The sequence below is a fragment of the Streptomyces sp. NPDC093109 genome, assembly GCF_040701725.1.
GTDB lineage: Bacteria > Actinomycetota > Actinomycetes > Streptomycetales > Streptomycetaceae > Streptomyces.
The window spans coordinates 1-45302 of the sequence record NZ_JBFBEZ010000056.1 but is presented as its reverse complement, the minus strand read 5'-3'; the positions used below and the strand labels follow the sequence as shown (position 1 = coordinate 45302).

Genomic DNA, 45302 nt, shown 5'->3' with positions numbered 1-45302 from the left:
CTAGTAGCTCCGCTACGAGGGCCTCTCGGCGCCTTGCGATCGCACGCACCACGCCCCGCTCCCTGATCCAGATCACAACCCCACACAGGCCCTAACCTGCGAAGCATGGTTGATGCGAATGTGACTCTCGAAGTGTCCGGCGGCGTCGGTACGATCCGGCTCGACCGCCCTCCGATGAACGCGCTCGACACCGCCCTCCAGGATCGGCTGCGCGAGCTGGCCGAGGAGGCGGGCCGCCGCGACGACGTGCGCGCCGTGATCCTGTACGGCGGTGAGAAGGTCTTCGCGGCCGGCGCCGACATCAAGGAGATGCTGGGGCTGGACCACACGGCGATGGTGCTGCGCTCCCGGGCGCTCCAGGAGTCGTTCAGCGCCGTGGCCCGTATCCCCAAGCCCGTGGTCGCGGCGGTCACCGGGTACGCGCTGGGCGGCGGCTGCGAGCTGGCGCTCTGCGCCGACTTCCGGATCGCCGCCGACAACGCCAAGCTCGGCCAGCCCGAGATCCTGCTCGGGCTGATCCCCGGCGCGGGCGGCACCCAGCGGCTCGCCCGGCTGATCGGGCCGTCCCGCGCCAAGGACCTCATCTTCACCGGCCGTCAGGTCCGGGCCGACGAGGCGCTGACACTCGGTCTGGTGGACCGGGTGGTCCCGGCGGCGGACGTGTACGACGAGGCGCACGCCTGGGCCGCGAAGCTGGCGCAGGGCCCGGCGCTCGCCCTGCGCGCCGCCAAGGAGTCGGTCGACCTGGGGCTGGAGACCGACCTGGAGAGCGGACTCGCGATCGAACGGAACTGGTTCGCAGGGCTGTTCGCCACCGAGGACCGTGAGCGCGGGATGCGGTCCTTCGTGGCGGAGGGTCCCGGGAAGGCCAAGTTCCTCTGAGAGCGGAGCAGTTGGACACGGAGCGTGTATATGTGGGATACGCGCTGTCGCCGCGTCAACTCGGCTACCGACTTAACCGCGCCTTAAAGGAACCTTAAGTTATCCGTCTTCATCACCCCTGGTGATCAATTCGGCGCATCTCGTTACCGCAGGTCAGTATGGGTGCACGCGTGTTCGCACTGCCACCGGCATATGCGGTGAAGGCCCCCCGGAGTCACCCGTTCCGGGGGGTCGATTCCCCTGGAACGCCCCCGGAGTCGGCCCTCTGCGGCCATGATGGGAGGCATGGCGGGCCTGGAGGATGTGGAGCAGCCGCGGCAGCGCGGCAACGCGGCCGCCGGGCGGTTCATACCGTCCGTCGAGAGCGAACAGGCGCTCGGGGTGCTGGAGTTGTTCGGCGACCCGACCAAGGCGGAGGTGCGGCTGCCGTCCCGCCCCGAATCCGCCTCCGCCGCCCGCCGGATCACCCACACGGTGGTGGTGAACCGGTGGTCGCTCTCGCCGCAGACGGCGGAGCACGCGGTACTGCTCGTCTCGGAGCTGGTCGGCAACGCGGTGCGGCACACCGGCGCGCAGGTGTTCGGGTTACGGATGGTGCACCGGCGCGGCTGGATCAGATTCGAGGTGCGCGACCCCTCGCGCGGACTGCCCTGTCTGATGCCGGTGCGCGAGATGGACACCAGCGGGCGCGGGCTCTTCCTGGTGGACAAGCTCTCCGACCGCTGGGGCGTGGATCTGCTGCCCCGCGGCAAGACCACCTGGTTCGAGATGCGGATCGCCGACCGTCAGGTGCCGTGAGGCGCCGACCCGTAAACGCCGCCAAACGCGTCAATCGTCACGTTTCACCCTTCTTCCCCCTTAAATGGGTGCGTGATTCCGATCGACCGTCGCAGTGCACTGCGCGCAGCAGCCGGAGCGGCCGTCGCGGGCGCCCTCGCCACCGGCTGTACGGACGGTACGGCCGCCCCCGTACCGTCCGGCGCCCGTACCAACGCCAACGCCACCCCCGCGCGGGCCCCCGCACCCGCTCCCGCGCCCCGGCGATTTCCCGGGCAGCCCGCCGAGATCGAACACGGCCCCCGCGACCGGGCCAGGGTCGCCCTCACCTTCCACGGCCAGGGCGACCCCGCCACCGCGACCGCCGTGATCAAGGAGGCGGAACGGGCAGGCGCCCGGATCACCGTGCTCGCCGTCGGCACCTGGCTCGACGAACACCCCTCCCTGGCCCGCCGGATCCTCGACGGCGGCCACGACCTCGGCAACCACACGCTGCACCACACCGATATCTCCGACATGGCCGAGGCGGAGGCGTACGCCGAGATCACCGGCTGCGCCGAGCGGCTGCGCCGGCTCACCGGCTCCATCGGCACCTGGTTCCGGCCCTCCCGTACCCAGCACGCCACCCCGCTCGTCCGGCGGCTCGCCGCGCGGGCCGGCTATCCGCATGTCCTCTCCTACGACGTCGACTCCCTCGACTTCACCTCGCCCGGCGCCACCGCCGTCACCCGCAACGTCACCGAGCGGGTCCGTGACGGCTCGGTGGTGAGCCTGCACTTCGGCTACGCGGACACGGTCGCCGCGCTGCCCGCCCTCCTCGACGCACTGGATCGCCGCGGTCTGCGCGCGGTGACGACCACGGAGCTGCTGACCTGATGCACCACCGCACGCCTTCCCCCACCACCCGCACACCTCTCACCGGCCGAACCGGCCGAACCGGCCGAACCGTTCGGACCAGCAGGAGCGGCCGGACCACGGCCCTGCTGCTCACCGCCGCCCTCGCCCTCCTCGCGGGCTGCGGCGGCTCCGACCCGGGATCCGGCGACGGCGCGCGGGCGGAGGCCGCCGCCACCAAGGCCGCGCCCGTCGCCGTACCCAAGGTGGTCGTACCGCCAGGACTGCCCGGCATGCCGCCGGTGCGCGACCCCAAGGACATCTACGCGGCCGACCGGCCCGGCATGCTCTCGCCGGTCGTCAAGAACTTCCCCTCCCGTGTCTACGTCCCCAACACCCACTCCGACACCGTCACCGTCATCGATCCGGCGACGTACAAGGTCATCGACACCATCGACGTCGGGCGGCAGCCGCAGCACGTCGTGCCCTCCTGGGACCTCAAGACCCTCTGGGTCAACAACAACCGCGGCCATACGCTCACCCCGATCGACCCCGCCACCGGCAAGGCCGGCGAGCCCGTCGAGGTGCACGACCCGTACAACCTGTACTTCACGCCCAACGGCAAGTACGCGATCGTCATGGCCTCGCTCGACCGGGAACTCGTCTTCCGCGACCCGCACACCATGAAGATCCTCAAGACCGAGCCGGTCACCTGCGCGGGCGTCAACCACGCGGACTTCTCCGCCGACGGCAGGTACTTCATCGTGTCGTGCGAGTTCTCCGGCGAACTCCTCAAGGTCGACACGGAGAAGATGAAGGTCATCGGCCAGCAGAAGCTGGACTTCGACGGCGCGATGCCGCAGGACGTCAAGATCTCGCCCGACGGCCGGACGTTCTACATCGCCGACATGATGGCCGACGGCATGTGGGTGCTGGACGGCGCCAAGTTCACCGCGCCGAAGCTGCTGCCCACCGGCAAGGGCTGCCACGGCCTCTACGTCAGCCGGAACTCCAAGGAGATGTACATCTCCAACCGGGGCGAGGGCACCGTCTCCATCTTCGACTTCACCAAGAACCGGCTCACCAAGAAGTGGCACCTGCCCGACGGCGGCAGCCCCGACATGGGCGGCGTCTCGGCCGACGGCAAGGTGCTGTGGCTCTCCGGGCGGTACGACTCGGAGGTGTACGCGCTCGACACCGCCACCGGCAAGGAGCTCGCCCGGATCCCGGTGGGCGGCGGTCCGCACGGGCTCGCGGTCTATCCGCAGCCCGGCCGCTACTCGCTCGGCCACACCGGCGTCTTCCGCTGACACGCCCCCGGACGGGTGAGGGTCCACGGCCCGCCGCCGTACGGCATGGAGGGTGCACCCCATGACCGCTTCACGTTTCCGGCGGCGGACCGCGGCCTTCGCCCTGTCCGTGTCCGCACTGCTCGTCCCGGCCGGCGCGGCCTCCTTCGCCGCCGATGACGCTTCAGCCGCTTCCGACCCTCCGATCACTTCCGACCCTCCGATCACTTCCGACGCTCCGGCCGCTTCCGATGCTCTGGTCGATCCCGGCTCCTGTCCGTCCGTGACGGACCCGCTGTTCGCGGCGGCGGACCGGAGCGTCGAGGCCGACCGCATCACCCCGGCGCCGTCCTGGCGCACCGACTGCCGGCAGCTCTACCGCACGGAGTCCCGGGAGCCGGAGACCGTCTTCGAGCAGGGCTTCCTGCCGAAGGCGCCGGCCGACGGCCAGTACGACATCGCGCAGCACGTCGCGGCCCGGCAGGACTCGCCGTACGTCCTCACGACGTACGACCACGACCTGTACAAGCGGCACACGAAGAGCGCCTACAACTACTACATCGACGCCCCCGGCGGTATCGACCTGAACCGGACGATCGGCGCCGGCCACCGCTGGGCGGCCGAGGCGGCGGTCGCCTTCCCCGGGGGCATCTCCCGTGAACTGATCGTCGGCGCCTGCCGCGTCGACCCGGCGAGGAAGACCGAGATCATGGCCGAGTGCCAGGACAATCCGCACTACAAGCCCTGGCGCGGCTGAGACGCCGGCCCCGTGACTACCGCATTCGCCGTAGTCACGTTTGCCGAGCGGCCGGTCGGGTTGGAGGATCGACCGGTGATACTCCCGGGTCCGTCCGCCGAAGACACCAGCAGTTCAGCCGCCCGTCCCGACGGTCCAGGCTCCGACCCCGACCCCGGGGCCGGTCCGGCCCGGCGCGGATCCGCCCGTACGGTCGGTCTCGCCGTCGGGGGCGCGCTTCTCGCGCTCCTCGTCGCGCTGTTCGGCGCGGGGGTCGCCGCCCGGGGCACCGGCGAGCTGCGCATTCCCGCCGCCGGTGTCACGACCGCGCTGCGCGCCGTCGTCTTCGTGGCCCTCGCGCTGCACCTCGGCGAGCTGGCCGGTGTCCGGCTCGCCAGGAGCGGGGCCGTACCCCGGAGCCTCGCCTCCGCCGCCGCGCTGACCGGCGCGGCGGGCGCCGCCGGGCAGATCGTGCTGCTGGCCGGGGTCAGCGGCCTCGACATCACCGATGTCTACGGCACGGTGGAGGGCCGTCTCCTCCTCGTCATGGCCAACGGCTTCCTGCTGGCCGCCGGGTGCGTGGCGCTCGACCGCCCCCGGCTCGCCGTGTTCCCGCTGGCCGTGGTGGTCGGCGCGGAGGCCCTGCGGGCGCACCCCGAGCCGTACACCCCGATGCTGGGCGCCGCGCTCACCGTCGTCCATCTCAGCGCCGCCGCCCTGTGGTGCGGCGGGCTGCTCCATGTGCTGCGCACGATGTGGCTGCGGCGCGCCGACCCGCCCGGTGCCCGGGCGGTGCTCGCGCGCTACGCCCGGCTCGCGGGCCGGCTCCTCGCCGCGCTCGTCGCCACCGGCACGGTATCCACGCTGCGTCGGCTGCCCGTGGATACCGTCCTCACGACGGCGTACGGCCGCGTGCTCATCGCCAAGCTCCTGCTGGTCGCGGTGGCCGCCGGTCTCGCCCTCGCGGCGCGCGGCCGGCTCCGCGCCGCTCGTACCGACCCCACCGCACCCGCCCACGTCGAGCTGGCCGTACTGGCCCTGGTTCTGCTGCTCTCCGCGATCCTGACGGTGGTCCCCGACCCGCACTGGCTCAGCACCCGGTGAGGCGCTCCCCGGGCTGCCGGGCTACTGCCTGGCGCGCAGGTCGGTGACGATCCGGTCGAAGTGCTCTCCGTCGAGCCGGTAGTTCCTCATCACGCCGATGACCGTGAAGGTCGCCAGGATGGGGACCACGGTGATCAGGAGCAGCACGCCGAATTCGGCGCCGGAGGACTGCGTGGTGTTCGCGACGAATCCGGCCACCGACAGAATCAGGCCGGTGATGACTCCGCTGACCGCCGACCCCAGCTTCTCCATGCCGATGAAGGCGGCGTAGACGATTCCCTCGGCCCGGTGGCCCGACTTCCACTCGCCGTACTCGACGGTGTCGGGGATGACTCCCCAGATGATGGACCGGGTCATCCCGAAGCCCGCGCTGGCGAGGCTGCCGAGGACGAACACCCAGACGATCTTGTCGTGGAGGAAGAACAGCCCGCCCAGGCCGAGGATGGTGACCACCTGCGCGGTGATGGTCGCCGAGCGCTTTCCCGTCGTGCGCACCAGATACGGGACGCCGACCATTGCGGCGAACATGACGAGTGTGCTGACCAGTTGGAAGAGCGGGAACATGCCGTCGCGGTCGAGGTTGTACTTGAAGAAGTACACCATCGCGCTGAGATGGATGCCGGCCGCGAGGGTGGAGGAGAAGTTGAAGGCCAGGACGCGGAAGAGCGGACGGTTGCCCGAGAGCGTCTTCAGCTGCGAGCGCAGCGAGGGCGCCGGGCCGGACGGCGCGGGCTCCGCCGATCCGTCGCCGGTTCCGTCGCCGATTCCCTTGGTGCCGGCGAAGACGATGACGAGGGTGAGCGCGGCGACCAGCGCGTAGGCGCCCATCACCACAGGGAAGCCCACCTTCTCCGAGCCGAACTGCCGGACGAAGAGCAGCGTGCCCGCGTTGACGGCGAGGATCGCCACGGTGCCGGTCAGCTCGCGGTAGCCGCTGATGGAGCTGCGCTGGTAGTAGTCGCCGGACAGGCTGGGCAGCATCGAGGCGTACGCGACGTTGACCACCGCGTAGGCGATGCTGAACAGGCTGTAGACGACGGTGGCGTACAGCAGCTTCATGCCGTCGCCCAGGCCCGGCGCGGTGAAGCAGAGCACCGCCAGGGCGCCCAGCGGGAGCGGACCGAAGAGCAGATACGGCCGGAACTTGCCCCACCGGCTGCGCGTGCGGTCGATGGCGACCCCGATGGCCGGGTCGGCGAACAGGTCGATGATCCGCGCGATCAGCAGCACGCTGCCCGCGGCGGCGGCCGTGAGCCCGAAGACGTCCGTGTAGAAGTACAGGAGGTACACGGCGACGGACTGGTAGAGCAGGTTCATCCCGATGTTGCCGGTGATGTACGACAGCACCTGCTTACGCGGGACGGCGGACGGTGGTACCTGCGGCGGCAGCGGCGGGCTCGCGCTCGCGTCGGTGCCCGCTTCCGTGACGTGTGGGCTCATGGCTGACACTCCACTGCTGGTACGGGGGCGGCGAGCGGGCGTCCTGAGTAGAGCACCACGGCCTCCCAGGGCCCGATCTTGTTGCCGCCGTCACTGTCCGCGAGGTCGCGGATCGTGCGGCTGGAGAGTACGACCGGGTCACCGGCGATCGACAGGGGCTGGGGCTCGTCCGAGAAGTTCGCGACGACGGTCAGCGGACCGCTCGCGAAGCTCCAGCGGGTGTCCGAGACCTCGATCTCCCGGTAGTCGGCGACGGCGCCGGCGAAGGCCTCCGTACGCAGCTCGATGAGGGACCTGACCAGCGTCAGCGTGGAGAGCGGGTCCTCGCGCTGGTCGGCGACGTTGAGGCCCTCGTCGGCCGGCAGCGGCAGCCACGGGGTTCCCGAGCTGAAGCCGCCGTTGGCCGTACGGTCCCAGCGCATGGGCGCCCGGGCGTTGTCGCGGGGCCACTGGCCGTTCTTGCCTCCGGCGGTGAGCGGGTCGCGCTGCTGGTGCGGCGGGATGTCGCTGTCGGTCATGCCGAGCTCGTCGCCGTAGTAGAGGACGAAGGTGCCGGGGAGAGTGGCCAGAATGGTCTGCGCCAGGCGCGTCTTGCGGCTGTCGCCGCCGGCCCACCGGGTGGCCAGACGGGGGAGGTCGTGGTTGGAGCCGGCCCAGACGGGACAGGAGCCGGCCGGGAACGAGGCCAGCGAGTCGGCGACGACACGGGCCAGCGCGGGCGCCTCGAACGGCGCGAAGATGAAGGGGAAGTTGAAGCCGAGCTGGAGCTGGTCGTTGTCGCCGTAGTAGGGGGCCAGCTCGTCGACGCGGGCCACCCAGGTCTCGCCCAGCAGCAGCGGCGGCTCGGGGCGCTCCTCGGCGCGCCGGCGCCAGTCGCGGTAGACGTCGTGGACCTCGGGCTGGTTGAAGTTGTGGACGTGCTGGAGCCCGTAACGGCCCTGTACCTCGGTGCCGTAGATGTAGGCGCCTTCGTGCCGCGGGTTGTCGCGCAGTTGCGCGTCTTTGTAGAGACCGTTGGCCACGTCGATACGGAAGCCGGAGATTCCGCGGTCGAACCAGAAGTCCATGATGGCGTCGAATTCCTGGTGAACCGCCGGGTTCCACCAATTCAGGTCCGGCTGTTCCGGCAGGAAGTTGTGGAAGAAGTACGTGCCGGCTTTCTCGTCCCAGGTCCACGCGGGATCGCCGGTGTCGTCCACCCAGTTGTTGGGGAGCGAGCCGTCGGCCTTGGCCGGCGCCCAGACGTAGTAGTCGCGGTACGGGGAGGCCGCCGAGGAGCGGGCCTCGACGAACCAGGGGTGCTCACTGCTGGTGTGGTTCGCGACGAGGTCCAGCATGACGCGTATGCCGCGCTCCTTGGCCCGCGCGATCAGCCGGTCCATGGCGTCGAGCGTACCCAGGTCGGAGTGGACGTCCCGGTAGTCGCTGACGTCGTAGCCCCAGTCGTGGTTCGGCGACGGCATCGTGGGGGAGAGCCAGAGGCCGTCGATGCCGAGCCACTGGAGATGGTCGAGGCGGTCGGTCAGGCCCTGGATGTCTCCGTGGCCGTCCCCGTCGCTGTCCTGGAAGGACCGGACATAGGCGTGGTAGAGCGAGCCGCCATGCCACCAAGATGATTGGTTCACGAAGATACCTGTCCTGTTCCGCGTCGTCACTGACGCACTCCGGTAAACAACCCGCAAAACGAATATGGATTCGTTTGGCTGGTAGCATGACCCCGCGGGGTGAGGCCGTCAAAGCCCGAAACGAATGGCATTCGTTAAACGGGCTCCGGACCTCCGGAATTCAGCGGGACGCGCGGCGGGATTACGGCGGCGGGATACGGCGGCGCGGTACGACGGCGGGGTACGGCGGAGAACGACGCGATACGGAGGGGAACGCGATGGCGCGGCCCAGCAAGCCCCTGCTCTCCCCGGAGATCATCGTCGGGGCGGCACTGGAGATGACGGCCGAGACCGGCGGCTTCACCGTTCCCGAACTGGCGAAGCGCCTCGGCGTCCGGCCCTCGTCGCTCTACAACCACGTCAGCGGGCGTGCGGAGATCATCGAACTCATCCGCCGCCAGATGCACGAGGCGATGGCGGTCCGGGTCGATGTGAACGCGGACTGGCCCGACGTCGTCCGGCTCGTGGCCTCGGCCCACCGCGCCTCGATGGCCAGGCACCCCTGGCTGATCCCGCTGCTGGCGACCTCACCGGCGGATCTGGACACCTCGATCACCACGATCGAGAACGTGGCGACGGTTCTGTCGAAGGCGGGCTTCACCGACCAGGACGTCCTGATGACCATCGCCATGATGGACATCATCACGATCGGCGCGAGCCTGGACCTCGTATCGCCGCAGAACCTCTATCCGCCCGAGGTCCTCGCGGAGACGGCCACCCTCGCCCGTATCACCCGCTCCGTCCCCGCGGGCACCCCCCGCGCCGACGCCGCCTTCGAGTTCACCGTCGAGCTGGTCATCGACGCCCTCAGGACCCGGCTGTCCCGCTCGCGCCGGGCGGCGGTGGCCGCCGACGCCGCGACGGCCGCCGCCACGGGTGCCGCGACCGCCCGGCACGCGACCGGCTGAAGTCGGCGAGATCCCGAGGACGTGGCGTCTGCCGGCAGCTTCCAACTGCCGGGACACGAGCTCGACCGCTACCTCTGATCGGAAAGAGGCCCACGCACCGGGTGAGCGTCGCGGCCCGGGGCGGCTTGGCCGGCGCGCGGGGCTTCGGCGGGCCACAGGGGGTCGCCGACGCGCAGGAGGCCGCCGCGCAGGATCTCGGCACGCAGGCCGCCCCGGTGGATGAGGCCGCGCAGGACGCCGGGGCGGGTGAGCTGTTCCAGGCGGGCGCAGGGTTCGCTGGGGCGCTGGCCGCGCAGGGTGACCTCGCCGACCTGGAACTCCTTGCCGACCAGCGAGAGCAGCCGTACTCCGGTGCAGACGACGTTGCGGCGGCTCTCCGACGCGGTGATGCGCACCCCGTGTTCGTGCTCCAGCGCCTCGATGGCCTCCAGCTCGATGAGGCTGATCTGGCAGACGCCTGAGGCCCGTCCGACGCCGCGTTCCGGCGCCGCCGGATCGCCCGGCAGCTCCCGGTAGTTGCGGTCGCCGAGGAGACCCCGTCCCGCGACGGCCCACACCGCCGCCACGGGGTGCGGCGGGTCTCCGGGCGCGGCGGCGATGTGCAGCGAGCGGACGACGCCGAATCCGGTCACGGCGGCCTCACCCGGTCCGCTCGGAGGAGAAGAAGTTCTCCGAGATGGCCCGCAGCGTCCTGAAGCGGTCCACGTCGAGTTCCTTGAGGGGAAGTTCGCGGCCGATGAGGTCCTCCAGCAGCAGGACGAACTCCATGAAGCTGAGGGAGTCCACGATCCGGTGCTCGATGAGGTCGAGATCGAGATCCGGCTCGTCCCCGTACCGGCCCATGGCGTCGGGGTTGCGCTGCCGCAGCCAGTCGATGACCGCCGTGAGCGGGGTGTCTTCCATGGGGTCACTCCTCCGTGAACACGTTGCCGCCGGCTGCCAGACACTCCTGGTACTCCTGAAACTCCTGACGCAGCCGGCGCACCAGATGGCCGGCCGGCCCCCGCCCGGACACTCCCGCGCAGGACACTCCGCAGTACATCGCCATCTCCGCCACCCGGCCGGTGGTCCGCGCGACCGGGACCGCCGCGCTGTACCGGGGCACGGGCAGCCGGCGCCCGCCTGCCTCGGTGACGGCGATGAACGTGGCGGGGCGGCGCTGCCCGGAACCGGTCAGCGGATTGCGCAGGACCCGGTGGCGGCGGCCGGGCCAGCCGATGTCGAACACCGAGGTGACGACCGTGTCCCGGGACCCGGCCGCCACCACCCGGTCCTTGAAGAGCGGGTGGGCGGCGGACTCCGTGGACGGTACGAAAAGGGTGCCCGCCATGGCTCCGTCGGCCCCGTCCGCCACCGCGCGCGCGAGATCCCGGCCGGAGGCGATCCCTCCGGCGAGGACGAGTACGGCCCGGGGCAGCCGGGCCCGGGTCTCCCGCAGCAGCACGCCCCCGGGCAGGCTCCCGAGCAGGTGGCCGCCCGCCTCGACGCCCTGGAGCACGACGGCGTGGCTGCCCATCCGGCAGGCCAGTTCCGCCTCCCCGGGCGTGCCGACCTGGATCAGCAGGCCGCGGTCGGCCGCGCGCACCCGGCGGGCCGCCTCGGCGCCAGGCAGCCCGAAGAAGGAGACGAATCCGTGCCGGGGCAGCCTCTCCAGCGCAGCGTCGAGCCGGTCCAGACAGCCGTTCTCGGAGAGCACTTCGGGGACGAGGTTCACCCCGAACGGGCGGCCGGTGGCCTCCGCCACCCGGGTCACCAGAGCGCGGACCCGCTCGGGCGGCTCCTTGTAGAGCGCGAGCGTGCCGGCCGCCCCCGCGCCGGAGACGGCCAGACACAGCTCGGGGCCGGCGACTCCGCCCATACCGGCCTGGACCAGGGGCAGTTCCAGGCCGAGCAGGGAGGCGAGAGCGGTCATCCCGGGGCCTCCGCCCGCCGTACCGCCTCGTCGGCCGCCTGCCGTACCGCCCGGTCGGCCGCCCGCAGATCGCCCTCGAACCGGTCGTCGAGCGCGTGCAGCCACCGCTCCAGGCCGAAGGCCACACAGCCGGTGAAGGCCGGGCTGCCCCGGTAGGTGAGACCGCGGCGTTCACCGAAGAAGTTGCGGTGGTGGTTGGCCGAGGCGAGGGCGGTGCCGTCGCGGTGCAGATACTCCTCCTTGACGGGGGAGAGCCGCTGCATCAGGGAGCGGGCGCCGTCCTTCTCGAAGAACGGGTCGGTGGCGGGCGCCCGGTCCAGCGACAGGCCGAGTGCCGCGCCGAAGCCCGCGATCAGGCCGTGGTACCGCTCCACATGGGCGTGGACGTCCTCGGTGGAACCCACGCACACGATTTCCCGCATCGTGAACCCGCGCAGCCGCCGCAGGCCGTCGTAGTGGTCCTCGTTACGGAAGCAGGTGGCGGCCGTGGTGATCGTCAGCGGCTCCGTGAGGCGGACACCGGAGAGGTCCAGGAAACAGGCGTAGCAGGCGGCGGACGGCAGCAGGAGCGCGGCGTCGGCCAGGTCGGCGGCAGGCAGCGGCCCGGCGCCGCCGGCCTGGGCGTGGTGACCGAGCCGGTCCTCGCGGAGCCGGGTCACGGCGCCGCCGAGATGGGGGAAGTTGCGGAAGTAGTCGAGCGACCGCAGCGCGCCGACGTCGAGCAGCGGCGGGTAGCTCCGCCGTACGGCGCCGCCCGCCAGCCCCCAGCCGGTGAAGACCGCGTCGAGGGAGCGCGACAGCAGGACGGCCGGCTCGTCCAGCGTCGCCAGTCCGTCCGACACGGACCAGGCGGCCCGTCCCGTCGTACCGTTGCCCGGGTCAGGCATCGAGCACTCCCATGCGGACCAGCGAGTCGGTGGTCTTGCGCAGCACCCGCTGGTGGGCGGCGTGCCGGGCCGGGTGGGCGAGCAGCCGCTGCCGCAGGGCGAAGCCGTCCGGGATTCCCGCGTCGCGGTAGACGGCGGGACTGTAGAAGGACTCGACGCTGTGGGCGATGTACCGCCGGAGGTAGGCCCGGATGTCCTGGCGTACGCGGTCGTCGATCCCCGACGCGGTCAGTTCGTCCCACAGGAGGTGCACGAGGCGGCGGCCGAAGGCGATGTGGCGGGACTCGTCCTGGTGGTGGAGGGCGTTGATGTGGCGGATGGTGGCGTGGAGCTGTGCGTCCTGGGCGAGGTGCGCGTTGTAGTGGTCGACGATCTGCTCGAACACCAGGATGCGGGCGAAGACGAGGAAGTTCTCGATCCTCGGGTCCGGTTGGGCCGCGGCGGCGGGGGAGCGGAGCTTCTTCTCCGGGTAGATCTTGCCGCCGTAGCGCAGACAGAAGGTGGCGAAGAACCACATGTGGTCGTTCTCCTCGCCCACGAAGTGGTGGAAGAACTCCGAGGGCACCTCGAATCCGGGGGTGTGCACCCGGCGCATCACCTCGATCAGCAGATCCCTGATCCCGTGCACGTTGAGGGAGTAGAAGTTGACGCTCTCCCAGCGGCTGAGCCGCTTGAGCTGGTCCGGTGTCAGGTCGTCGGCGTACTCGGTGCCGTGGACCGTCAGGAGCTCCCGGGACATCCAGTAGGCGTCCTCGGGCAGGGCCTTGGGCCAGTCGAACGTGGTGAAGGGGTTGTAGTAGTCGGCGGTCGCCTTCTCCGAGAGCCGGTCGAGCAGGGTCCGGAACTCGTCGCTGTGCTCTGGCAGTACGGAGTGCACTCGGGCCTCCCCTGGTGGATACGGGCGCGGTCGGCGTCTCAGCCCGTCGGTCCCGCGGCGGTGCTCGTCGGGCCTGCGGGGGTGCGCGGCGGTTCTGCGACGGTGCGCGGCGGGTCGGTGGCGGGCTCCGGATGCCACCGGATCGCCTCCAGCAGGGCCCGGTGCAGCTCGGGAGTGGAGGCCGCGACGCAGGAACGCTGGTTGTCGACGCCCAGATCGGTGAGCACGGTGTCGCCGAGGGGCTTACCGAAGGCGTCCGTGATGGTCACGCCCGCCTGTTCGGCCAGCAGGACGGCCGCGGCGATGTCGTACGGGAACAGGTGCAGTACGGCCCCGTTGCCCACCCTCCGGAACTCCGGCAGCAGGGCGGGGTCCTCGCGCAGGAGCCGATTGCCGATGTCGACATAGGCGTCCAGCTGGCCGGTGATCAGGCGGGAGATCGAGAACGTCGCGCTGTTGAAGACGAAGACGCCGCCGGTGTTGGCGGAGCGGTCGATGAGATGGCCGTACGCCCGGGTCATCAACGCGGCCGGGTGGCCGTTGAATTCGAGCGACCACATCATGCGGTCGAGCTCCGCCGTGGAGCTGAGGCACGGGACCGTACGGTCGTACCCCAGGGCCTCGATGCCCTCGGACCCGCGTTCCGTGTAGAGGCTCGCGCCGGTGTCCAGCTCCAGGAGGAGGGCGTGCGAGACGTCCGCGATGGTGGGCGCCCCCGTCAGCGGGGCCACCGCCACCGAGACCGTCGACAGGCCGAGCCCGGCCACCGCGGGACGCGTCCCGTCGATGGGGTCCACGACCAGGAGGTGCTCGGGCGCGTGTCCGTGGTGCTGGAGTCCGCCGTCCTCGGAGTACAGGGCGACGGGCAGATCCTGGCCGACGATGTACTTCCAGGCCGCCGCCTCGGCCACGTCGTCCAGGCCGAACTGGGCGTCACCGCCCGGGGAGTGCCCGCGTACCAGTCGGCTGGCGGCCTGGTGCCGGGCCGCGACGACCTCGCGGCGGACGGTGCCGGCCAGCCCGTGCACGTACTCCCTCATGCCCCGCATCGGGTACTCCCTCGCTCGTAACCGCCTTCATCGGATCTCCGCGGCGAACAGTGCGTCGAGCCGGTCGCACATGAGGTCCGCCTCGGTGTGGGTCATGATCAGCGGTGGGCGGATCTTGACGACGTTGCCCCGCCCGTAGCGCGAGGTGCGCAGGATCAGCCCGTGGTCCATGCCCCGTTCGGCCAGGAGCTGCGCCAGCGCGGTGCTGGGCGCGCCGTCCTCGTCGCCCAGTTCGATGCCGATCATCAGACCGAGACCGCGCACATCCACGACGCACGCGTGACGGCGGGCGAGTTCGCGCAGCCGCTCCATGACGTGCGCCCCGACGGAGCGGACGTTCTCCAGGAAGCCGGGGCGCGCGATCACGTCGAGGGTCCTGGCGGCGGCGGCTGCCGCGAGGATGTTCCCGCCGTAGGTGAAGGAGTGGTGGTCGGCGCCGAGCCCCGTCATCCGCTCGTCGGCGAGTACGGCGGCCACCTGGGCGCCGGAGCCGCCGAGGCCCTTGCCGGTGGTGAGGATGTCGGGAGCGACCCCGAAGTGTTCGGCCGCGAACATCCGGCCGACCCGCCCGATCCCCGTCTGGATCTCGTCGAAGACCAGGGCGATACCGCGCTCGTCGCACAGGGTCCGCAGCGCCTGGAGGTAGCCGTCGGGGGGCACGATGTTCCCGCCGCTGCCGGACACCGGCTCCACGACGATGCAGGCCACGTCTCCGTTGCTGCCGTAGTCGATGAAGTCGTTGACGCGCTCCACGCACAGCAGGCCACAGGTGTCGGGCCGCTGCTTGTAGAAGCAGCGGAGGCAGTACGGGTCGGGGACGTGCAGCACGCCGGGCATCAGATGGGGGAACGGCGCCTTGCGGAAGGACTCGCCGGACATCGTGGTGGTCAGCATGGTCTGGCCGTGATGGCTGCGGAACAGGGTGATCACTCCGCTGCGGCCCGTGCTCACCTGGGCCATCTTCACCGCGCCCTCGTTGGCGGTGGAGCCGCCGGAGACCTTGAGGTGGACACGGGCGAGATTCTCGGGGCTCACCTCGACCAGCCGCCGTACCAGCTCGTTGACCGGAGCGGTCTGGAAGGCCGAGGTGGCGTGTATCAGCCGCTCCGCCTGCTCCTGCATGGCCTTGACGATCTCCGGATGCCCGTATCCGAGGCTGAGATTGAATGTGCCGGAGGCGCAGTCGATATACTCCCCGCCCTCCGCGTCATACAGATGGATTCCCTCGCCGTGGTCCATCAGGTACTCACCGACGGGATAGTAGATCAATTTTCTGACATCCGTGGAGTCAGCCATGTGTCTCCTGCCGAAGTCGCGGCCATGCAGGCATTGATCAGACGGTCATCGGACACTCATCGGGCATTCATGACGAAGGTGAAGACCCCTTCCCAGCCCTTTTCGTTCTCCGTCACCTCCATGACGCATTCCTCGCGGAAGTGCTTGTCGAGGTGGTTGCGCCGCTCTTCGGGGAAATACAGCATGGTGGTCAGCACCTCCCCGTCGGGCGGCATGACCTTGACGTGGACGTGGCGGGTGCGCCCCGGATACATCGCGGGCAGTACGGTGTCCAGCCGCCACCGGCCCTGCCCGTCGGCGAACTGGTGCCCGCGCAGCCTGAACCCGTCCTCGTCGTACACGCCTTCGTCGCCGACCTGCCAGAAGTCGAGCAGGGCGCCGGCCACCGGGGCCCCCTCGGTGTCGACGACCTGCCCGTGCAGCACCAGCGGAGTACCCGTTTCGACGTCACCCGTGAAGTCCGTCCTGTGGGGCGTGTCCGGCTTGTAGTACGGGCCCTCGCGCTGCTCGGGAGTGGGCGGAGTCCCCCGGCAGATGCACTCCGGAGTGAGGGTCAGAACGGTGCTCCGAGAAGGCTCCGAGACGATTTCCGGACTCATTTCTTCCACGGTTGAAAACCTCCCTTGATCCACCTGCCGAACCAGCTGGCGGAACACTACTCACCACCTCTCGCGCTGCCTAGAACGCGTCCCGGAGGGCCTCGGGCGAACCTGTCCGAAAAATACCCGCAGGTCAGGGGTTTCGGTCCGAATGGAAAGGACGATCAATTACGCCGACATGGGAAAACGGTTCTGCCAGGACGGGGAATATGACAAAGACATCGGATATGACCGGACGGGGTCGGCCGAAACGGCACCGGTCCGGAGTTATCGTTCTTCCGGGGGCGGAGATACATGTGTGACGGCTGAGCACGGACGGGATTTCCGCCGCAAACCTCGGCTCGGCTCAGCTCAACTCGGCTTGGCTCAGCTCAGCACAGTGCGGCGTGATCGCGTACGAGGACGGCCCGCGCCCGGGCGAAGAGCCCCGCGTCCGGGGGAGACGTCAGGATGTACGCCAGGGTGGAGAGGTCCAGCGCGCGGACGATACGGCGCCAGTCGGCGGGCAGCACGCCCCCGGCCGCGCCGAACGCCTCGGCGACGGACTCCCCGAAGGGCGCCGGGTACAGGTGCGCGAAGCGCAGCATGTTGCCCAGATCCACCAGGGGGGAGCCGCTGTACGCCAGCTCCCAGTCGAGCACCGCCGCCACGGTCCACCGTCCGGAGACCCGCCGCACCAGGACGTTCTTCGGGTTGAAGTCGTTGTGCACGAGGTGGCACGCCTCCGCCAGCCGCCCCGTCAGTTCGCCCGCCACCACGGCGAGTTCACGCAGGGCGGCCTGCTCCGCCGGCGTCAGGGAACTCTCCGGCGACCGTTCCCGGAGGCAGCGCTCGACATGCCCGGCCAGCGCTTCCCCCGTCGCGGGTCCTGGCGGGCGGGGCCGCAGAGTGGCGTCGGCGAAGTGCCCGGAAGCGGGAAACCGTACGGTGGCCACCCCGGCGAGGACGGCTCCGACTGCCCGGCCGAGGGAGGCGGCCTCGGCGGACTCGTGGAGGTGGGGCGAGGCCAGTACCGCGCTGAGCGGCTCGCCCTCGACGTACTCGTAGAGCAGGGTGGGGCGGCCCGTGTCCCTGCCGTCCGGGTCGGCCGCACGGACGCGCACCACCGGGGCGGTGCGGGCGGCGCGGAGCACCACCGCCCGCTCCACCGCGCACGGCAGGCGCCGCTCCAGGTGGCCACCGGAGCGGTACCGGCGCAGGACGTACCGCGATCCGCGCTCGGTGGTCAGCAGCAGCATGTCGTTGCTGTATCCCCCGTCGAGTGGGGCCACCGCCCTGACCCGGCCGCCGTCGAGCGGCTGCGCGGCGAGCCAGCTCCGGGTCGCCGCGTCGAGTGTCCCGCCCCCGTCCGTCGTCACCTCATCACCTTGCCACGGCGGCCGGCCCCCGTACGTCGTCCTCGCCCGCCGCCTCCCGGGCGGCCCGCGCCGCCAGGACCAGGCCGCCGGCCGCGCCGGCCAGCTGTCCCAGCCCGGCCCGCACCACGAAGTCGTCCCGCCCGTGCTCGGGCAGTCCGGGGTAGCCGGCCAGCGTGTCGCCCAGCGCCCGGCGCACCAGGGGCAGCAGCCCCGGCAGGTCCGAGATGCCGCCGCCGATCACGATGCGTTCGGGGGCCAGCGTATAGACGATGTTCCGCAGCCCCCTGGCCAGATACTCGGCCTCCCAGCTCAGCGCCGTGTGCAGGGTCTCCCCGGTCAGGGTCTCGGCCGGGGCGCCCCAGCGCCTGGCCATCGCGTCGCCGCCGGCGAGCCCTTCCAGGCAGTCGCCGTGGAAGGGGCAGACCCCGGGGAAATCGTCCCCGGGCAGCCTGCCCACGAGGAGATGGCCGATCTCGGTGTGGACGAGACCGCGCAGCACCTGCCCGCCGACCACGGCTCCGCCGCCGATACCGGTGCCGACCGTGAGATAGACGTACGTGCTCAGACCCCGGGCCGCGCCCCACTCCCCTTCACCGAGAGCGGCGCCGTTGACGTCGGTGTCGATGGCGACCGGGACACCGAGCGCCTTCGCGACGGTCCCCGCGACGTCCACGCCCGCCCAGCCCGGCTTCGGGGTCGCGGCGAGGCGGCCGTGATCCGGGTGGCCCGGGCGCAGTTCCAGCGGTCCGAAGGAGGCGATGCCGACGGCGTCGAGGGGTCCCTCGTCCGCGATGGCCGCGCGGAAGAAGCCGGTCACCCGGTCCAGGGTGGGGCCCGGCTCGCCGGTGGGGATGCGCGTACGGCTCTCGATCCTGTCGGGAGCGGAACCGATGAGGCAGACGAATTTGCTGCCACCGGACTCGATGGAGCCGAACCGGCGGGCGTTCACGCGCTCACCGGCCAGCCGTCGGCCCCCGCCGGACGGACGTCGGAGCGCAGGACCACCTTCATGGCGCGGTAGCCGCTCGCGCCGGAGCCCGGCACGTCCCCGCCACCGATGCCGCCCAGGATGCCGAAGGCCCGCGGGTAGGCGTCCAGCGGCAGCTCGTGGGTCACCAGACGCCCGAGGTCCGCCCCCAGTTCGCCCGCCAGCTCGACCGCCACCTGGAAGGTGTCGGCGCGGTAGTCACCGGCGCCGATGATCCGTATGCCGTGATTGGTCAGCCGCAGGGGGCGCAACCGCGCGGTGTACGTGTCGTCGAAGCCCATCACGACGATCCGGCCGCCGTCCGCCACCAGCTCAAGAGCGGTCTCCAGCCCCGAGCCCGTCGTCTCGAACACCACGTCGGGTCTGGTTCCCGCCAACTCCTTGACCATGGCCTTGACCGGGTCGTCGCCGGTGAGGTGGAGGACATGATCCGTCAGCCCGGCGGCCGTCTCCGCACGGTAGGCGTCGGTGTCGGCGAGCACCACCCGGCGGGCGGCGCGGGCGGCGACGACGGCGGTGAGGGTGCCGATGGGGCCCGCCCCGAGCACCGCCACCGCGTCACCGAACCCGACCTGCGCCGCCTCCACGTTGTTCAGCACACAGGCCAGCGGCTCGATGAGCACGGCGCTGCGGAACGGCAGCCCCTCGGGCACCCGCTCCACGAACCGCTCCGGCAGCACCACGCTCGCGGCGTAGGTGCCGTCGCGGTCCACCCCCACCTCCGTACCGGCCTTGTGGAGGCAGTGGTTGGTCGCTCCTCTGCCGCAGGGCCGGCATGTGCCGCAGTACAGCGTGGGGTTGACGACAACCCGGTCGCCCACCCGCAGCGACCGCACTCCGGCTCCGACCTCGGCGACCAGGCCGACCGACTCATGGCCGAGCACGACCCCGGGCCGCGCGGGAAAGTGCCCGAGGAGGATCTTTCTGTCGGTTCCGCAGATCCCTGTCCCGACCACGTCCACCCGTACGTCGTCCGCCGCCCGGATCTCCGGGAGAGGCCGCTCCTGGAGACCGGCACCGTCCGGGCCCTGGAAGATGAGTGCGTGCACAGGAACCTCCTTCACCGTCCGGCGGAGAACCCGCCGGGGCTCGCCGTGTTGGTTCGCAGGCGCCGTTCCGTCGAGGGCTACTGGGCGCAGGCGACGCTAGCGCACGCCGGACGGGGCGGAAACGGCACGAATTGAGCCACGGGCGGACCGATCGCCCCGACGGGAGCCGCTGACCGGATCGGGTCCTCCCCGCCGTCCGGTCGTTGCCGTGGCGCTCCGAGGACGGGCCGAGGCGACCGGGCTTTTGATCAGCCGTCCTGCGGCAGTGCGGGACGAGCGACCGGTACTACGGTCAGCAGGTCCTCAAGACCCTTGAAGTCATCGGGGTTGGTGGTGAAGAGCGGCAGATCTTCGGCTACGGCGATGGCGGCGATCATCAGGTCGGCCACGCGTCGGCGCGGTTTCCGTCCAGCGCCGATCACGGCGGCGCAGATGCGGCCGTAGAAGCGGGCGGCCTCGGCATCGAAGGGGATGGGGTCAAACTCGTTCTCGGCGCGCTGGAGGACGTCGAGCCGACGGGCCCGCTCCGCGTACTCGTCGTAATCCGCCTGCTCGCCGTTTCGCCTGACCTCGTGTGGACCGGCGGACAGCTCCGCCAAGGTGATCGCGCTGATGGCCATCTCGACCGGCAGTTCAGCCGGGTCGATCCAGCGGCGGAGGATCATGATGTTGGTGTCCAGCAGGCCCCGTTCATGGTCAACGGCCATAGGGGTCATCCGTCTCCTGGGCCGCAGTCGCATCCTGGTCAGCCCGGAAGGCTTCCAGTGAGATGTCAGGGGCGCTTCGCGACATCGCCGCGAACTCCGCCCGCGGAACGAAGCGCCTGCGGCGCTTCAGCGGAATCAACTCTCCGATGCGATGGCCGTCGCGGGTCACGATGAACGACTGTCCCGCCTCGACGGCATCCATGATCTCTCTCGACTTGCTCCGCAAGTCCCGCTGGGTAATCTCCGGCTGGGCTGTCATGTCACCAGGTTAGCCGCCGGTGCTACTCCGTGCCGCACGGTGGCACAATGCGCCTGCCAGCAGGCTGCACCTCTGCGCGGTGGGCACCGTGCTCTGTGCCACCAGCACCGTCGAGCAAGGGCACGTTGATCCACCTCGCATATTCGGGATGTCCCAGGGACTTTTCAGGGACTTTCACGTCTGTCCCAGGGCGTTTCCGGGGACTTTCCGTCGCGTAGGCAGGGAAGGCCCCGTCAGCGCTGAAAGATGCGAACGCGCTGGTCAGGGCCTGCTTCCTCAGCACTCGATGATGTTCACCGCGAGGCCCCCGCGCGCGGTCTCCTTGTATTTGACGCTCATGTCGGCGCCGGTCTCCTTCATGGTCTTGATGACCTTGTCGAGGGAGACCTTGTGACTGCCGTCGCCGCGCAGGGCCATCTTCGCCGCCGTGACCGCCTTCACCGCGGCCATGCCGTTCCGTTCGATGCAGGGGATCTGGACGAGGCCGCCGACCGGGTCGCAGGTGAGGCCCAGGTTGTGTTCCATGCCGATCTCGGCGGCGTTCTCGACCTGTTCCGCCGAGCCGCCCAGGACCTCGGCGAGGGCGCCGGCGGCCATGGAGCAGGCGGAGCCGACCTCGCCCTGGCAGCCGACCTCGGCGCCGGAGATGGAGGCGTTCTCCTTGAAGAGCATGCCGATGGCGCCGGCGGCGAGGAGGAAGCGGACGACGTTGTCGTCCTTCTCGGTCTCGGTGGCGCCGCCCGCAGCGAAGTTCACGTAGTAGTGGAGAACGGCCGGGATGATGCCGGCGGCGCCGTTGGTGGGGGCGGTGACGACCCGGCCGCCGGCGGCGTTCTCCTCGTTGACGGCCATGGCGTAGAGGGTGATCCACTCCATCGCGTGGGCCTGCGCGTCGCCCTCCGCGCGCAGCTGGCGCGCCGAATGGGCGGCGCGGCGGCGGACCTTGAGGCCACCGGGGAGGATGCCCTCGCGGGCCATGCCGCGTGCCACGCAGGCCTGCATGACGCGCCAGATCTCCAGCAGCCCGGCGCGGATCTCGTCCTCGGTGCGCCACGCCTTCTCGTTCTCCAGCATCAGCGCTGAGATCGACAGTCCGGTCTCGGCGGCGATCCTGAGCAGTTCGTCGCCGGTGCGGAAGGGGTGGGTGAGCGGGGTGTCGTCGAGTTTGATGCGGTTCTCGCCGAGGGCCTCCTCGTCCACGACGAAGCCGCCGCCCACCGAGTAGTACGTCTTCTCCAGCAGCGCCGCGCCGTCGGCGTCGTACGCGGCGACCGTCATGCCGTTCGCGTGGTACGGCAGGGCCTTGCGGCGGTGCAGGACCAGGTCCGTACCGGTGTCGAAGGCGATCTCGTGCATGCCGAGGACGTTCAGCCGCCCGCTGGTGCGGATACGTTCCGCCTCGGCGTCGGCGCTCTCCACGTCCACCGTCCGGGGGGAGTTCCCCGCCAGTCCCAGCAGGACCGCCTTGGGGGTGCCGTGGCCGTGGCCGGTCGCGCCGAGCGAGCCGTACAGCTCGGCCCTGACCGACACGGTGTGCGCGAGCAGGCCCTCGTTCTTCAGCCTGCGGGCGAACATCCGGGCCGCGCGCATCGGGCCGACCGTGTGGGAGCTGGACGGGCCGATGCCGATCGAGAACAGGTCGAAGACCGAAATGGCCACGGGGTGACTCCTTGATGCGGGGGGTGGTGCGGGAGTGAGGTGCGGGAGTGAGCTGTGGAGAAGGCTCTTACGTGGCACCGGGGCACCGCGCCGCTCCGATCGGGAGCCGCACGGTGCCCCGGTGACACCAGGTGTACGGGCTGTACGTGTACGGGTCGTATGGGCCGTACGGGTCGTATGGGTCGTACGGGTCGTGCCGGCTGTACGGGGTGGTTACAGGCCGGGGTACAGCGGGTGCTTCGCGGCCAGCGCGGAGACCCGGCCCGCCAGCGCGTCGCGGTCGAACTCGGGCTTCAGCGCCGCCGCGATGATCTCCGCGACCTCGGTGAAGTCCTCGGCCGTGAAGCCGCGCGTGGCCAGCGCCGGGGTGCCGATGCGCAGGCCCGAGGTGACCATCGGGGGGCGCGGGTCGTTCGGGACGGCGTTCCGGTTGACCGTGATGCCCAGCTCGTGGAGCCGGTCCTCGGCCTGCTGGCCGTCCAGCTCGGAGTTGCGCAGGTCGACCAGGACCAGGTGGACGTCCGTACCGCCGGACAGCACGGAGACGCCGACCTCGGTCACGTCCGGCCGGACCAGCCGCTCGGCGAGGATCCGGGCGCCGTCCAGGGTGCGCTGCTGGCGCTCCTTGAACTCGTCCGTGGCCGCCACCTTGAAGGAGACCGCCTTGCCCGCGATGACATGCTCCAGCGGGCCGCCCTGCTGGCCGGGGAAGACCGCGGAGTTGATCTTCTTCGCCAGTTCCTTGGTGGAGAGGATCACCCCGCCGCGCGGACCGCCGAGCGTCTTGTGCGTGGTCGTGGTCACGACATGGGCATGCGGTACGGGGTTCGGGTGCAGGCCCGCGGCGACCAGACCGGCGAAGTGCGCCATGTCGACCATCAGGTACGCGCCGACCTCGTCCGCGATCCGCCGGAACGCGGCGAAGTCCAGCTGGCGCGGGTATGCCGACCAGCCGGCCACGATCAGCTTCGGACGGGACTCCTTGGCGAGCCGCTCGACCTCGGCCATGTCGACCTGGCCGGTCTCCGCGTCCACGTGGTACGCGACGACGTTGTAGAGCTTCCCGGAGAAGTTGATCTTCATGCCGTGGGTCAGGTGCCCGCCGTGGGCGAGGTTCAGACCCATGATCGTGTCGCCGGGGGAGAGGAGCGCGAACATCGCGGCCGCGTTCGCCTGGGCGCCCGAGTGCGGCTGGACGTTCGCGTGCTCGGCCCCGAAGAGGGCCTTCACCCGGTCGATGGCGATCTGCTCGATCACGTCGACGTGCTCACAGCCACCGTAGTAGCGGCGGCCGGGGTAGCCCTCGGCGTACTTGTTGGTCAGCACGGAGCCCTGCGCCTCCATGACCGCGACCGGAGCGAAGTTCTCCGAGGCGATCATTTCGAGGGTGGACTGCTGACGGTGGAGCTCGGCGTCGACCGCGGCGGCGACGTCCGGGTCCAGCTCGTGGAGCGGGGTGTTGAGAAGCGAAGAGGAAGACATCACAGTCCCTGGGGTGTCAGTTGCCGGAGAACTCTTTGTACTCGTCGGCGGAGAGCAGGTCCTGCGGCTCTCCCTCGACGCGCACCTTGAACAGCCAGCCGCCCTCGTACGGAGCGGAGTTCACCAGCGAAGGATCGTCCACGACGTCCTGGTTCGTCTCGGTGACCTCGCCGGTCACAGGGGAGTACAGATCGCTGACGGACTTGGTGGACTCCAGCTCTCCACACGTCTCGCCCGCGGTCACCTGGTCACCGACCTGGGGGAGCTGGGCGAACACGACATCGCCGAGGGCGTTCGCCGCGTACTCCGTGATGCCGACCGTCGACACGCCGTCCTCGGCGGCCGTCAGCCATTCGTGCTCCTTGCTGTAGCGCAGCTGCTGGGGGTTGCTCATGACCTGAATTCTCCTGTACGCGGGGGTGTGGTGCGGAACAAGCGTCTTACGGAACGAGACACCGGGCCCGGGGCGCGAGGGACACCGGGGCCGGGATACGGGATCACGGCGGGCGGACGGGCACCGGCCCCGTGGGACCGGCCGGTCCTACTTCTGGCGCCGGTAGAACGGCAGCGCCACGACCTCGTACGGCTCGTGCGTGCCCCGGATGTCCACGCCGACGCCCTTCGTGCCGGGCTCGGCGTGCTCGGCGTCGACGTACGCCATGGCGAGCGGCCGGCCCAGGGTCGGCGACGGCGCCCCGGAGGTGACCTCGCCCACAGTCACGCCGTCCGCGACCACCGGGTACCCGGCGCGCGGGACGCGGCGGCCCTCGGCGATCAGGCCGACCAGCTTGCGCGGCGGGGCGCTCGCGGCGCGCTCGGCCGCCGCCTCCAGGGCCGTACGCCCGACGAAGTCGCCGCCGTTGGACGTCTTGCCGAACTTCACGACCCGGCCAAGGCCCGCGTCGAACGGGGTCAGCGCGGTGGACAGCTCGTTCCCGTACAGCGGCATGCCGGCCTCCAGCCGCAGCGTGTCGCGGCAGGACAGCCCGCACGGCACCAGACCGACGCCCGCGCCGGCCTCGGTCAGCGCCTGCCAGAGCCGCTCCGCGTACCGGGGCTCGACGAACAGCTCGAAGCCGTCCTCACCCGTGTAGCCGGTCCGCGCGATGAGGGCCGGCACCCCGGCGACGGTGCCGGGCAGGCCCGCGTAGTACTTGAGCCCGTCCAGATCGGCGTCGGTCACGGCCTTCAGGATGCCGGGCGACTCCGGACCCTGGACGGCCAGCAGCGCGTAGGCGTCGCGGTCGTCCCGTACGTCCGCGTCGAACCCCTCCGAGCGGGCGCTCAGCGTGTCCAGCACCGTCCGGGCGTTGGAGGCGTTGGCGACGACCAGGTACTCGTCCTCGCCGAGGCGGTAGACGATCAGGTCGTCCAGGATCCCGCCGTCCTCGCGGCAGATCATGGTGTAGCGGGCGCGGCCCATGGCGAGCGCGCCGATGTCACCGACCAGCGCGTAGTCGAGGAGATCGGCGGCGGCCGGGCCCGCCACGGTGATCTCGCCCATGTGGGAGAGATCGAAGAGCCCGGCGCGGGTACGGACGGCGTGGTGCTCGTCGCGCTCGCTGCCGTACCGCAGCGGCATGTCCCAGCCCGCGAAGTCGGTCATGGTCGCGCCCAGCGCGCGGTGCACGGCGTCGAGTGCGGTGAGACGGGGGGCATGGCTCATCGGTATGGCTCCCAGGGCATGACAGTGCTGACGGTCCTCCCCATCTGTCATCGGAACCTGAGAGGTTCACCACGGCCACCCGGTGGCGCGCGCGGCGCGGGTACGGGGAGGCCATGACTTGCACCTTGGGTGGAGCCGCTGTCGCGGCCCGCTTTTCAGATCTGCCTCATCCACGCGGTACGGGGCCTGAGAGATTCAAGGGAGGAACTTGCTCCTTCGGCGCCCGGCGCACACGGTGAACCGGGACTCTCCCGCGCGGATTCAAACGGCCGGTATGCAGTTGCGGGCACATCATCGCACGGAGGACGGCCGATCGGGGTGTCCGGGATGTAACTCGTCCGTCCGGGTGAACGGCTCGCGGGACGTTACCTTCTCTTTACGCTTCGTGGGCAAAAGTTCGTGCAGCGGGCACCGGCCGGTCCGGCGAAGCCGACAACCGGTCCGGCGGGGCCGACAGCCGGTCCGGCTGAGCTGACAGGGGGACGGCGATGATGGCGCAGACGACGGGACCGTGCACGGCCGTATGGCTGGAGCAGATCCCTGCCGTACGGGACTTACGCGGCCAGGCCGGGCAGCCCCCGGGCGCCCTGGTCTTCACCGCCGGGGACGTCGTGGTCGTCTCCGGGCTGCCCGGCAGCGGCAAGTCCACCCTGATCCGGCGCACCGCGGGCGGCCGGGGCATCGACTCCCAGGACGTCAGGGACCGCTGGGCGGCCCTCGTCCCGCCCGGACTGCCGTACGCCGTCTACCGTCCGCTCGTCCGGATCGCGCACTACGCGGGCCTGTGGCGGGTGTTGCGCTCCGGCGCGAGCGCCGTCGTCCACGACTGCGGTACGCAGAGCTGGGTCCGGGGGTGGCTGGCCCGCGAGACCCGCCGGCGCGGCCGGCTGCTCCATCTCCTCGTCCTCGACGTCGCCCCGGACGTCGCCCGCGCCGGCCAGCGCGAGCGGGGGCGCGGCGTCTCCCGGTACGCCTTCGCGCGGCACCGCCGCGCGGTCCGCCGGCTGCTCGCCGGCGCGGAGACCGGCCTGCCGCCGGCGGGCTGCGCCTCGGCCGTCCTGCTGGACCGGGAGTCCGCGGGGGCGGTGCGCGCGATCGTCTTCCCGGGGATCGCGGTCCCGGCGCAGGCGATGGTGCAGGCGACGGCGCAGGCCGCGGCACCGGTGGACGGTCCCGCGGTGGCGCGTACGTCGGTCTAAGGTGCTGCCGCAGGGTCAAGGGCGGAGGAAGACAGTGAACACAGCATGGCCGGGCAACGAGTTGGAAGAGGCGCTCGCCGCCTCACTCGGTGTCGACGGAGCGGGCGCACGACTCATAGAGGTGCTCGGACGCAGTGAGGTGTGGGTCCCACTGCCCAACGGCGGGGGGCCCGACAGTACGGCGCTCGATCTGCCCACGATGGATATCGAGGGCGGCGCGTACGTCCCGGTGTTCAGCTCCGCGGCGCAGTTCCGCCAGTGCGTCGGTGAGCACATGGCCTTCACCGTCGCCCCGGCCCGCGACTTCGCCCGCGGCCTGCCGCCGCAGCTCGGCGTCGTGGTCAACCCGGGCGGCGTGGTCGGGATGCCGCTGCCGCCGCTCGCCGTCGCCGAGCTGTGCCGGACGGGCCGCACCCCGCTGGACGGCTCGGCGAGCGGCGGCCGGGTCCGGCTCTTCGAGCCGGACTGGCAGGAGGATCCGGTCGACTTCCTCACCGCGGCGGCGGCCGAGTTCGAGGCGACGGGCGTGGTCGTCTCCGCCCGGCGCGCGCTCGCCAGCGTCGAGGGCGAACCGCCCGTGCTCTTCGTCGGCGTCCAGCTCTCGTCCTGGGAGGGCGCCGAGCGCAACGCGCCGATGGACGCCCTCGGCCGCGCGCTCGGCCGGGTCCAGGTCGGCTGGCCGGTCAGTCTCCTCCTGCTCGACGTGACCCAGGACCCGGTCGCCGACTGGCTGACGTCCAAGGTGCGGCCGTTCTACCAGCGCGGCTGACGCGGTCGGCACGCGGTCCGGATCCGCGGCGGCCGTTTCCCGGGACGGCCGGCGCGGGTACGGTCCCGCGACACGGGTACGGGGGACAGCGGGGAGCGGACCGCGCCCGCCGGCCCGGGCAACTCGGACCGACCGGCACATGGGGGGCGGGTGAAGGAGCCGCGTGACGCCGCCCCCCCATGTGCCGGTCGGTCTTAAGGTGATGTCATGGCTGGGCCGCCGCACCGTGTGCCCGGAAGGTGCCCGGGGGAGCTGGGCGAATGGTGGATCGACGAGGGGCGGAACCCAGAGTGAGCGCGTCAGGCACCGCGGCGGCCGGACAGGTCGAGCACATGCTGCGCCAGGTGACGCCGGGACGGTACGACGCGTACGAGGCGCTGCTCCGGGCCCTTGCCGAGGACAGTGTGTGGATGCTGCTCTGGCACGGCGCGGCCGGTTCGCCCGACGCCCAGTACGGCAACATGGAGGTCGACGGGCTCGGTTACGCCCCCTGTGTCACCTCCGCGCAGGAGCTCGCCGCCAGCGGCTGGACCCGCGCGCACGAGGTCGTCACGGGACGGGACATCGCCCGCGCCCTCTACCCCGACCGCTGGGGAATCTGGCTGAATCCGCACGCCCACGGCGGCGGTGTCGGCATCCCCTGGCTCGATCTGCGCCGGATCGCCACCGGCCTCGACCGGATGCCCGCGGGACCCCTCCGGCTCTCCGAACCCGCCGTACCGCTCCCGCAGTTCTACGCCCTGCTCACGCAGAACGCGCACCGCACCGCGGCCGTCCGCTCGCTGCGCCGGGCCTGGGTGCAGCCCGCGCTCGGCGCGCCGTACCTCGCGATCGGGCTCGATCTGTACGACACGAGCCCGGCGTCCGTCGAGTCCGTACAGGCGATGATGCGCCAGTCGGTCGCCGCCGTGCCGGACGGGCTGCCGGTCTCCACCGTCGCGATGTCCGACGAGTACGACCCGGTAACGATGTGGCTGCGCGCCAACTCCCGTCCGTTCTACGACCGGGAGGCCCACGCGGCGCCCGCGGGGCCCGTCGGGGGCCCCGGATACGGCTATCCGCCGCCCGCTCCGCGTGCTTACTGACCCCCCGCCGACCCGCGCGCCGAACCGTGGGAGGACTCTGGTGGGACCGGCGCGCGGTCTACGCGAGTTGACCGGGAAATAGGTCTGGACCTGCGGGCTTGTCGCTTCTGAACGTATCGGGGCCGTGCGCGCGGGACCGCCGGATGTGTCGGTTGTCCAGTATGTGGGCACGCTTGGGTGGTATGGCCGATACGGGCCGATTGGCGCACGCCCGTGTTCGCTGAGCCGAAAATCGCGTTCGGATAACGGTAACCCTCTTATCGCATCACGGTTGGGCAACCATTCCCGGTGGGGGCTGGCGGGTGATCACGTCGTAGCTGAAGACTCCGTGCAGCAGGTGGCCTCGGCACGTACTAGTGTGCGATGCGCTCAATGAAGCAGTCCCCCGAATCACCGATCAGGGGACCACCATGTGTCATCTGAAGTGAACGAGCCGCTACAGCGGCGGTCATGGGCCGGCCACCGTCGGCCGAGAGGGGTCTCCAGCGCAATGACGGCACCTATCGAGACCACCGGGTCGGCGGCGCAGGCGCAGCCGGAAGCGGTGCTGGAGGGCGCCGGGGGCAAGCAGATCGAGGGCCGTTCGCTCGGTCGGATCGCGTGGACGCGTTTCAAACGCGACAAAGTCGCGCTCACCGGCGCGGTGATCGTGACACTCCTGATTCTTGTCGCCGTCCTGTCCAAGCCCATCCAGGCGGTCTTCGGGCTCGACCCCAATGCCTTCAACCAGGACCTCGTCGACCCCCAGCTGCTCGCTCCCAAGGGCAGCTTCGGCGGCATCAGCTGGGACCACCCGCTCGGTGTCGAGCCGCAGACCGGGCGCGACATCCTGGCCCGCATCATCGAGGGCTCCTGGGTCTCCCTGGTCGTCGCGGCCGGTTCGACGATGCTCTCCGTCGTCATCGGCGTCGTGATGGGTGTGGTGGCCGGGTTCTACGGCGGCTGGGTGGACAGCGCCATCAGCCGCATGATGGACACCTTCCTCGCCTTCCCGCTGCTCCTCTTCGCGATCTCGATCTCGGCATCGCTCCAGGGCAGCGCGTTCGGCCTCTCCGGGCTCTCGCTCCGTATCGCCGTACTGATCTTCGTGATCGGCTTCTTCAGCTGGCCGTACATCGGGCGCATCGTGCGGGCGCAGACGCTGAGCCTGCGCGAGCGGGAGTTCGTGGAGGCGGCCCGGTCACTGGGCGCCCGCGGCCCGTTCATCCTCTTCCGCGAGCTGCTGCCGAACCTGATCGCGCCGATCCTCGTCTACGCGACGCTGCTGATCCCGACCAACATCCTCTTCGAGGCGTCCCTGAGCTTCCTGGGCGTCGGTATCGCCCCGCCGCAGGCATCGTGGGGCGGGATGCTGTCCACCGCGGTGGACCTCTACGAGGTCGACCCGATGTTCATGGTCATTCCCGGCATGGCGATCTTCATCACCGTGCTGGCCTTCAATCTGCTGGGGGACGGGCTGCGCGACGCACTCGACCCCCGTGGCAAGTAATCGCGGCGCAGCCAGCCGCACCGGTCAATCGAGGGGGCTTTCCTCAGGATGAACAGCAGGAAGACAGCATCGGCCATCGCCGTCACGCTGGCGGTGGCGCTGGGCGCGACCGCTTGTGGCAGCAGCGACAACAAGAGCGACGGCGACAAGAACGGCACGTCCAGCAACGCGAAGGCCGATGCCGGACTCAGCAGCATCGTCAACGCGAGCACCAAGAAGGGGGGGACGGTCACGTACGAGCACTCCAGTGGCCCGGACTCCCTGGACCCGGGCAACACGTACTACGGCTGGGTGCAGAACTTCTCCCGCCTGTACGGCCGTTCGCTCGTCTCGTTCAACCCGGCCCCCGGCAAGAAGGGTCTTGAGGTCGTCCCCGACCTGGCCACCTCGCTCGGCAAGGCCAGCGCGGACGCCAAGACCTGGACGTACACGCTCCGCAAGGGCGTCAAGTTCGAGGACGGCACCGAGGTCACCTCCAAGGACGTCAAGTACGCCATCGAGCGCTCCAACTTCGCGCCGGAGGCCCTGTCCAACGGCCCGACGTACTTCAAGTCGTACCTGGACGGTGGCGACAAGTACAAGGGTCCGTACAAGGACAAGTCCAAGGACGGTCTCAAGTCCATCGAGACGCCGGACGACTACACGATCACCTTCAAGCTGAACAAGCCGTTCGCGGACATGGACTACCTCGCGGCGTTCTCGCAGACCGCGCCGGTCCCCGCGAAGGCCGACAAGGGTGCCGAGTACGTCCAGAAGATCGTCTCTTCCGGCCCGTACAAGTTCTCCGCGTACAGCGAGAGCCGCGGCGCGACCCTGGTCCGCAACCCCGAGTGGGACGCGGCCTCGGACCCGATCCGCAAGGCGCTGCCGGACAAGATCGAGCTGAAGTTCAACATCAACGCGACGACCGTTGACGATCACCTGCTCAACGACACGATCACCGCGGACATCGCCGGTACCGGTCTCCAGTCGAAGACCCAGCCGAAGGTGCTCGTCAAGGCCGCCGAGAAGGCCAAGACGGACAACCCGTACGCGGGTGCCACCCAGTACCTGGCGATCAACGTCAACGTCGCGCCGTTCAACAAGCCCGACTGCCGCAAGGCCGTGCAGTACGCGGTGGACAAGGCCGGCATGGTCGACGCCATCGGCGGTGCGGTCAAGGGCGAGCCGGCCACCACGCTGATCCCGCCGTCGGTCGCCGGATACAAGAAGTTCGACCTGTACCCGTCCGCCGGCAACAAGGGCGACGCGGACAAGTCCAAGGCCGCCCTCAAGGCCTGTGGCAAGCCCGACGGCTTCTCCACCGTGCTGACCGCGCGCACCGACCGTCCCGACGAGGTCCTCGCCGCCACGCAGCTCCAGGAGAGCCTGAAGAAGGTCGGCATCAACGCCGAGATCAAGACCTTCCCGGCCAGCAAGTACTTCACGGACTTCGCCGGTTCGCCGGAGTGGGTCCACAAGAACAAGGCCGGCCTCATGATGATGGCCTGGGGTGCCGACTGGCCGACCGGCTACGGCTTCCTCGACCAGATCGTGAACGGCGCGGCGATCAAGCCGTCCGGTGGCACGAACCTGATGGAGCTGAACGACCCGAAGATCAACAAGGCGCTCACGGACGGCATCGGCACGATCGACGCCACCGAGCGCGGCAAGATCTGGGGTGAGGTGGACGAGATGGTCGCCGAGAACGCCTCGGTCGTCCCGCTCTTCTACAAGAAGAACCTGCTCTACCGCCCGGACTCCGCGACCAACGTCACGGTCGCCGAGTCCTACCTCGGCATGTACGACTACGTGCTGATGAGCTCCTCGAAGTAAGCGGTACGCGGTGCGCGGCCGTCTCGCACGGCCGCGCACCGTCTCGTAGCACCTCTTGACACTTCGTCACACCTGTACATCAAGCAAGCACCCCCCGAAAGGCAGGTGAAGGTGCGGGGTCGTGCGGGCGTAATCCGCCCCTGAGACCCGGCGCCGCACGGCTGTGGCTGCGTACATCATCCGACGCGTCTTCGCCGCGGTGTTGCTGCTGCTGGTGGTCAGCGCAGTCACGTTCGCGATCTTCTTCCTGGTCCCCCGCCTCGGCGGGCAGACAACCGACTCCCTGGCCGCGCAGTACGTGGGCAAGGGCGCCGACCCCGACGCCATCGCCGCGATCAAGGCGAATCTCGGGCTCGACCAGCCCCTCTACCTTCAGTACTGGCACTTCATCAAGGCCATCGTGGTCGGCGCCGAGTACAACTTCGGCCCCAACCCCTCGGTCTGCAACGCGCCGTGCTTCGGCTACTCGTTCAAGACCCATGTCGAGGTCTGGCCCGAGATCGTCCAGCGCATACCGGTGACCCTGTCGCTGGCACTCGGCGCGGCAGTCCTCTGGGTCATCTCCGGTGTCGCGATCGGCGTGCTCTCCGCGCTCAAGCGGGGCTCGATCTTCGACCGCGTGGCCATGGCCGTCGCCCTGGCCGGTGTCTCCCTGCCGATGTTCTTCACCGGCCTGGCCGCCATGGCGCTGTTCGTCACGAACTGGGAGATCTGGCCGAGTATCGACTTCGTGCCGTTCTCCGAGGATCCCGTTGCGTGGGCGTCGAACCTCGTCCTTCCCTGGTGCACCCTCGCCTTCCTCTACTCGGCCCTCTACGCCCGGCTCACCAGAGCCGGAATGCTGGAGACCATGGGCGAGGACTACATCAGAACCGCGCGCGCCAAGGGCCTGCGGGAGCGCAAGGTGGTCGTACGGCACGGTCTGCGCGCCGCGCTGACCCCGCTCGTCACCATCTTCGGCATGGACTTCGGGCTGCTGCTCGGCGGCGCCGTCATCACCGAGAGCGTCTTCTCCTTCCAGGGCATGGGCAAGTACGCCATCACGGGCGTGCAGAGCAGCGACCTGCCCATCGTGATGGGTGTGACGCTGGTGGCCGCCTTCTTCATCGTCTTCTGCAATCTGCTGGTGGACCTCGTGTACGCCGCGATCGACCCCCGGGTGAGGCTCTCATGAGCGACGCGAGCAAGAAGTTCCTCTCCGTGCGGGACCTGCGCATCCACTTCGACACCGACGACGGCCTGGTCAAGTCCGTCGACGGCGTCAGCTTCGACCTCGAGGCGGGCAAGACCCTCGGCATCGTCGGCGAGTCCGGCTCGGGGAAGTCCGTGACCTCCCTGGGCATCATGGGGCTGCACAACTCCGAGCGGGCCCGGATCTCCGGCGAGATCTGGCTGGACGGCGAGGAGCTGATCGGCGCCGGCAAGGAGCGGGTGCGCCAGCTGCGCGGCCACAAGATGGCGATGATCTTCCAGGACCCGCTGTCCGCGCTGCACCCGTACTACTCGATCGGCGCGCAGATCGTGGAGGCGTACCGCGTCCACAACGCCGTCGACAAGAAGACGGCCAAGAAGCGCGCCATCGAGATGCTCGACCGGGTCGGCATCCCCGAGCCCGCGCGCCGCTACAACGACTACCCGCACCAGTTCTCCGGCGGTATGCGCCAGCGCGCGATGATCGCGATGTCGCTGGTCAACAACCCCGAGCTGCTGATCGCGGACGAGCCGACGACCGCGCTGGACGTGACCGTCCAGGCGCAGATCCTCGACCTCATCCGCGACCTCCAGAAGGAGTTCCACTCGGCGGTCGTCATCATCACCCACGACCTGGGCGTCGTCGCCGAGATCGCGGACGAACTGCTGGTGATGTACGCCGGGCGCTGCATCGAGCGCGGCTCCGCCGAGAAGGTCTTCTACCAGCCGCAGCACCCGTACACCTGGGGCCTGCTCGGCTCGATGCCCCGGATCGACCGGGAGCAGACCGAGCGGCTCATCCCGGTCAAGGGAACTCCGCCCAGCCTGATCAACGTCCCGTCCGGCTGCGCCTTCAACCCGCGCTGCCCGTACGCCGACGTACCCAAGGACAACCTCACCCGCACCGAGCGTCCCAACCTGCGGGAGATCACCGACGGGCACTTCTCCGCCTGCCACATGTCCAAGGCGGAGCGGGAAAAGATCTGGACCGAAGAGATTGCGCCGAAGCTGTGACTGAACCGATCCTCAAGGTCACCGACCTCAAAAAGCACTTCCCGATCACCAAAGGGGTGCTGAAACGCAAGGTCGGCGCGGTCCAGGCCGTCGACGGGCTGTCCTTCGACGTACGGCCCGGGGAGACCCTCGGCGTCGTCGGCGAGTCGGGCTGCGGCAAGTCGACCATGGGGCGGCTCATCACGCGGCTGCTCGAACCGACCGGCGGCAAGGTCGAGTTCGAGGGCCAGGACATCACGCACATGTCCACCGGCGCGCTGCGTCCGCTGCGCCGCGACATCCAGATGATCTTCCAGGACCCGTACGGTTCGCTGAACCCGCGCCACACCATCGGCGGGATCGTCTCCACCCCCTTCAAGCTCCAGGGCATCGAGCCCGAGGGCGGCGTGAAGAAGGAGGTGCAGCGGCTGCTGGAGCTGGTGGGCCTCAGCCCCGAGCACTTCAACCGCTATCCGCACGAGTTCTCCGGCGGCCAGCGCCAGCGCATCGGTATCGCGCGGGCGCTGGCGCTCAACCCGAAGCTGGTCGTCGCCGACGAGCCGGTCTCGGCGCTGGACGTGTCGATCCAGGCGCAGGTGGTGAACCTGCTGGACGACCTCCAGGACGAGCTGGGCCTGACGTACGTGATCATCGCGCACGACCTCTCGGTCATCCGCCATGTCTCGGACCGCATCGCGGTGATGTACCTCGGCAAGATCGTCGAGCTGGCGGACCGCAGCTCGCTGTACGAGTCGCCGAAGCACCCGTACACGAAGGCGCTGCTGTCGGCGGTGCCGGTGCCCGACCCGAGCCGGCGCGGCGGCAAGAGCGACCGCATCCTGCTCAAGGGCGATGTGCCGTCGCCGATCTCGCCGCCGAGCGGCTGCCGGTTCCACACCCGGTGCTGGAAGGCGACGGAGATCTGCGCGAAGCAGGATCCGCCGCTGATCCAGCTCGGGCAGGGACACCAGGTGGCGTGCCACCACCCGGAGAACGCGGAGGACCAGCAGCCGCAGGACACGGTGCTGCTGGTGGCGGCGCCGAAGGCGGTGGCTGCGGCTGCGGAGACGGCGGCTGAGCCGGCCGCGAAGACGGAGAAGAGCGAGAAGGCGGATGCCTCGGCTTCCTCCGACAGCTCGGACAGCACCTCCGACGACGCTTCGGGCGAGAAGTAGTACGCGAGGCGGTACCGGATACGAGTCAGTACCGGATACCCCGGGCGCGCCCCGGCCGGCCTTCGGGCTGGTCGGGGCGCGTTCGTATGCCCACGGGCGCCCGGCACAATGTCCGGGTGCTCCATGACCTGTTCACCCCCTCCGTCCAGCACGGGCTCGATCTCGTCGGGATCTTCGTCTTCGCGATCTCCGGCGCACTGCTCGCCGTCCGCCGTAACTTCGACGTGTTCGGCATGGCGGTGCTGGCCGAGATCACCGCGCTGGGCGGCGGGCTCCTGCGCGACCTGGTCATCGGCGCCGTACCACCGGCCGCCTTCACCGACCTCGGCTACTTCTCGATGCCGCTGGTGGCGACCGCGCTGGTCTTCTTCCTGCATCCGCAGGTCGAGCGCATCCAGAACGCCGTCAATGTCTTCGACGCCGCCGGTCTCGGGCTCTTCTGCGTCACGGGTACGACCAAGGCGTACGCGTACGGTCTCGGGCTGACCGCGTCCGTCGTGCTCGGTCTTGCCACGGCGGTCGGCGGCGGTGTGCTGCGGGACGTTCTCGCCAACGAGGTGCCCTCGCTGCTGCGCTGGGACCGCGATCTGTATGCCGTACCGGCCCTCGTGGGCGCCTCGATGGTCGCGCTCTGTATCCGCTTCGACGCCCTGAACGCGCTGACCAGCACGCTCGCCGTGGTGACCGCGTTCGTTCTGCGGCTGCTCGCGATGCGCTTCCACTGGCGGGCGCCGCGTGCGTGGAACCGGCGCTCGGCGGCGGAGGAGGGGCCGGAAGTATGAGTGACATATATTAAGCTACCGCTTAGTACTTCTGTGTTGTAGCGTGCTGTTCCATGGCTCAGGCATCCATCGGCGACAGCGAGTTCGACCGCGGCACCGCCGTCACCCTTCGCGAACCAGGCGTCTACGACGTACAGCTCACCTCCGGGTGGACGGTGGCGGACGTCCTCAACGGCGGCCATCTGCTGGCCGTCCTCGGCCGCGCCCTCGGCGACGCGCTGCCGCACTCCGACCCCTTCACCGTCTCCGCGTACTACCTCACCCCGTCGAAGCCGGGACCGGCCGTGGTGCGTACCGAGACCGTACGGACCGGCCGTACGCTCTCGACCGGGCAGGCGTCCCTCTTCCAGACCGACGAGGACGGCCGCGAGGTGGAGCGGATCCGGGTCCTCGCCTCGTACGGTGACCTCGCCGCGCTCCCCGACGACGTGCGGACGTCCGCCAAGCCGCCGGCGTTCCCGCCCCCGGAGCGCTGTGTCACCACGGCGGACGGCCCGCCGCCGCCCGGCGACTTCGCGCTGCTCGACCGGCTCGCCCTGCGGCTGGATCCGGCCACGGTCGGGTGGGCGCTCGGCGCGCCCTCGGGAAAGGGCGAGATACGCGCCTGGTTCGAGTTCGCGGACGGCCGCGACGCCGACGCGCTCTCGCTGCTGCTGACGGTGGACGCGCTGCCGCCCACCTCGTTCGACCTCGGCCTCATGGGCTGGACCCCGACGGTCGAGCTGACCGCCCACATCCGCTGCCGCCCGGCCCCAGGACCGCTCCGGGTCGCCATCACGACCCGTAACGTCGCGGGCGGCTTCCTGGAGGAGGACGTCGAGGTCTGGGACAGCGCGGACCGGCTGGTGTCCCAGGCCCGCCAACTGGCGCGCGTACCGCGGGAGCCGCGCGACTGAGGGCGCGGGGTGGGAAGGCTGGGGTGGGAAGGCGGGGGTGGGAAGGGGCCGTGCGCGGGCCTCTCCCACCTCTGTTTCCGCCCCCGTTTCCGCCCCCGTTCGGGTCCCCGCGTGGGCCTGCTGCGAGTGGCTCCGTCCGCGCTCGTAGAATCGTGCCCACCATGGCTTACCTCGACCACGCCGCGACCACTCCGATGCTGCCGGAGGCGATCGAGGCGATGACCGCCCAGTTCGGCTTCGCCGGCAACGCCTCCTCGCTCCATGCCGCCGGGCGCCGGGCGCGCCGTACCGTCGAGGAGGCCCGCGAGACACTCGCGGAGGCCCTCGGCGCACGGCCCAGCGAGGTGGTCTTCACCTCGGGCGGCACGGAGGCCGACAACCTCGGTGTGAAGGGCCTGTACTGGGCCCGGCGCGCCGAGGACCCGGCCAGGACCCGGGTGCTGGCCAGCCCCGTCGAGCACCACGCCGTCCTCGACGCCGTCGACTGGCTCGGCGAGCACGAGGGCGCGACCGTCGAGTACCTGCCGGTCGACGCGTACGGCCGGGTGACGCCCGAGGCGCTGCGCGCGGCGGTGGAGCGGAACCCCGACGATGTCGCCCTGGCCACCGTCATGTGGGCCAACAACGAGATCGGCACGATTCTGCCGATCAGGGAACTCGCGGACGTGGCGGCGGAGTTCCGCATTCCGCTGCACTCCGACGCCGTACAGGCGTTCGGCCAGACCGAGCTGGACTTCGCGGCCTCCGGACTCGCCGCGATGACCGTCAGCGGCCACAAGATCGGCGGCCCGTACGGCATCGGGGCCCTGCTGCTGGGCCGCGAGTACACCCCCGTGCCCGTGCTGCACGGCGGCGGCCAGGAGCGGCATGTGCGCTCGGGGACGCTCGACGTCCCCGCGATCGCGGCCTTCGCCGTCGCGGGCAGGCTCGCCGCCGAACGGCGTGAGGAGTTCACCCGCGAGATCGGCGCCCTCCGCGACGAACTGGTGCGGGCGGTACGGGCCGCGGTCCCCGACGCCGTCCTCGGCGGCGACCCCGACCACCGCCTCCCCGCCAACGCGCACTTCAGCTTCCCCGGCTGCGAGGGCGACTCGCTGCTCATGCTGCTCGACGCCCAGGGCATCGAGTGCTCGACCGGCTCGGCGTGCACGGCGGGGGTGGCCCAGCCCAGCCATGTGCTGCTGGCCACGGGCAGCGACCCCGACCTGGCCAGGGGCACGCTCCGGTTCTCCCTCGGCCACACGTCGACGCGCGCGGATGTCGAGGCGGTCGCGGGGGCGATCGGCCCGGCGGTGGCGCGGGCGAGGAGCGCGGGCCTGAGCTGACGGCGGGGCGTCGGGGCGGCGGGGGCGTGGCGGCGGCGCGCTGGAGGGCGGGGGCGGTCACTCCGGTGCCCCGTGCTCACTCCGCCCGCGGCTACTCGGCCGCGGCGGTCTCCTGGCGCGCGAATTCCTCCCGTACGAACCTCATGTACCGGTCCCAGTTCCAGTTCTTCCCCGGGTCCGTATGGTCCGTGCCAGGGACCTCGACATGGCCGACGATGTGCTCGCGGTCGACCGGTATCCCGTACCGGTGGCAGATGTCGGCGGCGAGCCGCGCGGAGGAGCGGTACATCGTGTCCGTGAAATCCTCCGGCTTCTCCACGAACCCCTCGTGCTCGATCCCGATCGACCGCTCGTTGTAGCCGCGGTTGCCCGCGTGGTACGCCACGTCCAGCTCGCGGATCATCTGCGCCACATGGCCGTCCTTGCGCACCACATAGTGCGCGGCGGCGCCGTGACCGGGGTCCTTGAAGACCTTGAGGGCCACCGCGAAGCTGCCCTGGACGACATGGATCACGACGCGGTCTATCCGGTAGTCGTCGGGGCGGTCTGCCATCCGCCAGTTCGCCGACGAGGCGGCCACCCACTGGGCGGGTACGTAATCAAGCTCACCTTCCTTGCGCGGCTTGCGCCCCACGGACACCTTCCGCCACACCCACGACAGCTCCTCGCGCGCCAGCACACCCCCGCCGACCACCGCGGCGGCACCGCCGATCAGCACCGCTCTGCGGGTGGCCTTGGGGCCGTCGGCGGAGCCGCGGCGACGTGTGCCGCGACTCTCCGTACCCAGTGATTTCTCGCCCATATGATCGTCAACGCATTCTCGCGCGACTGTGGTTCCCCCGGGCCGTACCCTGGTTGGGCTATGACTCAGAATTCCCAGCGCACACGCCCGCTCCGCGTACTCGCCGCCATGTCCGGCGGCGTCGACTCCGCCGTAGCCGCCGCCCGCGCGGCCGAGGCGGGCCACGACGTCACCGGCGTGCACCTCGCGCTCTCCGCGAACCCCCAGTCCTTCCGCACCGGCGCCCGGGGCTGCTGCACCATCGAGGACTCCCGCGACGCGCGGCGGGCCGCCGATGTGATCGGCATCCCGTTCTACGTGTGGGATCTCGCCGAACGCTTCCGCGAGGACGTCGTCGAGGACTTCGTCGCGGAGTACGAGGCGGGCCGCACCCCGAACCCGTGTCTGCGCTGCAACGAGAAGATCAAATTCGCCGCGCTCCTCGACAAGGCGCTCGCCCTCGGCTTCGACGCGGTGTGCACGGGCCACTACGCCACGGTCGTCACGGCCCCCGACGGGAGCCGCGAGCTGCACCGGGCGAGCGACATGGCCAAGGACCAGTCGTACGTCCTGGGCGTACTGGACGAGCGCCAGCTCGCGCACGCCATGTTCCCCCTCGGCGACACCCTGACCACCAAGGACGAGATCCGCGCCGAGGCCGAGCGCCGGGGCCTGGCCGTCGCGAAGAAGCCCGACAGCCACGACATCTGCTTCATCGCGGACGGCGACACCCAGGGCTTCCTCGCGGACCGCCTCGGCCGCGCCGAGGGCGACATCGTGGACGAGGCCGGTACGAAGGTCGGCAGCCACGACGGCGCGTTCGGCTTCACCATCGGCCAGCGCAAGGGCCTGCGCATCGGCCACCCGGCCGCCGACGGCAAGCCGCGCTACGTGCTGGACATCTCGCCCGTCGACAACACGGTCACGGTCGGCCCGGCCGCCTCCCTCGACGTCACCGCCCTGACCGCCCTCAAGCCCCGCTGGTGCGGCACCGCCCCGGCCGGCCCCGGCGACTACACCGCCCAGCTCCGCGCCCACGGCGACGAGACCCCGGTCACGGCCGAACTCACCGACGGCACCCTCCACGTCCGCTTCGACACCCCGGTCCGCGGCATCGCCCCCGGCCAGGCGATCGTCCTGTACGACGGCACCCGCGTCGTCGGCTCGGCGACGATCGCCACGACCGAGCGGCGCACGGGGGCCCTGACGGGCTGACGGGGCTGACGGGCTGTCGGCATCATTCGGCCGACCCCACTGTCAGTGCCCTGTGTCATTATGCGGTCGTGTCCCGGGGGAGTGGGCCACAGTCCGCTGATGACCAGGGGGTTGGGGATGGGCGCGGGTACGGAGCCGGACGGCTCGTCCAGGTCCGACGAGGAGTGGGAGCGGTTTCTGCGCGAGTCGGTGGCGGGTGCCGCCGACGCGCCCAAGGAACCGTCCGCGCGCGCCCGCGACGTGGCGAAACGGCTGCGCGCGGAGCCCGAAGGGCGCCCGGCGGGCTGGCGCACCTACACGCCCGCGCGGCCCAAGCGGCGCACGGGCTGGTACGTGGTCGGGCTGCTGGCCTCGCTGGCGCTGCTGGTCGTGGCGTTCGTACCGGGGCTGACAGCGGGTCTGTTCGGCGGCGCCGACGCATCGCCGCCGACGGCAGAGACGGAGCGCCCGACCCAGGCACCCCCGGCGGACGAGGCCCAACGCCCCACCACGGACGAGCCGTTCCGCGGCTCACCGGCGGCGAGCTGGGCGAGCGGAGCGGCGGGGATCACCACGCCGAAGGCCGAGGCGGTCGGCTGGATGAACGCGGCCGAGGTCGAGCGGGCGCTGACCCGCAGCCGGGACTTCCTCGTCGCGTCCGGCCTGGACCGCGAGGTGCTGGAGGGCGAGCGCCCCGAGAAGGCGATCTCACTGATCAACCCGCACCAGAAGGACGTCCAAGCCCTTCTGAAAACCGCTTTCCGCACCCCGAGCGAGAAGAACGACCCCCTCCTCCTCTTCAGCCGCTTCCAGCCCTCCCGCACCGACCTGGTCGGCGACGTCGTGAAGACCCGGGGCCGGCTCACCTACCAGGAGGGCGAGCGCGGTGCGCTCCAGGTGACCGCCGACGTCACCTTCGTCTACCCGGTCACCCGCGCGGACGCGAGCGGCGACGACGGCGGCGACGCCGGCGATGACGCGATCGTGCGTACGATCGTCCGGCGCGAGCTGGTCATGAGCTGGGACGACCCCGACAAGGTGATCACCGAGCCGGGCACGTTCTCGATCGTCTCGTACAAGTACGAGATGACCAACGGCGGCTGCGGCGCCCCCACGGGCTACTTCAACCCGCCCTTCGGCACGGACGGCCAGACGGACGCGTCCGCCACCGAGGTCGACCCGTACGACCGCAGCGCGCCGGTCGGTCAGGGCGAGTTGTCCGAGGACGAGTGCAGGAGGGCGACGCGTTCCTAGGGTCTCGCCGCACAGGCCCTGCGACGGCGCGACGCCCGGCACGCGTCTCGTCATGCCCTCGCAACCGCCGGGCACCGACGCTCAGCGCATGTACGGTGGCGGCCACTCCCGCTCCCACGCGGCGGACACGGTGATCACCGCACTGCCGCGCGGGCGCTCGACCACGGCCCCGGACTCGTACGCGTCCGGGGTCAGAGCCAGCACCGCGTCGCCGCCCTGAGCCGCGACCTCCTCGGGCGGCGCCTCGAAGCGCCAGCCGCGATCGGTCAGCTTGCGCAGCAGCCGTTGGTAGGCGCGCTCGGCGACGGGGGCGTCCTCACAGGTGTACGTCCACTGGTGCTGCCCCACGCAGGAGCCGTCCTGGCTCCGGACGTACACGTAGGGCTTCTCCTCGGAGGGCCAGCCGCCGAGGAGGCTGTCCAGAACCTGGCTGGAGACGTCCTTCACGCCATTGAGGGCCTGCAACCGCACCTTCAACTCGGTCTTGGTCGTGGGGACGGGAAGGCCGAGGTCGCTGGAGACGGGGGCCTTGACCTCGTCGGGCTCCTTGTCCCAGAAGCACGGGGAGGTGACGCCCACACTGAGCTGGCCGCCGAGGCCCATGGCCACCTGCATGAGGAAGTCGTCGGGCTTGCTACGCAGGTTGGCGCCGACGGCTCTGCGCTCGTAGTCCGGTGCGGCATCGACGGTGTGACCGGCGGCCTTCCAGTTCTCGAACACCTGGCGGACGACGTCCTTGCCCTGGTCGGGGGGGATGTCGCGCAGCCAGTAGTTCTTTGTCAGCGTCACACGGTCCTCGGACCCGCCATCACTCGGGTCCAGGCACGGCCCCACTTCTCCGCTGCGTTGCTCCAGGCGCGGTACCGGGCTCACGCCATGGATCGCTTGCCGAATCAACTCATCGGCCGTGCGTTTTGCTTGTTCCATATCCATTGGGTACCTCACACGCGCCATGTCATCCAGCGCTATTCGGAGCTGCTTGGGCGCTGCCGATGACTGGCACGCCGAGTTGTGGTGGGACGATGCCGACAGCATCGCCCTGTACGTGAAGGTCTGGAAGACCCATCGCGAGTCGGCCGTGTATGGGGCCGATGCCCACAACGTCATCAACGCGGCCAGGCGTGAGCTGAACTCCTGAGATCCTGGTCGTCGAACTCGTCTGCCTCGACACTCTTGAGCCAGACGTCCATGGCGGGCGGCGTAACCCGGGGAACAGGTTGTGCCTGTCGAGGTGTCAGCCCTGATGGGGCTTGAACCCATCGGTTTTTACCCCCTGCACGAGCGCGTGGAACGCGCTGGCGTTCGTAGGGATGACCCGGGACGGCCGGGTGCTGTCCCGGAGCGCGACGTGATCTCCCTCCAGCGTGGCAACCTCGACACAGTTGTTGCCGCCGTCACCCGAGAACGAGGACTTTATCCAGCACGGCTCGGACGTGTACGGCACCTCTTACAGCTCCTTGGCGACGGTGTGAATGAACTCCCTCGACTCAGTTGGGGGCAAGGCCACTTGCTCGGTCAAGTCCAGACGGGTGCGGAAGTTGGCAAGCTGCGCCGGGGAATCGATGAACACCGCTCCCGTTGGTGCGTCCATCTGCACCGTGTCCAAGTGAGGATTGGAAGCCTCTGCGTAGAGGACCGAGGAGTCCAGGAGCGGGAAGCCGCCAGCAGAGAACGGGATCACTCGCAGTGTCACATTCGGACGCTCGCAGGCATCCAGTAGGTGCCGCAGTTGGGCTCGGGCGATGCTCCGGCCGCCGATCCGCATGCGGAGCGCAGCCTCGTGGATGACACCGGCGTAAGGGACTGATGCGTCGCCAGTGATCACTGACTGCCGCGCCAGGCGATGAGCCACCCGTAGTTCTACTTCCAAGCGCGGGAGCGGAGGTACGGGCAGCTCGAAGGTCGCTCGCGCGTGGTCTTCGGTCTGGAAGAGGCCAGGCAGGTGCGCGGTTTGGGCGGTCCGCAGCCGTACGGCGTCATGTTCAAGTTCGGACACATCGAGGAACCCCGGGGGAATCTTGCCCCGGTACTCGTCCCACCACCCCGCTTGCCGCCCGCCGGTCATAGCGGTGAGGGAGTCGATCAGCTCCGAGTCGTCGCACTCGTAGATGCTTGCCAGCCGACGCAGGCGCTCTTCGCTGATGCCGAAACGTCCTGCTTCGATGTTGGAGATCATCGTGCGGTCCGAGCCCAACAGGCCGGCTGCCGTCGGCGCCGACATGCCTGCCGCCTCCCGGAGTCGTCGAAGTTCCACTCCGAAGCGACGCTGCCGGATTGTGGGGATCTGTCGCGGTGCCATGGGCCCTCTCCTCTCCTCGCTCGCGCACAGTCTGCCTGCTGCATACGGGCCGTGAAGAATCATAAATATAACTCGTTTTAGTGAGTTAGGTAGCACGGGTTTTAAAGTTGCCCTACTGTCTGGGATGCGTCGATCGCTCAGTGTCAGGAAGCGCACCGGTTCTGCCCCGCCCGCCCGGGACGGGCCGTAACCGGCACTGCCACCGCCGACGCACTGTCCGAACAGGCCGCACCCACCACGTGGTTCAACTCCACCCATCCCTTCACGTCACGCACCCAGGAGGTGCTTCGTGAGCACAGACCCGCAACCGAAACCCGTCGCGGCCCCCGCGCCGGACAACGTTCACCCCGTACCCATCCCGTTCGCCGAGCCCTGGCAGTACGAACTCAGCCTTCCCTGCGACCCGCGCGGTCCCCGGATCGCCCGCACCACCCTGCGGGCTGTCCTCGCCGCGCACGGGCTCACCGAACTCACCTACCGCGCCGAACTGCTGGCGTCCGAGCTGACGACCAACTCCGTGCTGCACACCAGGGGCCGGGCGACCGTTCGGCTCCACTGGATGTACCCCGTCCTGCGGGTCTCCGTCTGGGACATGAGCCCCGACCTGCCCCGACCTCGCCGCCCGCGCCGGGATGCCGGGAGCGGTACTGGGCGCGACGGTGGGCGCGGGATGGCGATTCTCGACCTGGTCGCCGACCGGTGGGGAGGCTGCGCCATGGGGGAGGAGCCGTACGGTCCCGGCGGCAAGACGATCTGGTTCGAAGTGGCCATGAACGGCGGTCCGCCGCCGGACCCCGACGGCGGAGCCGTCCGCGCGCTGGCCGCCTGAACGCGGCCCGATCGGCGGCAGACCGGAGGCCATCTGAGCGTGCCATTGGTGGCGCGTTGCGCGAAGAGTCGGAATCAACAAGTCGGAATCAACAAGACCGCTCGACAGAGGAGAGACGCATGGCTGAGGTAACGGCGAAGGCGGAAGCGTGTTCCGAGCGTGGCCCGTTGCTCCCGTTGGGACATGACGAGTACGCGTCCCTGCTGGCGGAGGTGGTGGCGGACTCCGCGCCACGGCTCTTCGCTGTGGTGCAGGAAGTGGGCGATCGGGAGGACGGGTGGGTAGCCGCCTGGGGCCTGGCGTTCGAGGATCGGGCCGAGGTTGTCGCGGGCGGGGGAGGGGGCCGTATGTGCCTGCCGTCGGCGGAGGGTGCGCTCCGGTACTTCGGGCGGGGCGGAGAGGTCAGGGCGAGCCTGTACTGGGTCGGTTCGTGACACCAGTGGTTGGTTCCCGACGTCGGCTGCCGGTCCCTGACACCGGCGGCCGGTCTGACACCGGCGGCCGGTCTCGGGCGACGGCTTCGGTGGCCCCCGACGCTTGGGTGCCTTGAGGTGTACGAGCATGGGCCCGGCGGCAAGCCCGTCGGACCGGCGTTCGGCCGCGTTGGGTGTGTGCGGGGCGTGGTGAGACGCCTTGCTTCGCGAAGAACTCCGCCGGCACCGGCGCGGGCGCCTGTTACTGCCTCCGTCGCGACCGGTAGTTGGGTAGGGGGCCGCCCCTCCTGGTGTGAGTGTCGCGTCTCCGTGTCAGGTGTAAAGGGCGCTCCTGCGTCGCGTCGGCTGCGCCGATTTCGCTTCGCTCACC

General features: G+C 70.3%; 45 protein-coding genes, 1 pseudogene and 1 riboswitch. Of the genes and pseudogenes, 23 read left to right on the top strand and 23 right to left on the bottom strand.

Annotation, left to right across the window (positions count from 1 at the left end; translation table 11 throughout):
• Positions 1 to 105: 105 nt before the first annotated feature.
• The 6 genes from AB0389_RS34090 to AB0389_RS34065 all read left to right on the top strand — a co-directional run bounded on the left by AB0389_RS34090 (position 106) and on the right by AB0389_RS34065 (position 5622).
• Positions 106 to 882, top strand: coding sequence for an enoyl-CoA hydratase-related protein (locus AB0389_RS34090; RefSeq protein ID WP_366399430.1), 777 nt, complete (start codon positions 106 to 108; stop codon positions 880 to 882).
• A 273-nt stretch (positions 883 to 1155) separates the two neighbouring features.
• Positions 1156 to 1680, top strand: coding sequence for an ATP-binding protein (locus AB0389_RS34085; RefSeq protein WP_366399429.1), 525 nt, complete (start codon positions 1156 to 1158; stop codon positions 1678 to 1680).
• Positions 1681 to 1752: 72 nt separating this feature from the next.
• Entirely contained in the window at positions 1753 to 2535 is a 783-nt protein-coding gene (locus tag AB0389_RS34080; RefSeq protein ID WP_366399428.1) for a polysaccharide deacetylase family protein, read from the top strand.
• Entirely contained in the window at positions 2535 to 3803 is a 1269-nt protein-coding gene (locus tag AB0389_RS34075; RefSeq protein ID WP_366399427.1) for a hypothetical protein, read from the top strand. The genes AB0389_RS34080 and AB0389_RS34075 overlap by 1 nt, the downstream gene beginning before the upstream one ends.
• Before the next feature lie 61 nt (positions 3804 to 3864).
• Positions 3865 to 4539, top strand: a complete 675-nt coding sequence (locus tag AB0389_RS34070; RefSeq protein ID WP_366399426.1) for an ADP-ribosyltransferase — start codon at positions 3865 to 3867, stop codon at positions 4537 to 4539.
• A 75-nt stretch (positions 4540 to 4614) separates the two neighbouring features.
• The gene (locus AB0389_RS34065) at positions 4615 to 5622 is read left to right on the top strand and encodes a CopD family protein (protein WP_366399425.1); all 1008 of its coding nucleotides are present in this window, start codon (positions 4615 to 4617) and stop codon (positions 5620 to 5622) included.
• 21 nt (positions 5623 to 5643) lie between these two features.
• On the opposite strand, the gene AB0389_RS34060 is transcribed toward AB0389_RS34065, so the two are convergent.
• Positions 5644 to 7062: a glycoside-pentoside-hexuronide (GPH):cation symporter gene (locus tag AB0389_RS34060; protein ID WP_366399424.1), complete on the bottom strand. Its 1419-nt coding sequence runs from the start codon at positions 7060 to 7062 to the stop codon at positions 5644 to 5646.
• On the bottom strand, positions 7059 to 8687 hold the full coding sequence (locus AB0389_RS34055) for an alpha-amylase family glycosyl hydrolase (RefSeq protein WP_366399423.1): 1629 nt from the start codon (positions 8685 to 8687) through the stop codon (positions 7059 to 7061). Before AB0389_RS34055 ends, AB0389_RS34060 begins: the two co-directional genes overlap by 4 nt.
• A 257-nt stretch (positions 8688 to 8944) precedes the next feature.
• Between AB0389_RS34055 and AB0389_RS34050 the strand changes: the two genes are divergently transcribed.
• Positions 8945 to 9634, top strand: coding sequence for a TetR/AcrR family transcriptional regulator C-terminal domain-containing protein (locus AB0389_RS34050; protein WP_366399422.1), 690 nt, complete (start codon positions 8945 to 8947; stop codon positions 9632 to 9634).
• A 68-nt stretch (positions 9635 to 9702) separates the two neighbouring features.
• On the opposite strand, the gene AB0389_RS34045 is transcribed toward AB0389_RS34050, so the two are convergent.
• The 17 genes from AB0389_RS34045 to gcvT all read right to left on the bottom strand — a co-directional run bounded on the left by AB0389_RS34045 (position 9703) and on the right by gcvT (position 25422).
• Entirely contained in the window at positions 9703 to 10266 is a 564-nt protein-coding gene (locus AB0389_RS34045; protein WP_366399421.1) for an MOSC domain-containing protein, read from the bottom strand.
• Between the two features lie 7 nt (positions 10267 to 10273).
• Positions 10274 to 10537, bottom strand: coding sequence for a phosphopantetheine-binding protein (locus tag AB0389_RS34040; protein WP_366399420.1), 264 nt, complete (start codon positions 10535 to 10537; stop codon positions 10274 to 10276).
• A gap of 4 nt (positions 10538 to 10541) precedes the next feature.
• Complete coding sequence (locus AB0389_RS34035) at positions 10542 to 11546, bottom strand: nitronate monooxygenase (RefSeq protein ID WP_366399419.1); 1005 nt, start codon at positions 11544 to 11546, stop codon at positions 10542 to 10544.
• On the bottom strand, positions 11543 to 12433 hold the full coding sequence (locus AB0389_RS34030; RefSeq protein ID WP_366399418.1) for an aminoacyl--tRNA ligase-related protein: 891 nt from the start codon (positions 12431 to 12433) through the stop codon (positions 11543 to 11545). The genes AB0389_RS34035 and AB0389_RS34030 overlap by 4 nt, the downstream gene beginning before the upstream one ends.
• Positions 12426 to 13310 (bottom strand): diiron oxygenase, encoded by an 885-nt coding sequence (locus tag AB0389_RS34025; RefSeq protein ID WP_366399417.1) that lies wholly within the window; start codon positions 13308 to 13310, stop codon positions 12426 to 12428. Before AB0389_RS34025 ends, AB0389_RS34030 begins: the two co-directional genes overlap by 8 nt.
• Before the next feature lie 38 nt (positions 13311 to 13348).
• Positions 13349 to 14359, bottom strand: coding sequence for an inositol monophosphatase family protein (locus AB0389_RS34020; protein ID WP_366399416.1), 1011 nt, complete (start codon positions 14357 to 14359; stop codon positions 13349 to 13351).
• Between the two features lie 27 nt (positions 14360 to 14386).
• Positions 14387 to 15655: an aspartate aminotransferase family protein gene (locus AB0389_RS34015; RefSeq protein WP_366399415.1), complete on the bottom strand. Its 1269-nt coding sequence runs from the start codon at positions 15653 to 15655 to the stop codon at positions 14387 to 14389.
• Positions 15656 to 15711: 56 nt separating this feature from the next.
• Positions 15712 to 16254, bottom strand: a complete 543-nt coding sequence (locus tag AB0389_RS34010) for a dioxygenase (protein WP_366399414.1) — start codon at positions 16252 to 16254, stop codon at positions 15712 to 15714.
• Between the two features lie 371 nt (positions 16255 to 16625).
• Positions 16626 to 17612 carry a phosphotransferase gene (locus AB0389_RS34005; RefSeq protein ID WP_366399413.1) on the bottom strand — a complete coding sequence of 329 codons (987 nt, stop codon included), beginning with the start codon at positions 17610 to 17612 and terminating at the stop codon, positions 16626 to 16628.
• 4 nt (positions 17613 to 17616) lie between these two features.
• A complete protein-coding gene (locus AB0389_RS34000) occupies positions 17617 to 18561 on the bottom strand; it encodes an ROK family protein (protein ID WP_366399412.1) in 945 nt (314 codons plus the stop codon).
• A complete protein-coding gene (locus AB0389_RS33995) occupies positions 18558 to 19649 on the bottom strand; it encodes an alcohol dehydrogenase catalytic domain-containing protein (protein ID WP_366399411.1) in 1092 nt (363 codons plus the stop codon). Before AB0389_RS33995 ends, AB0389_RS34000 begins: the two co-directional genes overlap by 4 nt.
• 248 nt (positions 19650 to 19897) lie before the next feature.
• Complete coding sequence (locus AB0389_RS33990) at positions 19898 to 20356, bottom strand: type II toxin-antitoxin system VapC family toxin (protein ID WP_366399410.1); 459 nt, start codon at positions 20354 to 20356, stop codon at positions 19898 to 19900.
• The gene (locus AB0389_RS33985) at positions 20346 to 20615 is read right to left on the bottom strand and encodes a type II toxin-antitoxin system prevent-host-death family antitoxin (RefSeq protein ID WP_366399409.1); all 270 of its coding nucleotides are present in this window, start codon (positions 20613 to 20615) and stop codon (positions 20346 to 20348) included. The genes AB0389_RS33990 and AB0389_RS33985 overlap by 11 nt, the downstream gene beginning before the upstream one ends.
• 276 nt (positions 20616 to 20891) lie before the next feature.
• The gene (locus AB0389_RS33980) at positions 20892 to 22274 is read right to left on the bottom strand and encodes an L-serine ammonia-lyase (RefSeq protein ID WP_366399408.1); all 1383 of its coding nucleotides are present in this window, start codon (positions 22272 to 22274) and stop codon (positions 20892 to 20894) included.
• A 213-nt stretch (positions 22275 to 22487) separates the two neighbouring features.
• A complete protein-coding gene (glyA, locus tag AB0389_RS33975; protein ID WP_366399407.1) occupies positions 22488 to 23756 on the bottom strand; it encodes a serine hydroxymethyltransferase in 1269 nt (422 codons plus the stop codon).
• Between the two features lie 16 nt (positions 23757 to 23772).
• Positions 23773 to 24150 (bottom strand): glycine cleavage system protein GcvH, encoded by a 378-nt coding sequence (gcvH, locus tag AB0389_RS33970; RefSeq protein ID WP_366399406.1) that lies wholly within the window; start codon positions 24148 to 24150, stop codon positions 23773 to 23775.
• Between the two features lie 147 nt (positions 24151 to 24297).
• The gene (gcvT, locus tag AB0389_RS33965; protein ID WP_366399405.1) at positions 24298 to 25422 is read right to left on the bottom strand and encodes a glycine cleavage system aminomethyltransferase GcvT; all 1125 of its coding nucleotides are present in this window, start codon (positions 25420 to 25422) and stop codon (positions 24298 to 24300) included.
• Positions 25423 to 25587: 165 nt separating this feature from the next.
• Positions 25588 to 25686, bottom strand: a riboswitch (glycine riboswitch).
• Positions 25687 to 25910: 224 nt separating this feature from the next.
• On the opposite strand from gcvT, the gene AB0389_RS33960 reads away from it, so the two are divergent.
• From AB0389_RS33960 to AB0389_RS33910, 11 genes are all read left to right on the top strand, one after another.
• Positions 25911 to 26621: an AAA family ATPase gene (locus AB0389_RS33960; protein ID WP_366399404.1), complete on the top strand. Its 711-nt coding sequence runs from the start codon at positions 25911 to 25913 to the stop codon at positions 26619 to 26621.
• Between the two features lie 34 nt (positions 26622 to 26655).
• Complete coding sequence (locus tag AB0389_RS33955) at positions 26656 to 27390, top strand: enhanced serine sensitivity protein SseB C-terminal domain-containing protein (protein ID WP_366399403.1); 735 nt, start codon at positions 26656 to 26658, stop codon at positions 27388 to 27390.
• Positions 27391 to 27680: 290 nt separating this feature from the next.
• The gene (locus tag AB0389_RS33950) at positions 27681 to 28475 is read left to right on the top strand and encodes an enhanced serine sensitivity protein SseB C-terminal domain-containing protein (protein WP_366399402.1); all 795 of its coding nucleotides are present in this window, start codon (positions 27681 to 27683) and stop codon (positions 28473 to 28475) included.
• Between the two features lie 490 nt (positions 28476 to 28965).
• Entirely contained in the window at positions 28966 to 29964 is a 999-nt protein-coding gene (locus AB0389_RS33945; RefSeq protein WP_366399401.1) for an ABC transporter permease, read from the top strand.
• A 48-nt stretch (positions 29965 to 30012) separates the two neighbouring features.
• A complete protein-coding gene (locus AB0389_RS33940) occupies positions 30013 to 31779 on the top strand; it encodes an ABC transporter substrate-binding protein (protein ID WP_366399400.1) in 1767 nt (588 codons plus the stop codon).
• Between the two features lie 163 nt (positions 31780 to 31942).
• A complete protein-coding gene (locus AB0389_RS33935) occupies positions 31943 to 32953 on the top strand; it encodes an ABC transporter permease (protein ID WP_366399399.1) in 1011 nt (336 codons plus the stop codon).
• Positions 32950 to 33984: an ABC transporter ATP-binding protein gene (locus AB0389_RS33930; RefSeq protein WP_366399398.1), complete on the top strand. Its 1035-nt coding sequence runs from the start codon at positions 32950 to 32952 to the stop codon at positions 33982 to 33984. Before AB0389_RS33935 ends, AB0389_RS33930 begins: the two co-directional genes overlap by 4 nt.
• Positions 33981 to 35138 (top strand): dipeptide ABC transporter ATP-binding protein, encoded by a 1158-nt coding sequence (locus tag AB0389_RS33925; RefSeq protein WP_366399397.1) that lies wholly within the window; start codon positions 33981 to 33983, stop codon positions 35136 to 35138. Before AB0389_RS33930 ends, AB0389_RS33925 begins: the two co-directional genes overlap by 4 nt.
• 116 nt (positions 35139 to 35254) lie before the next feature.
• Positions 35255 to 35920: a trimeric intracellular cation channel family protein gene (locus tag AB0389_RS33920; protein WP_366399396.1), complete on the top strand. Its 666-nt coding sequence runs from the start codon at positions 35255 to 35257 to the stop codon at positions 35918 to 35920.
• A 53-nt stretch (positions 35921 to 35973) separates the two neighbouring features.
• A complete protein-coding gene (locus tag AB0389_RS33915) occupies positions 35974 to 36816 on the top strand; it encodes a thioesterase family protein (protein ID WP_366399395.1) in 843 nt (280 codons plus the stop codon).
• 161 nt (positions 36817 to 36977) lie between these two features.
• A complete protein-coding gene (locus tag AB0389_RS33910; RefSeq protein ID WP_366399394.1) occupies positions 36978 to 38141 on the top strand; it encodes a cysteine desulfurase family protein in 1164 nt (387 codons plus the stop codon).
• A 91-nt stretch (positions 38142 to 38232) separates the two neighbouring features.
• Here the strand turns inward: AB0389_RS33910 and AB0389_RS33905 are convergent, their stop codons facing one another.
• Positions 38233 to 38943: an N-acetylmuramoyl-L-alanine amidase gene (locus AB0389_RS33905; RefSeq protein ID WP_366399393.1), complete on the bottom strand. Its 711-nt coding sequence runs from the start codon at positions 38941 to 38943 to the stop codon at positions 38233 to 38235.
• Positions 38944 to 39003: 60 nt separating this feature from the next.
• Between AB0389_RS33905 and mnmA the strand changes: the two genes are divergently transcribed.
• Positions 39004 to 40137, top strand: coding sequence for a tRNA 2-thiouridine(34) synthase MnmA (gene mnmA / locus AB0389_RS33900; protein WP_366399392.1), 1134 nt, complete (start codon positions 39004 to 39006; stop codon positions 40135 to 40137).
• A 117-nt stretch (positions 40138 to 40254) separates the two neighbouring features.
• Positions 40255 to 41370 (top strand): hypothetical protein, encoded by a 1116-nt coding sequence (locus tag AB0389_RS33895; protein WP_366399431.1) that lies wholly within the window; start codon positions 40255 to 40257, stop codon positions 41368 to 41370.
• Positions 41371 to 41451: 81 nt separating this feature from the next.
• On the opposite strand, the gene AB0389_RS33890 is transcribed toward AB0389_RS33895, so the two are convergent.
• A complete protein-coding gene (locus AB0389_RS33890) occupies positions 41452 to 42159 on the bottom strand; it encodes a hypothetical protein (RefSeq protein WP_366399391.1) in 708 nt (235 codons plus the stop codon).
• Between the two features lie 199 nt (positions 42160 to 42358).
• Here AB0389_RS33890 and AB0389_RS33885 point away from each other — a divergent pair.
• Positions 42359 to 42508, top strand: a pseudogene (locus AB0389_RS33885) (transcriptional regulator); the annotation flags it as partial.
• Between the two features lie 96 nt (positions 42509 to 42604).
• Here AB0389_RS33885 and AB0389_RS33880 read toward each other — a convergent pair.
• Both AB0389_RS33880 and AB0389_RS33875 read right to left on the bottom strand, forming a co-directional pair.
• Complete coding sequence (locus AB0389_RS33880; protein ID WP_366399390.1) at positions 42605 to 42814, bottom strand: DUF397 domain-containing protein; 210 nt, start codon at positions 42812 to 42814, stop codon at positions 42605 to 42607.
• Positions 42815 to 42817: 3 nt separating this feature from the next.
• On the bottom strand, positions 42818 to 43669 hold the full coding sequence (locus AB0389_RS33875) for a helix-turn-helix transcriptional regulator (protein WP_366399389.1): 852 nt from the start codon (positions 43667 to 43669) through the stop codon (positions 42818 to 42820).
• Positions 43670 to 43958: 289 nt separating this feature from the next.
• On the opposite strand from AB0389_RS33875, the gene AB0389_RS33870 reads away from it, so the two are divergent.
• Both AB0389_RS33870 and AB0389_RS33865 read left to right on the top strand, forming a co-directional pair.
• A complete protein-coding gene (locus AB0389_RS33870; RefSeq protein WP_366399388.1) occupies positions 43959 to 44498 on the top strand; it encodes an ATP-binding protein in 540 nt (179 codons plus the stop codon).
• A 119-nt stretch (positions 44499 to 44617) separates the two neighbouring features.
• Positions 44618 to 44932: a hypothetical protein gene (locus tag AB0389_RS33865; protein ID WP_366399387.1), complete on the top strand. Its 315-nt coding sequence runs from the start codon at positions 44618 to 44620 to the stop codon at positions 44930 to 44932.
• Positions 44933 to 45302: the final 370 nt, after the last annotated feature.

Coding starts and splice junctions, on each gene's coding strand:
- AB0389_RS34090 (WP_366399430.1), top strand. CDS start 106: ATGGTTGATGCGAATGTGACTCTCGAAGTGTCCGGCGGCGTCGGTACG.
- AB0389_RS34085 (WP_366399429.1), top strand. CDS start 1,156: ATGATGGGAGGCATGGCGGGCCTGGAGGATGTGGAGCAGCCGCGGCAG.
- AB0389_RS34075 (WP_366399427.1), top strand. CDS start 2,535: ATGCACCACCGCACGCCTTCCCCCACCACCCGCACACCTCTCACCGGC.
- AB0389_RS34070 (WP_366399426.1), top strand. CDS start 3,865: ATGACCGCTTCACGTTTCCGGCGGCGGACCGCGGCCTTCGCCCTGTCC.
- AB0389_RS34060 (WP_366399424.1), bottom strand. CDS start 7,062: ATGAGCCCACACGTCACGGAAGCGGGCACCGACGCGAGCGCGAGCCCG.
- AB0389_RS34050 (WP_366399422.1), top strand. CDS start 8,945: ATGGCGCGGCCCAGCAAGCCCCTGCTCTCCCCGGAGATCATCGTCGGG.
- AB0389_RS34040 (WP_366399420.1), bottom strand. CDS start 10,537: ATGGAAGACACCCCGCTCACGGCGGTCATCGACTGGCTGCGGCAGCGC.
- AB0389_RS34035 (WP_366399419.1), bottom strand. CDS start 11,546: ATGACCGCTCTCGCCTCCCTGCTCGGCCTGGAACTGCCCCTGGTCCAG.
- AB0389_RS34030 (WP_366399418.1), bottom strand. CDS start 12,433: ATGCCTGACCCGGGCAACGGTACGACGGGACGGGCCGCCTGGTCCGTG.
- AB0389_RS34020 (WP_366399416.1), bottom strand. CDS start 14,359: ATGCGGGGCATGAGGGAGTACGTGCACGGGCTGGCCGGCACCGTCCGC.
- AB0389_RS34015 (WP_366399415.1), bottom strand. CDS start 15,655: ATGGCTGACTCCACGGATGTCAGAAAATTGATCTACTATCCCGTCGGT.
- AB0389_RS34010 (WP_366399414.1), bottom strand. CDS start 16,254: ATGAGTCCGGAAATCGTCTCGGAGCCTTCTCGGAGCACCGTTCTGACC.
- AB0389_RS33990 (WP_366399410.1), bottom strand. CDS start 20,356: ATGGCCGTTGACCATGAACGGGGCCTGCTGGACACCAACATCATGATC.
- AB0389_RS33985 (WP_366399409.1), bottom strand. CDS start 20,615: ATGACAGCCCAGCCGGAGATTACCCAGCGGGACTTGCGGAGCAAGTCG.
- glyA (WP_366399407.1), bottom strand. CDS start 23,756: ATGTCTTCCTCTTCGCTTCTCAACACCCCGCTCCACGAGCTGGACCCG.
- gcvH (WP_366399406.1), bottom strand. CDS start 24,150: ATGAGCAACCCCCAGCAGCTGCGCTACAGCAAGGAGCACGAATGGCTG.
- gcvT (WP_366399405.1), bottom strand. CDS start 25,422: ATGAGCCATGCCCCCCGTCTCACCGCACTCGACGCCGTGCACCGCGCG.
- AB0389_RS33960 (WP_366399404.1), top strand. CDS start 25,911: ATGATGGCGCAGACGACGGGACCGTGCACGGCCGTATGGCTGGAGCAG.
- AB0389_RS33945 (WP_366399401.1), top strand. CDS start 28,966: ATGACGGCACCTATCGAGACCACCGGGTCGGCGGCGCAGGCGCAGCCG.
- AB0389_RS33940 (WP_366399400.1), top strand. CDS start 30,013: ATGAACAGCAGGAAGACAGCATCGGCCATCGCCGTCACGCTGGCGGTG.
- AB0389_RS33930 (WP_366399398.1), top strand. CDS start 32,950: ATGAGCGACGCGAGCAAGAAGTTCCTCTCCGTGCGGGACCTGCGCATC.
- AB0389_RS33915 (WP_366399395.1), top strand. CDS start 35,974: ATGGCTCAGGCATCCATCGGCGACAGCGAGTTCGACCGCGGCACCGCC.
- AB0389_RS33910 (WP_366399394.1), top strand. CDS start 36,978: ATGGCTTACCTCGACCACGCCGCGACCACTCCGATGCTGCCGGAGGCG.
- AB0389_RS33905 (WP_366399393.1), bottom strand. CDS start 38,943: ATGGGCGAGAAATCACTGGGTACGGAGAGTCGCGGCACACGTCGCCGC.
- mnmA (WP_366399392.1), top strand. CDS start 39,004: ATGACTCAGAATTCCCAGCGCACACGCCCGCTCCGCGTACTCGCCGCC.
- AB0389_RS33895 (WP_366399431.1), top strand. CDS start 40,255: ATGGGCGCGGGTACGGAGCCGGACGGCTCGTCCAGGTCCGACGAGGAG.
- AB0389_RS33875 (WP_366399389.1), bottom strand. CDS start 43,669: ATGGCACCGCGACAGATCCCCACAATCCGGCAGCGTCGCTTCGGAGTG.
- AB0389_RS33865 (WP_366399387.1), top strand. CDS start 44,618: ATGGCTGAGGTAACGGCGAAGGCGGAAGCGTGTTCCGAGCGTGGCCCG.